Annotated in this window: 41 protein-coding genes and 4 pseudogenes; 29 read left to right on the forward strand and 16 right to left on the reverse strand. The window is 58.5% G+C overall.

The features are described from left to right. Positions 1 to 65: 65 nt before the first annotated feature. Positions 66 to 201: pseudogene (locus tag O3306_RS22425) on the forward strand (transposase domain-containing protein); the annotation flags it as partial. Positions 202 to 241: 40 nt separating this feature from the next. Here the strand turns inward: O3306_RS22425 and O3306_RS18415 are convergent. From O3306_RS18415 to O3306_RS18470, 11 genes and pseudogenes are all read right to left on the reverse strand, one after another. After that, positions 242 to 1,150, reverse strand: a complete 909-nt coding sequence (locus tag O3306_RS18415) for a hypothetical protein (RefSeq protein WP_272010042.1) — start codon at positions 1,148 to 1,150, stop codon at positions 242 to 244. Further along, a complete protein-coding gene (locus O3306_RS18420; protein WP_272010044.1) occupies positions 1,137 to 2,636 on the reverse strand; it encodes an MBOAT family O-acyltransferase in 1,500 nt (499 codons plus the stop codon). Before O3306_RS18420 ends, O3306_RS18415 begins: the two co-directional genes overlap by 14 nt. Before the next feature lie 15 nt (positions 2,637 to 2,651). Next, positions 2,652 to 4,343 (reverse strand): carbamoyltransferase family protein, encoded by a 1,692-nt coding sequence (locus O3306_RS18425; protein WP_272010046.1) that lies wholly within the window; start codon positions 4,341 to 4,343, stop codon positions 2,652 to 2,654. Then, complete coding sequence (locus tag O3306_RS18430) at positions 4,340 to 4,606, reverse strand: acyl carrier protein (protein WP_272010048.1); 267 nt, start codon at positions 4,604 to 4,606, stop codon at positions 4,340 to 4,342. Before O3306_RS18430 ends, O3306_RS18425 begins: the two co-directional genes overlap by 4 nt. An 11-nt stretch (positions 4,607 to 4,617) precedes the next feature. Beyond that, positions 4,618 to 6,762 (reverse strand): hypothetical protein, encoded by a 2,145-nt coding sequence (locus O3306_RS18435; protein ID WP_272010050.1) that lies wholly within the window; start codon positions 6,760 to 6,762, stop codon positions 4,618 to 4,620. After that, positions 6,759 to 8,465, reverse strand: coding sequence for an AMP-binding protein (locus O3306_RS18440; RefSeq protein ID WP_272010052.1), 1,707 nt, complete (start codon positions 8,463 to 8,465; stop codon positions 6,759 to 6,761). The genes O3306_RS18435 and O3306_RS18440 overlap by 4 nt, the downstream gene beginning before the upstream one ends. 673 nt (positions 8,466 to 9,138) lie before the next feature. Then, complete coding sequence (locus O3306_RS18445; RefSeq protein WP_272010054.1) at positions 9,139 to 12,747, reverse strand: NHL domain-containing protein; 3,609 nt, start codon at positions 12,745 to 12,747, stop codon at positions 9,139 to 9,141. 212 nt (positions 12,748 to 12,959) lie between these two features. Then, positions 12,960 to 13,213: pseudogene (locus O3306_RS18450) on the reverse strand (IS3 family transposase); the annotation flags it as partial. Between the two features lie 600 nt (positions 13,214 to 13,813). Continuing rightward, positions 13,814 to 14,083, reverse strand: a complete 270-nt coding sequence (locus O3306_RS18460) for a type II toxin-antitoxin system ParD family antitoxin (protein ID WP_272010056.1) — start codon at positions 14,081 to 14,083, stop codon at positions 13,814 to 13,816. Positions 14,084 to 14,397: 314 nt separating this feature from the next. After that, entirely contained in the window at positions 14,398 to 15,711 is a 1,314-nt protein-coding gene (locus tag O3306_RS18465; protein ID WP_272010058.1) for a glutamine synthetase family protein, read from the reverse strand. Continuing rightward, entirely contained in the window at positions 15,701 to 16,555 is an 855-nt protein-coding gene (locus O3306_RS18470) for a MurR/RpiR family transcriptional regulator (RefSeq protein WP_272010060.1), read from the reverse strand. Before O3306_RS18470 ends, O3306_RS18465 begins: the two co-directional genes overlap by 11 nt. A gap of 118 nt (positions 16,556 to 16,673) precedes the next feature. Between O3306_RS18470 and O3306_RS18475 the strand changes: the two genes are divergently transcribed. Genes O3306_RS18475 through O3306_RS18505 form a run of 7 tightly spaced genes read left to right on the forward strand, consistent with a single transcriptional unit; the run spans position 16,674 to position 25,693 of the window. Beyond that, entirely contained in the window at positions 16,674 to 18,482 is a 1,809-nt protein-coding gene (locus O3306_RS18475; RefSeq protein WP_272010061.1) for a branched-chain amino acid ABC transporter ATP-binding protein/permease, read from the forward strand. Further along, positions 18,479 to 19,633, forward strand: a complete 1,155-nt coding sequence (locus O3306_RS18480) for an ABC transporter substrate-binding protein (protein ID WP_272010063.1) — start codon at positions 18,479 to 18,481, stop codon at positions 19,631 to 19,633. Before O3306_RS18475 ends, O3306_RS18480 begins: the two co-directional genes overlap by 4 nt. A 4-nt stretch (positions 19,634 to 19,637) precedes the next feature. Next, positions 19,638 to 20,360 (forward strand): ABC transporter ATP-binding protein, encoded by a 723-nt coding sequence (locus O3306_RS18485; RefSeq protein ID WP_272010065.1) that lies wholly within the window; start codon positions 19,638 to 19,640, stop codon positions 20,358 to 20,360. A 1-nt stretch (position 20,361) separates the two neighbouring features. After that, positions 20,362 to 21,255, forward strand: a complete 894-nt coding sequence (locus tag O3306_RS18490; RefSeq protein ID WP_272010067.1) for a branched-chain amino acid ABC transporter permease — start codon at positions 20,362 to 20,364, stop codon at positions 21,253 to 21,255. Between the two features lie 5 nt (positions 21,256 to 21,260). Then, positions 21,261 to 22,016 carry an N-formylglutamate amidohydrolase gene (locus tag O3306_RS18495; RefSeq protein WP_272010069.1) on the forward strand — a complete coding sequence of 252 codons (756 nt, stop codon included), beginning with the start codon at positions 21,261 to 21,263 and terminating at the stop codon, positions 22,014 to 22,016. 1 nt (position 22,017) lies between these two features. Then, on the forward strand, positions 22,018 to 22,659 hold the full coding sequence (locus tag O3306_RS18500; protein ID WP_272010070.1) for an isochorismatase family cysteine hydrolase: 642 nt from the start codon (positions 22,018 to 22,020) through the stop codon (positions 22,657 to 22,659). Between the two features lie 19 nt (positions 22,660 to 22,678). Beyond that, positions 22,679 to 25,693: an aminotransferase class III-fold pyridoxal phosphate-dependent enzyme gene (locus O3306_RS18505; protein ID WP_272010072.1), complete on the forward strand. Its 3,015-nt coding sequence runs from the start codon at positions 22,679 to 22,681 to the stop codon at positions 25,691 to 25,693. 267 nt (positions 25,694 to 25,960) lie between these two features. Here the strand turns inward: O3306_RS18505 and O3306_RS18510 are convergent, their stop codons facing one another. Beyond that, positions 25,961 to 26,974 (reverse strand): zinc-binding alcohol dehydrogenase family protein, encoded by a 1,014-nt coding sequence (locus tag O3306_RS18510; RefSeq protein WP_272010074.1) that lies wholly within the window; start codon positions 26,972 to 26,974, stop codon positions 25,961 to 25,963. 98 nt (positions 26,975 to 27,072) lie between these two features. After that, a complete protein-coding gene (locus O3306_RS18515) occupies positions 27,073 to 27,363 on the reverse strand; it encodes a putative quinol monooxygenase (RefSeq protein WP_272010076.1) in 291 nt (96 codons plus the stop codon). Positions 27,364 to 27,467: 104 nt separating this feature from the next. Between O3306_RS18515 and O3306_RS18520 the strand changes: the two genes are divergently transcribed. Next, entirely contained in the window at positions 27,468 to 28,394 is a 927-nt protein-coding gene (locus tag O3306_RS18520) for a LysR family transcriptional regulator (RefSeq protein ID WP_272010077.1), read from the forward strand. A gap of 146 nt (positions 28,395 to 28,540) precedes the next feature. Here O3306_RS18520 and O3306_RS18525 read toward each other — a convergent pair whose 3' ends face one another. Beyond that, a complete protein-coding gene (locus O3306_RS18525) occupies positions 28,541 to 29,845 on the reverse strand; it encodes a UDP-glucose dehydrogenase family protein (RefSeq protein WP_272010079.1) in 1,305 nt (434 codons plus the stop codon). 684 nt (positions 29,846 to 30,529) lie between these two features. On the opposite strand from O3306_RS18525, the gene O3306_RS18530 reads away from it, so the two are divergent. The 18 genes and pseudogenes from O3306_RS18530 to O3306_RS18610 all read left to right on the forward strand — a co-directional run. Further along, positions 30,530 to 31,243 carry a metallophosphoesterase gene (locus O3306_RS18530; RefSeq protein ID WP_272010081.1) on the forward strand — a complete coding sequence of 238 codons (714 nt, stop codon included), beginning with the start codon at positions 30,530 to 30,532 and terminating at the stop codon, positions 31,241 to 31,243. A gap of 69 nt (positions 31,244 to 31,312) precedes the next feature. Then, positions 31,313 to 31,849, forward strand: a complete 537-nt coding sequence (locus tag O3306_RS18535) for a sugar transferase (protein ID WP_272010082.1) — start codon at positions 31,313 to 31,315, stop codon at positions 31,847 to 31,849. Then, a complete protein-coding gene (locus O3306_RS22480; RefSeq protein WP_442970021.1) occupies positions 31,846 to 31,965 on the forward strand; it encodes a hypothetical protein in 120 nt (39 codons plus the stop codon). The genes O3306_RS18535 and O3306_RS22480 overlap by 4 nt, the downstream gene beginning before the upstream one ends. Before the next feature lie 292 nt (positions 31,966 to 32,257). Then, the gene (locus tag O3306_RS18540) at positions 32,258 to 34,381 is read left to right on the forward strand and encodes a GumC family protein (protein ID WP_272010084.1); all 2,124 of its coding nucleotides are present in this window, start codon (positions 32,258 to 32,260) and stop codon (positions 34,379 to 34,381) included. Positions 34,382 to 34,656: 275 nt separating this feature from the next. After that, entirely contained in the window at positions 34,657 to 35,613 is a 957-nt protein-coding gene (locus tag O3306_RS18545; RefSeq protein WP_272010086.1) for a hypothetical protein, read from the forward strand. A 137-nt stretch (positions 35,614 to 35,750) separates the two neighbouring features. After that, positions 35,751 to 36,464: an acylneuraminate cytidylyltransferase family protein gene (locus O3306_RS18550; protein ID WP_272010088.1), complete on the forward strand. Its 714-nt coding sequence runs from the start codon at positions 35,751 to 35,753 to the stop codon at positions 36,462 to 36,464. A gap of 115 nt (positions 36,465 to 36,579) precedes the next feature. Beyond that, entirely contained in the window at positions 36,580 to 37,902 is a 1,323-nt protein-coding gene (locus O3306_RS18555; RefSeq protein WP_272010090.1) for an N-acetyl sugar amidotransferase, read from the forward strand. Positions 37,903 to 37,911: 9 nt separating this feature from the next. Then, entirely contained in the window at positions 37,912 to 38,712 is an 801-nt protein-coding gene (gene hisF / locus O3306_RS18560) for an imidazole glycerol phosphate synthase subunit HisF (RefSeq protein WP_272010092.1), read from the forward strand. Next, positions 38,709 to 39,185: a hypothetical protein gene (locus O3306_RS18565; RefSeq protein ID WP_272010094.1), complete on the forward strand. Its 477-nt coding sequence runs from the start codon at positions 38,709 to 38,711 to the stop codon at positions 39,183 to 39,185. Before hisF ends, O3306_RS18565 begins: the two co-directional genes overlap by 4 nt. After that, a complete protein-coding gene (hisH, locus tag O3306_RS18570) occupies positions 39,182 to 39,832 on the forward strand; it encodes an imidazole glycerol phosphate synthase subunit HisH (RefSeq protein ID WP_272010096.1) in 651 nt (216 codons plus the stop codon). The genes O3306_RS18565 and hisH overlap by 4 nt, the downstream gene beginning before the upstream one ends. Before the next feature lie 14 nt (positions 39,833 to 39,846). Then, complete coding sequence (locus O3306_RS18575; RefSeq protein ID WP_272010098.1) at positions 39,847 to 40,908, forward strand: sulfotransferase family protein; 1,062 nt, start codon at positions 39,847 to 39,849, stop codon at positions 40,906 to 40,908. After that, on the forward strand, positions 40,905 to 42,158 hold the full coding sequence (locus tag O3306_RS18580) for a hypothetical protein (RefSeq protein ID WP_272010100.1): 1,254 nt from the start codon (positions 40,905 to 40,907) through the stop codon (positions 42,156 to 42,158). The genes O3306_RS18575 and O3306_RS18580 overlap by 4 nt, the downstream gene beginning before the upstream one ends. Beyond that, a complete protein-coding gene (locus tag O3306_RS18585) occupies positions 42,155 to 42,952 on the forward strand; it encodes a class I SAM-dependent methyltransferase (protein WP_272010102.1) in 798 nt (265 codons plus the stop codon). Before O3306_RS18580 ends, O3306_RS18585 begins: the two co-directional genes overlap by 4 nt. Beyond that, positions 42,949 to 44,298, forward strand: coding sequence for a hypothetical protein (locus tag O3306_RS18590; RefSeq protein ID WP_272010104.1), 1,350 nt, complete (start codon positions 42,949 to 42,951; stop codon positions 44,296 to 44,298). The genes O3306_RS18585 and O3306_RS18590 overlap by 4 nt, the downstream gene beginning before the upstream one ends. A 13-nt stretch (positions 44,299 to 44,311) precedes the next feature. After that, positions 44,312 to 45,313, forward strand: a complete 1,002-nt coding sequence (locus O3306_RS18595; protein ID WP_272010105.1) for a hypothetical protein — start codon at positions 44,312 to 44,314, stop codon at positions 45,311 to 45,313. 67 nt (positions 45,314 to 45,380) lie between these two features. Beyond that, on the forward strand, positions 45,381 to 45,521 hold the full coding sequence (locus tag O3306_RS18600) for a hypothetical protein (protein ID WP_272010107.1): 141 nt from the start codon (positions 45,381 to 45,383) through the stop codon (positions 45,519 to 45,521). 30 nt (positions 45,522 to 45,551) lie between these two features. Continuing rightward, positions 45,552 to 46,160 (forward strand): sugar transferase, encoded by a 609-nt coding sequence (locus tag O3306_RS18605; protein WP_272010109.1) that lies wholly within the window; start codon positions 45,552 to 45,554, stop codon positions 46,158 to 46,160. Positions 46,161 to 46,665: 505 nt separating this feature from the next. Then, positions 46,666 to 47,072 (forward strand): annotated as a pseudogene (locus O3306_RS18610) (IS5/IS1182 family transposase); the annotation flags it as partial. Between the two features lie 107 nt (positions 47,073 to 47,179). Here the strand turns inward: O3306_RS18610 and O3306_RS18615 are convergent. Both O3306_RS18615 and O3306_RS18620 read right to left on the reverse strand, forming a co-directional pair. After that, positions 47,180 to 47,862, reverse strand: a pseudogene (locus O3306_RS18615) (transposase); the annotation flags it as partial. 352 nt (positions 47,863 to 48,214) lie between these two features. Then, on the reverse strand, positions 48,215 to 48,547 hold the full coding sequence (locus O3306_RS18620) for a hypothetical protein (protein ID WP_272010111.1): 333 nt from the start codon (positions 48,545 to 48,547) through the stop codon (positions 48,215 to 48,217). A gap of 58 nt (positions 48,548 to 48,605) precedes the next feature. Between O3306_RS18620 and O3306_RS18625 the strand changes: the two genes are divergently transcribed. Beyond that, positions 48,606 to 49,172 (forward strand): hypothetical protein, encoded by a 567-nt coding sequence (locus O3306_RS18625; protein ID WP_272010113.1) that lies wholly within the window; start codon positions 48,606 to 48,608, stop codon positions 49,170 to 49,172. Continuing rightward, on the forward strand, positions 49,102 to 52,032 hold the full coding sequence (locus O3306_RS18630; protein WP_272010114.1) for a hypothetical protein: 2,931 nt from the start codon (positions 49,102 to 49,104) through the stop codon (positions 52,030 to 52,032). The genes O3306_RS18625 and O3306_RS18630 overlap by 71 nt, the downstream gene beginning before the upstream one ends. Positions 52,033 to 52,241 lie beyond the last annotated feature (209 nt).

Genomic DNA, 52,241 nt, shown 5'->3' on the forward strand with positions numbered 1-52,241 from the left:
GGCACTTGCCGCCATGCGATCAAGATACTGACTGAACCGTCATGCGCGCGCCGCTGGAAAAAGACATGCGGTCTTACGACCCACTGGCCTATCTGGCTGACGTCCTCGACCGCATCCACGATCACAAATTCAACAGACTGGATGAATTGCCTCTGGAACTGGACGCCGGTGGCATCAGTGAAGGACCGTCAAGCTGCATAACCAGCGGTATCAATGGCGTGGTTGCAAAATTACAGGCATTTTATCTCAGTGAAAGTAGCTCTTCCAATAGGCGATTTCCCAGCGATGGCCTGAAATGGTTGGCGTCAATCCAGGCCGCCGAATCTGACGGCGAGGCTTCAGCCACATGAAACGAAATACGACAAGTCGGATGTCGTTGTTGAAAGATTTTCGCCTGAACCTTCAATTTTTCTTGCAATCTATCCAGCGTTGGTTTTAGTTTTTGCTGCGATACAACCTTGGGGTTATATGGCGGCAGAAAGAATATTAAATGTCTGTCTGAACTTTCACTACACCAGTCTCCCAGGGCATTTGATCTGTCGAAGAAATCAAGGCCACGATTCCGAAGGATTTCACTTTCGGGGATTAAGATTGGCCTAATGATTCGATTTTCGAGTGAAAATGGACTCGCGCACGATCCACCGTCGGTCTGAGCGGAGTGATAAGTCCTCTTGGATAAAAATTCGATCATTGACATGAAGAAAACCCTTGACCGCATGTCAGGGGACTCAGCGCGAGGCGTAGGCTTTTTCGCGAGCGATACCTCAATTACCATCGTGTTTACAGCGTCGTTCTTAGAAGCCGCCTCGGTAGCCCAAAAAAGCATGTCGCCGTAATATGCTGCTGAGCGCGAATAATTGGCAGTGTTTGGGTTGCTGCACGGGTTGAAGCCGAGAAGGCTGATTGATGTGCCAAGGAGCCAGACCTGTGCGGTTCCGGTTGATGCAGTGTTCTTCATCCATTTATCCGCCAAATTCGGAAAAGAATGCAGAATTTTCGGCATTCCGTGATTATTCGGCAGGGTCAGTTTGGCTTGATTCAACAAGTTGGCTTTACGTGTAACGGCGGATTCGAGCCAGGCGAATGCAAGAAACGAAGCCAGCAAGTATGCGGTAAAGCAACTTAGCCGCTTTGGGTCAAAATCCTTCATATATGATACCCCCCGATAGCGGAGTGTCGAACAGCCAGGCCACCCAGGCTAAAAACCCAAGAAATACAGCCCAACGTAGGTTTGGCCGAAATGTCAGCCACTCGCTGTGGGAAGGCAGGATTCTACAGATACGCATTGTGTTCGGCAGGACCAGAGCAGTGCCTCCTGCCACTAGGAAAATCGCCAAGTAAGCAATGTCGCTTGCTGACGACGATAATACTGCGCACATTTCACGGGTTGGCGAAGAGTGGGAAGTGAGGGCCGAGGTATCACCCCAATAGACGAACCCCGAGAATATTGCTGAAGCCGTTGCTAGGCTGTCGCTACGGAAGAACACGATTGTGATTGATGCAATCGTCAAACAAAGGACTTGCCCAGCAAACTTTTTAGACCGGCTGTCGTGCAAGGTGCGGTGCGAATTTAGCACCCTTGTAAGACCTGCTGCGATAACAACAATTGCCGTCAGAAGACTGATAAGAAGAGCCGGCCACCCGGCTTCGTGCCAAAGCATGACAAGGATGTAGGTTGCGCATGTCGCCACTGCCCATGCAGCAATCCGCCTATGGCTCGCGGCGCGAATTGGCAGGAATTGCGCCAGTCCTTGTTGCATGTAGCGAAAGATATAATCACGCGCGAATGCCATGAGGGATGCATGCCATCGTATGACGTAGTCGCCGATCCGGCTTGCCTTAAGTGGACTGTCAAAGTTTGGCGAAAGCCTGAGGCCGAAACAAAGTGCCAGACCGATCGCCATGTCCGAATAGCCAGAAAAGTTGTAGTAGAGTTGTAGCAGAAACCCTGAGCTCGCGATGACAGATTCGGGCAGACATATATCCGTTCCAGCTGCGGCTTCGGAATAAATCGGCCCCGTAAGAGAGCCGATCGAGGCTGAGAAACAGCGTAATTTGAATGCGCCGATAACTATCAATGCGATACCTGTCGAAACTTCACCGGCGGCAAATTTGCGGCCTGTAAGTGTTTCGATCTGGGGTTGCAATACGCGATACGGCGTTATCGGCCCGGCAGGAAGATGGCTGAAGAACATCGAAAAAAGAATATACTTTAATCCAGATAGTTCCTGCGCACGGTTCTGGTGCCTATCGATTAGATAGGTAATCTGCTTGAATGCGTAAAATGACAACCCCAGTGGCATTCCGATAACGAGCATCGCGGAACCGCCGCCGGAGAGCGGAACGGGGTGGAGTTTGAACCAGGCAAGTACCGCTATATTCGCGGCTATCCCGCAGAGCAAAAACTCGTTTCGAGCCCCTTCATATCGGACCATTGCAAGTGCACATGCGCGGTTAACGATGACGCTTGCAAGAAGAACGGCCAGGGCCAGCATGGAATTCAACGCGATGAACAACACAGATGCCGTCACCAGGAAAGGAATAGACCACTCCTGCCGATAGCGCTGCAGCAGCGCAAAACCGGCAAAGGTAATCGGAAGGAAGCCGAGCAAGAACTCAGCTGATAGAAAACCCATAAGTGGTTCCGTTGTCTATAACGCGGTGCTCGGCTTCTCGATCAGAGTGTTCTCGATCAAAACAGCGTCGAGGCCGGTTGTCAGAAGCATTCCAATGGCGTCCTCAACACTATTCACAATGGGTTTTCCCATGATGTTGAAGCTCGTGTTCAGTACCACGGGTACACCGGTTCGTTCCTGAAATGCATCAAGAAGCCCCGCCATCCAAGGTGCTGAATCCGGTTCGGTTGTCTGCAACCGCCCCGTGCCATCAGCATGCACTGTCGCTGATACGGGGCTGGGCCGATCCGGTTTCCATGGCAAGGTCACAGACATGTAGGGGGATGGCTGGGCCCGGTCAAACCAGGTCGGCGCATCCGTCAGCCTAACAACAGGTGCGAAAGGGCGGTAGGCTTCTCGACCTTTCACCTTCGCGTTGATCTGGTCCTTCATGCCTTCTAAATGCGGTGCCGCGAGGATTGAGCGGTTGCCAAGTGACCGGGGCCCGAATTCCGCACGCCCGCGCATCACTCCAACGATTGCCCCTTCTGATAGGCAATCGGCGACTACATTTTCGCTGTGACCTTCTACGTTGCGCACGGATAGCCCCTGTGCCGATGCCGACAATCTATCCAGTGTTTGAGGATTTGCGCGGCTTCCGAGATAGGGAGAACCGTCGCCTTGCGGCACACTGTCGGTTCCTGTTGCACGCATGAAAGTAAGAAGAGCCGCTCCGATCGCATTGCCATCATCTGCGGGGCAAGGCGGAACGTGAAGACTTTTGACGCCCATCCGCCCGACAATCGTACCATTGTAGGATGAATTTAAAGCACAGCCGCCTGATAGAATGAGCGCCGGTTCATCTTGTCCTACACATGAGGCAATAACATGATCGGCGAAGTCAGCATATACAGACTGTCCTGTTGCGGCGAGATTGGCTGCGAATTCCACTGGTTCACCAGGTTTTCGGCGATATGGAAGACACCTTTCTGTAATCGCTTTTAATATGTCATGGTCGGCGAAACGCAATCGGCCGCGATCGACCACGATCATGCGCGACATGTCGTCGGCAAGGTCCGGAAGGACCTGCCCGAAGGCCGCAAGGCCCATGACCTTCCATTCTTCTCCCAAACGCCAATCAAAGCCACACAACCCAGTCAGCCAACCGTAGAAGGTGCCAAGGCTACCAGGTCCCCATGACCGCCATCGTCGTGTCAGGCGACGGTCCCGCATGTCGAATGCGCTGATGGCGCCGACGTCGCCTTCACCATCCAACACCACGCATAGCGCGTCATCAAGCGGTGCGAACCATGCGGCTGTGACTGCGTGGCATAAATGGTGGTCAAAACGCATCGGGTCGTTGGCTTCCCGGCAAAGCCCTAGCCGCAAAAGCGATCTGCCCGCCCCCTGTTGAAGCAGCCCTTGCATGCCCTGCAGCCATAGCGTGTCACTGCTCGGGAGCAATGCATCGTGCGGATCGGTTCGGACATTGCTTTTAATTGATGCCCAGCTTGTCCCAACGGTCAGCGTGTCATGGACGGCATCAAAGCCGACTGCGGCAAGTGCCGCCTCAAGATGAGGAACATGATCCGGTGTGACGCCCCAAGCGCGCTTGTCTTGCATAAAACGCTCGGTCGCTTCGGCAAAGCGCACCGTTCCTGCTTCATCAACCAGTGCGAGAGCCGGGTCATGTCCAGACGTGGACAGACCCAGATACCACTTGCTCATACAAGGGTCAGCCGACGGGTGACTTCCTGCGCGAAACTTTCCAATGTTTCATGTTCGAATATCGTTGCGGGGTCGAGTTCAATTCCAAAATGGTCTTCGACCTCTCCCGACAGCAAGACTGCGTCAATGGATTGCAACCCAAGGTCAACCAGCACCGCATCTTGGGAGATCCCTGCAGCAGGTTGTTTGGTAAAGCGCGCTATCGCGTCAGTTAGAAAAGACACAATGGCAGGCGCGGCGGCGATTTCGCTTGTCGTGTTCAAGTTGGTTTCCTTTAGTTCTTTGGATGGCAGGGTAGATGGCTTAGTGCGACGGTCTGGTTCAGAGAATGGTAGCGTTCTTTTCCGGGCACCAAGCTAAGATCTGGAAACCGATCAAACAGAGCGGGAAGCGCGGTTCTAATTATGTGCCGGGTTACGGCAGCCCCGACACATCGGTGTAGGCCATGCCCGAACCCAAGATGTCCAATACCCGCGTCACGATTGATCGACAACAGTTGCAAGCGCAACGTGTCGCCTTTTTGCACGATGATATCGTCGATTTCGCCGTCATTACGCGCGACGCGATAGATGTATTTTGGCGAGGCGGATGCACCGATAAGCCTGTCAACCTGGGCTGCTAGCGCATTGGGGGAAGTTTCGATTCTTGGCCTTCTATTAGGTATGGCAAGCAGCTGATGAACAATGTTTCCAAGTGTATGCACGAGGTTAAAGCTTGCTCCGTAAAGGACCAGCACCAGCGCCTTACAGTCTTCCGAATCGAAGCCCTTGAGATCGCTATCAAGAAGATGTCGTAAAAGCGATGCGTTGCCGTAGCTGGTCGTGGGCGGACTCTGCATCTGGTCAAGCAGGTCTTCGAAAACTTTCTGCAATTCCTGCAGGGCCCGCATCGGCAGCCACGGTTCAAGCACGTCTTGCAGCGTCGGTGCGCTGGCATCGAAATCCACCGAATTGGACGGCACCACGCCAAGCATGGGTTGCATCACGCCCCGGAATATTGGATCCGCGAAATCCGAAATCAAATCGGGGCGTGAGCTAGCCGAAAAATGGTCCAGAGCATCTCTTACCACGTCGTCGATCAAGGGTTGCCATGTCGATATCCTGTTTCCTCCCAGAACGGCAGCGACGTGTCGCCGCGCTGTCGCATGGCGTGGTCCCGACATGAAAAACATCGCATTTCGTGCAATGCGAATAGCCGGGCCAAGATCGGTGCCGGTCCTTTCCTGTACAGCGATCAGATGCGTGTCGAGCGGCGGCGGGCCCCAGTTTCGGTTGTCGTTTACGATCGTGCGCGCGGTGTCGGTCTGCAATATCTCGACCATACGCGAGGAAATCCGTCGGTTACGTCCCCCCAGTTCGGCGGGCAGCGCACAGGGATATTGCTGTAGCGGGCTGGTATAGTGGCGAACACCGTTGCGATGCAGGCTAGCATCTGGAAATGCGCGCGCCAATTCTGGTAGCGCGCGCCGCACCACCAGCCGGACCAGCGGTTCGCCGGGGCATTTATGGGCGCCGGCCCCAAAACTCAAACCGGCACTGTCAATGTTACGGTTCCGTAATGCAGTATTAACCTTCGCTATGTCTAGAACTACGGCTTCGCCAGCGCTGTAGGGACATGTTCCGACAACCCTGTCCTTCTGAGCGACACGCACAAGCGTTTTGCTGGAGACGTGGGTTGAAAGTAGGCGGTTCAAATCTGCGTCAGAAAGATCACCTTTTGCAATCGCCCTCCATTCTTCCCTGCGGGAGAGAAGCGTGTCAAAGATCACAAGCGCTGGCGTATGTGCGAGTGCGTGGGCAGCAATCAGCGATGATAGCGCCACCCCACGCGCAAGTTTATCGTCGCCGGTGATCTTACGCATGTGACCAATGAGCGTATCACTATCTTTCCCAGTAGGCGCAAGGCAGGCGGCAAGTTCTCCCAATGCCGAATCTATTTTCAGCAGTTTCTGAATCGATCGCATTGGTTGAAAAGCTTCATGCGAGAGGCGGATCAAGGGAAGGACGGCGGCGGCGTCGCCACCTGGCAATCCTATGAAGCGACGGAGAACCGGCAGAGCGATGGGCTCGCAGTAATCGGTGAAAAGATCGGCATTCGGTGCTGAACGCAAGTGATTTATAGTAGTTGCAATGCTTTTATCGATAAGTGGCACTAGCCTTTCAACGCTGCTCGGAGCGAAAAACGGCGCAATCGCGCGCCTTAGCGAAAGATGCTTGGAGCCTGATTGAAAAATGAAACTAAACTGAATGAATGAGCGGAAGTGAGGTAGGTCCAGCCCATGCCGCTCTTTGAGCACGTCTAGATAGGGCTGAAAGTCAGTAGTTGTGAAATCGGAATCGCGCAATATTTTAACGGCTTCGTCAGGATCCAGGATGCGTCGTTTCTGCTGGTTCCAAATTCGAGTGTCCAACAACTTCATGGCATGACACCCATGGATGATGGCGCAATATATAATCCGGCTCGATAGTCTCTAGCGATCGCCGCTCGGCGTATCTTGCCGCTGGTCGTCCTAGGTAAGCGGCCACGCGGAATGGTAATAATTTCAATTAGTCGCAATCCCCATTCACCAGAAAGCGCGCGCGCGACAGCGTGTTTGGTGTCCTGACTCGTTTCATCAACCATTGACCGTTCGCTCCACTCGGCAACGATTACAACTTCGCCTGATCTGGAAGGGTTGGGCGCAAATGCTGCGGCCGCCATATGGTTCAGGGATCCGTGCGCCATGCATGCCAGACGCTCAATTTCAGGTGCTGCGATATTGCGGCCATGACAAATCACGATGTCTTTTATGCGACCGGTTACAAATAGTGCATCCCTGTTTATCCGTCCAAGGTCGCCCGTCCTGAGCCAGCCAAGAGTGTCTTGTGGGTTTCTGGTTCTGAATGTTCGGTCAGTTTCATCCTTTAATGAAAGATACTTGGCACCTTGGGAGGGTCCGCTCAGTAGGATTTCCCCTTCATGTCCGTTCGGTAGGGGCAACCCGGTTTCCGGGTCAGCAATGCGAATGTACTGACGGGTATTGTCGGAAATCGTGCAAGGCATGGCTGTCTGTGGCGCGGTTGGTCCCGGTCTATCTGGGGGCAAAACTGTGCTTGGGCCGGGCTTGCCTGCCGCAAACAATGTCATTTCGGCCAGCCCATAACATGCGAAGAAGGCGTCCGGTTGAAACCCGGTACCAGCCAGATGGGAATGAAACTTATGGCCAAGATCGTGCGGAATCGGTTCTGCGCCACAAAAGGCCTTTGACCAGCAAGAGAGGTCCAGCCCCTCCAGAGCCTCGGGAGAGACCCTTCGGATGACTTCGGCAAAGCCAAAGGCGGGTCCGCCACTGAAATTGGCACGATAACGGTCAATCGTATTCAGCCACAAGGCAGGCTTGCGGATAAAGTCGAGGGATGGGATCTGCGCAGAAAATCCGCCACAAAGCAACGGGTACAGGATGCCGCCCATTAGCCCCATATCGTGGAAGTGCGGCAGCCAGTTCACAAATCTCGCGCTTTTATCCATGTCCCATTCGCGTCCGACCAACGCGGCATTGGCCATGATATTTGCACCTGTGATGCAAACGCCTTTGGGCATTTGTGTTGAACCGGACGTGTATTGCACCAAAGCTTCTGACGGCTCCGCTGTGCCTGTTCCTGGAAACGGCAAATCAGCTGGAATCAGCGGGGCAGTCACAAGTGGGCAATCAGCAATGCCTTGCATCGCCTCAGACACGGTTTGGCGGCTTTCATCAGCGCACAGAACCGCCGCAGCCTTCGAATCTTGTAAAATATGGGCAAACCGCTCAAGTTTGCTGCCACGTCGCGGAACCGCTACGGGAACAACCGAAATGCCGCTCGTCAGGCATGCTAATAGCAGAAGAGCGAACTCCAAATCCTTCGGCATGGCCAAGACAAGTCTTTTGCGCGGCCCCAGCCAGTCGAGTAATATGGCTGCGCGTTCAGCGACTCCTTCGGCGATTTTCGCGCCGTCAAGAACGATGTCAGGACCAGTCCGCCGTACAAATGCAATAACAGGACGTGATGCGCGGACGTGAAGCGCATCTGTTATAGAAGAACCAATGTTCTGCAAGATATTATTCCGGTCCTTTCGAACAAAACTCGTTCGTCTCTGGTCCAAGTGCGCGTTCTCGCTAGGCACATATTACGGTGCGCAAAAATGACCCTGTCTATTGGTAGAGCTACGATGCGACTTCTCTACTTCGGACGCCGCTCGCGCGCAATCCTAGATTGAGTTGTGGCTTTGCGTCAAATTACGGCCAATTTGCAGTGCTGGGTGTCAAAGGTTGGCTAAAATGGCCGAACTCCGCGTTAACCGCGCAGGTCGGCCATCCAAAGTGACGAGACGCAGTCCATTTCGGTGTCGCCGAATCAGCCGACAGGTCGACTACTTGGACGTAAAGATGTTGGTGCGATTTCCCCTCTCGCTTCGAAATGTAGAAAATCATTTACACGAGCGCTGTGTCGATGTCTGCCTTGAACTGGCCCATTTCTAGGTGGAGTCGATTTGGTCCTGAAGTTCACCCCATTTCAGGTTCGGTTTTCATGCGACCTTTCGGGTTCGGTTAGGTCATTCTTGATGATGTTGCTTCCGTTTCGACTTTCCTGATCTCCTTCGTGTTGGAGACCCGTAGACTACAAATCGCAGCTTACGTCAGTGTCCGATTTTCGGGGAGTGGCTCACAGTTCACAGTTGAAGTGGATTGCCTCGCTGATCCCTGCCTTCTGACAGATTTCTGCGACCGACGTGCTTCCTCAACCTGCTTCAAAGTAAACGCTTTTTTTAAGGAGCTCTATAGCTCCTCCACAAGTGCCAGCGCGTAGCTGACGTGCGTCTGCGAAGTGATTAGTAGAAAGTCAAAGTGGTCACTATCCAAAATCATGTCTTGCCCTTCATTCAGAATGGCGTGACTGAGATAACTTCCAGCGGCATCGGTGGTGACGAGATGTAGATCGTCGTCGGCAGAGAGAATTTTCACTTTCTCATCCTCGACTTCGCGGAAATCGAAAAAGTCACCGTCCGTTGCTGAGACATGCTCATTCACGAAATAGGCACCATCGGCAGCGATAGCCGCCCCAACATCGGCCGCATTGGAGTAATCATTTCCCACCATGTCGGTATGCAGGCCGACCGAATAATTAGCGCGTTGCTCTGACACGATCTGGAAAAAAGTCGCAGACGTGTTGTCAAAGCTGTATGTCGCACCTGCTTCCACACCGCGCCAATCCACGACCCGACCTGCGGCATCCAGTAACCCGACTGAGATTGGCATGGATCCAGCGGATATCTCGATGATAGTTTTGTCAAGATTGGAGATCCTGTAGACATCGGGATCTGTGCTGCTGACAGTTTCCCACCAATTCCCCGAAGGCGAAAGGGGATCGCTGCCATTAAGATCAAATGCATTCCCGGGCGTGTTGCCGATATAATCATTCCGGTAGCTGACCAGATCGATGCGATAGCCAGCGTTTATTCCGCTGGACACAGCCAGCCAGTCCAAATCTGACGCACTTGCGATAAAACTCTGCCCGCGGCCCAATGCCTGCTGCGCTGCGCTGGATTGGTTTTCTATCTCAAACACCGCCACTCCGCTCTTGACCGAGACGATGACCTCCAGAGATCCCAAGTTTCCGGTCAGGTCGTAGTGATCGGCGTCATCCGGCCCCACGTGTTCGGGGCGGTTGAAATGTCCTAGATTGTCGCGAGCGCGGGCGACATCGAGAGCGTTCAACCGGTCATCCCCGGTTCGATCAACATTGTTGAGGCGCAGGACGAGGTCATTCCCAGCGTCTGCGATATAAAGATCGTCATCTTTGAGTGTGAGCCCCGCAGGCAGGCTCAGCCGTTCACCGGCACGAAAGCCGCCTTCCGCGCCAATCAGCGTATGAATATCACCGGCGCTGTCGATATAGCGGATCCGGTTGTTGAATGAATCCGCGATGTATAATGTCTGATCGTCTTCTCGGAGAGCGAGCCCCTTCGGCGTGTTCAGCTCGGCCAAACGTGCGTCGCTACCATCGCCGGAAAAAGCGCCCAGCCCCTGGTAAGATCGCTGCGATCCGATTCCGGCAATACTCCGAAGTATGCCATCAGTTCCGATCTCCACCACCCTGTTGTTCCAACTATCCGATACAATCACCCGTCCATCATCGGCGACGATTATATCTGTGGGCATATTCAGGGCGGCACTATGGGCATCGACATTCGATGCGATCCCGCGCGTGCCGTTGCCCGCGAATGCTCGTACGATGCCGTCGGTGTCGACAGTGCGGATCGCGTGATTGTAGGAATCCGCGATGTAAAGGGTGCCCTCGGGGCCAATCTCCAAACCTCTGATTGAGCGGAACAGCGCATTTTGGGCGGGCCCATTATCGCCCGAATAGCCAGAATAATAGCCGGTCGCACCGCCGCCTGCGACGATATCAACGCGACCCTCTGAAATCTTTACTACCCGGTGGTTGGACTCAACGATATAAACATCGCCTGCATCGGAAACGGTCAGTGCTGAGGGATAGTGAAAGGTGGTCGTAAGGGCCGAGTCGCCCGCTCTTGCCGATCCGCTGATTCCCTGAATGCCCGTGCCGGCAAGAATTGCGAATTCGCCATCTGCCGTGTATTCGATCAAGCGTGGCTCTTGGTTGTCGACTAGGTAGACAAGGTCACCATGCGCTTCGATGCCCGTATAGCGGTGACGAAGAGTCTCGGCATCGCCGAAGGCGTTCAGCAGCTCACCCCCGGACAGATCATAGTCAAAAACAATTCCGCGATCCGAGTCGGTGATGATCAGCCTGGAGCCTGAGACGGAAAGACCGGAAACATTGGCCAAAGAAAAGGGCAAAACTCCGCCCAAGTTTTGCACTTCGAGTGTATCGATGGAAATTTGCAGGATTTGTGTATGATTTCCGACAAACGCGGAACGAGTTACCGGGTCATATGCCAATCCACCGCCTGGTAGTGCACCGAGCGCGATATCTCCGATGAAATCTCCGGTTTCAGTTAGAAGGACATAGGTCCGCTCTCCGCTTGGGTTTCTAACGACGGCAGAAATAAGATCGCCATGCCACAAGAGCTCTTGGACACGCGTCACATCTGCAACCGCCTCCTCAACAGCAGCAGAGAAGGTTGGTGTCCAGTCACGCCAGGTTCCGTCGCTCGCCTGTCGATAAATTTTCGAGGGGCCGGTCATGTAAGGTGTGCCGGCGGCAGTTATCCCAGCGGAAAATGAGGAAAGGAACAAGTTGCCGTCGGAATCGAAGCCAATCACGTCAATATAGCCTGTCCCCGTCAACGCGCCGCCATTCAGTCCGGGAGACCCCTTCTCCGGCCCGCCGGAAATTGTTGTGACCGTTCCGGTGTCCAAGTCGATCCGCCGCAGCGCCAAATTCAGCGTATCCGCGAAAAAAACCGCGCCGTCTTGCGCTTGAGCCAGGCGCGTAGGCAGGGCCAGTGGAGTGTCGCCTGAGGTGTCAGCAGGATCGTATCCGCGAGCGTAATTTCCCGCTACCTTTTCGACTGTGCCATTTGGGAATACTCTCAGGATAGTTGATGCATGTGTATTGGGGATTAGGAACGAACCATCCTCCAAGCGGATGCCTTCAGAAGGGAAGGTGAGCTTTAACTCATGCACCTTATCCACGAGATCAGGCCGCATACCTAAGATATAGTCATAGGGTCTGTCGCCTGCAGTATGATGCAGATTGTGCCAAGGGACATCCTGATCACTTGGATCACCCATCCAGGAAGGTAGGGAAAAAACGCGCCAATCGTAGTTGCCCCGAGCCAGTTCGGCCGTAAAGGTGGTATCAGATGTCTCGAAAGTCTGGACAGTGCCGCTTTCGTTACGGATCTGGACGGTGTAGGTGTCGGCCTCTCCCAAAAACGAGAAGGCGGCAGTAGTGCCGTCCGATGTCCCTTGCCCGATCGGGACCGCCACTTGTATAAAATCAGCGATATCCTGTGGGCCAACGTGCAGCGGGATATTGTTCACGATGGAGGGATCACCATTTACTCCGACATCGATCGACGTCTGAAAGCCTGCCTCGCCAGGTGGTGCTATTTTAATGTTATACGCGCCTTTGTCTAAAAGCAGGCGCGTGGATGGTTGGTAGACCCAGCCGTTATGGACCAAGTTGCCGGTTTCATCGCGCACCTGTAATAAAAATGGTCCATCGTGGTCCGGACCACCCCATTGCAGATCAAATCCCGATGACAAGGGCGAGATCTGCAATACTCGTCCGGGGATGTCGTCGTCGACAACGACGCGGGCGGTGATTTCAAGCGGATTGGCTTCACTGCTCCAGTTGAACGACCCAGCCTCCAGATCCTTAGCAGCCAAGAGTGGGTCAGTCACACCAGACCAGACGATTTCATTGGTGATCGGAGAAAGTAGGTAGTTAATCATGAAAAAAAACTGGATCCTTGGACTGCGCTACAGGTGAATTTTCGCTAAAGGTGCATTCTAGCATACAGTGTCAGAGCTAATAGCATTCGGCGACACCTTCCTTTTAGCTAGTTTAAAAATTTCCACAATTGTATATTGTGATGTCGGCGTACGGGAGCATCCATGTCTGAGCTGTTGCCGGTTTTGTGAACGGCAGCGTAAGCTTTCATCGCTCTCTCCTCGTATTGCATAGGGCTTAAATATCCGATGGTCGAGTGACGACGCGTCGGGTTTTGAAAACTTCAATGCAATCCAAGACATCGGCGCGGATCTGATTGCGTGTCCGGTAGACTTCGTGCTTCACTCGTTCGATCTTGAGCGATGAGAAGGAACTTTCAGCGGCCGAATTATCGCAACCGTTGCCGGATCGGCTCATCGAACAGGTGATACCGTGGTCTGCCATCAACCTTTGGAACGGTTCACTGCTTCAAACTCAAGTTCGAGCACGTTTGACGCAATAATAGATCGCTCACCCAAATCCTTTAGGAGCTTGCGACGGCGCGGATGAGCTCTGAGAGCATTCTTTTGCAGAGTTCGTCTTCCGGCTGAACGCATGACCACAGGTTCCGAATGATCGCATTGTCCATCTCGTCGGTATTTTTGAAGGGCCTCTTGCAGAATTTCAGGATATTTTCGTGCCCGAAATGAGGGTCCGCAGTATACCATTTCACCATTGTCGTTCTCCTCGAAAATAAGGCGAGCGACCAGATATGAACATGAGCGTGATAAAACAGCGGGCACATCACAGTCGCCCGCAAGGGTGCGAGCTCTAACCGATTTTAAGGGTTATGAGGTGTGCGTGTTTCATGGCGAATATTTAACTTTCAAAAGAGATCATCGCAAGACGGAATGTCGGAAGGCAGTTTCTACACTTGGAAGGCCAAGTTCGGCGGGATCACTATGTCAGGTGCGAAGTGGTTGAAGGTGCTTTAGGATGAGAGCGCAAGGTTGAAAAGGCGGCTGGCTCAGGAGATGCTGGTTCTGACTGGCATAACGGATCTCGTCACACCAAACGTCGCGAACGACACTATAGCCCGAGGGCGCGGCGCTTCTTTTTGAGCGTTGCCTCAACGCGGCGACAACCTTCTTCATGAGAGATGCTAGGACTCTTTGCGCGCTCCTCGAGGAAGGCGCGCAACGCCGCCTGTTCGAACTCTTCACATTCGATTTCGGCTCGCACAAGTTCAAGCCCGCGCTGTACGACCGCTCTCAAGCTTGGATAATGGCCATCGGCCACGAGTCGTCGCGCGAAATCATCTTGTTGCTCCGTGATGGACGCTGACGCTTTGACCGACATGAAACACCTTCAGGTGCAGATATTGGCCCAGTAGTGGTCATAGGGCGGCCTCAAATCAAATCTCGATGGGGACCGCCAGATCGCCTCAACCTTTCAAACCAACATTTCGCGACACGAAAACTGAGAAATTTCGTTACCCTACGCTGCAACGGAATGTCAGGCCAACGGATCGCTTTCGCGACGGTTGAAGTGCACATCTCGCGTTGGCGGTACGGACCGGTTCCTCGATAATGTCTTCGTCGCGACTCGGCCAGCAGGTGCGAATAGTTGCTTGAACTATGCCAACCTCGTCCGCCAAACTGGGAGCAGCTCAGTCAATACACATCAGCATATGCGGCATGAAGATCCGCCTCATTCAGATCCTTCACGTATTCGATTTCGGCGTTCTTGTGCGCGACATAAACTTCCGCGAAGCCCTCGGGAAACCAGCCCCGAACCGTTGCGTTCTCGGCGAAGGCATTGAGTGCCTCTTGCAGAGTCTGTGGCAGCCTGACGATACCGCGCGCCTGCAATTCGGAGACTGACAATTCAGACAGGTCGTCCTGCGCCGGAACCGGCGCATCAAGCTTGTCCTCGATTCCCTGGCAGCCCGCGTGGACGATCGCGGCCAGCGTGAGGTGGGGCGTGGCGGCAGCATCGGCGGCGCGGACCTCGAAGTTGAACTGGCGCGCGATATCTTGAGGCTTCTTCGCCGTCACCGGGCAGATCCGCACAGCCGCTTCCCTGTCCCGGAACCCCAGATTGTTGAAGGCTGCGCTCCAGCGATGCGGTGTCAGACGGGTGTAGGAGATCGCCGAGGGCGCGAGCAGGCAGGTCATGGCGGGAAGATATTTCAGCACGCCCGCAACGAAATGCTGGGTGACGCGGGACATCCCGCCCGGACCGTCGGGATCATGGGTGGCAGGATCGCCATTCGCATCAACGAAGCTGATATGGACGTGGACACCATTGCCGACCCCACCGGGGTCGATGATCGGAGAAAAGGTCACCGGCTGGCGGAGCCTGCGTGCTGTCATGTGGGTCAATGCCCGCAGGATCGCCGCTTCGTCGGCGGCGACGATGCCGTGCTGCGGCTCCAGCGTGACCTCGAACTGGTTAGCGCCGTATTCCTTCAGGAAGGTATCCGTCGTCAGCCCCGCTTCCGCCAGCGCGCCCATAAGGGTTTCGCCCAGATCGCGAGCCGCGCTGAAGGCTTCGATGCCAAAGGCGCTGCCGGGTGAGGCGGGGGCGTCGCGTAGTTGGAATTCATGCTCGAACGTGGCGTTCAGACTTACATCAGCGCAGTCTTTCAGACGCGCCAGCGCAGCCTTCAGGATCGAGCGTGTGCAGCAGGACCATGGCGCGCCCTCGGTCGTGCAGATGTCGGACAGGACGAAGCGTTCGGGCGCTGTGCCGTCCTCGAAATCGACCGCCACCAGCGTATCCAGGGCCGGCATCAGCACGAGGTCGCCCAGCGAACCGAACGGGGAGTCAGCGATGCTGTCGAAACAGGTGATCAGCGCATTGGTCGGCACCCAGCCGACGCCGCTTTTCAGACGCTTTTCCAGCTTTCCGGCGGGAAAGGCCTTACCGCGCAGCTTGCCCGCGAGGTCGCTGGTCGCGGCAAAGATCAGGGGGTCACGGGCCATCTTTTATCTCCTGTGAATCGAGGCGCAGGGCGTCCCAGCGGCTGATACGCTTGCGGGTCTTGTCCCAGTCCTGTTCCGCGATGCGGGTCAGCATCGCCTCTAGTAGTACCAGCGCCACGGCGTAGCTGTCCCAGACAGTACCGCTATCGATAGGGGTGGCGATCACCTCGTTGGCGTGTCGCGAGATCGGTGACATCCATTTGTCGGTCACCAGGATCACACCTGCATTGCGGTCCTCGCTGGCGCGCGTGGCCAGTTGTAGCAGGCTGGGCTGGTAGCGGCGAAAGTCGATGACGAAAAGAATGTCTCGCGGTTTCATTCGCAACAGGTATTCGGGCCAGCTTTCAGGGTCCTCGGGGAGCTTTTGTACGTTACTGCGTATCTGACGCAGGTGTCGCGAGAGGTAGAGCGCCAGCGCGTCGCTGATCCGGCCACCGATTATGTGGATGCTGCGTTTCTCGTTACGCAGCATGTCACAGATACGGTCGAACTGGTGCGCGCTGATCGTGGTGGCGGCCTCCTGCATCAGGTTCTGTGCCTTGGCCAAGTAGTCTTCGAGGAAACCGCCCTGGATCGCGCGGTTGTCACGGTGCAAATCCAACGGTGAGCGTTTTCCCTCGCGCACTTCCTCAATCAGGTGGCGCTGGAAGTCCTGATAGCCGTTGAAGCCCAACTTGGTCACAAAACGCGAGATCGTGGGAGAGGAGGTGCGGGTGCGCGCCGCGAAGCTCTGGATCGTATCGAGTCCGGCGAAGGGATAGTCCGCCATCAACGCGGCACAGAGCCGCCGTTCCGTCGCGGTCAGTTCTTCTTCTATTTCAGCGATCCGGGTGTGTACCTGCATCATTTGCTCCCGATGAAACTTGCGGCGACGATATGAAAAATGTCGCTCACATGAAACAAAAAAGTTGACTCTGAAAAAAAATTGTCAAAACCTGATCCCAAGGAAAACCGGGGGCAAGATGTTCACATCTCCACGCATTCAACTGCTGGCAAGCGCAGGCGCAATTCTCGCGCTGACCTTGGCCGCCGTGCTTTTGGCATCTTGGTTCGGCCCCGCAACCGAGCGGGTGCTGACCGTCTTCCTGATCTCGTTGACCGCCGTCGTCGGAATCGGTCTCTATTCGGGCAATAGTGGCATACTCAGCTTCGGTCACGTCGCCTTTATGGGCATCGGGGCTTATGCCGCCTCACTGCTGACTCTGCCCTCGGCGCTCAAGGTTGCGACCCTGCCGAAACTGCCGGAGTGGCTGGCCATGACAGAGCTGTCGCTGATCCCGGCAACCCTGATCGCGGTTGTCTTCACGGCCGTGGTTGCGCTCTTCATCGGCGCTGCAATCGGCAAGCTGGAAGGGTCGGCGGCCACCATCGCGACGCTGGGGCTGCTCATCATCGTGCACGGGGTCATTATCGGATGGCGGGACGTGACAAGGGGCGCGCAATCGTTCTTCGGGGTGCCGCGAGAGACCGATCTTGTCACCGCCGCGGTGGCCTGTGTGTTGGCATTGCTGGTGGCGCGGTATTACCGCGATTCTGTTTCCGGGCTAAGGCTCCGTGCCGGGCGCGAAAACGCGATTGCTGCAGGGGCTGTCGGGGTGCGGATCCAGCGCGAGCGATTGGTGGCCTTCGTGCTGAGTGCGGCGATCATGGCGCTGGCAGGATCGATGATTGCGCATTTCCTCGGTGCCTTCAGTCCGAAGAAATTCTATTTCAACGACACTTTCCTGCTGCTTGCGATGCTTATCGTTGGGGGTATGACCACGGTGACAGGGGCGATCACCGGCGCTGTGGTCATCACTCTGGTGACCGAGGTGTTGCGGCGGTTGGAAAGCGGGTTCACGCTGGGTGGTTTCGATGTTCCGCCGATCTTTGGTACGGCGCAAATCGGGATCGGACTGATCATCCTGCTGGCGATGTTCCGCAAGGTCGACGGGCTGGCGGGGATGAAGGAATGGGAGGAACGCTTGCTGCCGGTGGCGGACCTGCCCGATAAGGCGCCGGTGGTGCCGCAGGCACCTGCGACCGATACGCTCACGGGCGAGGCGATGACCATGGCCTTTGGTGGGCTGACGGCGGTGGATGGCGTGTCGATCCGGATCGAACCGGGCGAGATTATGGGCCTGATCGGGCCGAACGGCTCCGGCAAGACAACCCTGCTCAACATGTTGTCGGGGGTGCTCACACCCACGGCGGGACGCGTCATGCGAGGGGATGAAGATCTGACCGGGCTCGCCACCTACCAGATCGCGGATCGGGGCATCGCGCGGACGTTCCAGAACATCCGGCTGTTTCCGAACCTGACCGTGATGCAGAACGTGCTGGTGGCGGCATTGTCCACCCACGGAGGCCGGGACGCACCGGCCCGCGCCCATGCGGCGATGGAAAGGCTCGGCGTGACTGGCCATGCGGCAGCGGATGCCGGAACGCTGTCCTACGGTGACCAGCGGCGCGTAGAGATCGCCCGCGCATTGGCCTGCCAGCCGCAGTTTCTGTTTCTCGACGAACCCGCCGCAGGCATGAATCGCGAGGAGACCGACGCGCTGATGGTCATCCTGCGGCGGCTGTCCTCGGAGCTTGGTATCGCCGTGCTGCTGGTCGATCACGACCTGGAGCTCATCAATCAATTGTCGGACCGAATCGCGGTTCTCAACGAAGGGCGCATGATCGCCCAAGGCACTCCGCTGGAGATCCGCAAGGATCCTGCGGTGATTGCGGCATATCTTGGTACAGGCAGAAAGACCGACACCAAACAAGAGGGAGAAATGACATGAAAAAACTTATACTCACATCGGCCATCGTCGCGGCGTTCGCCGCGCCGGTCGCGGCCGAGACGCTGACCATCGGCACCGCCACGGCCCAGACCGGGTCGCTGGCCTATGCCGACGCGCCCACCATGCAGGGCATGAAACTGGCCGTGGACGAGATCAACGAGGCCGGCGGCATCGGCGGCACGATCAAGATCGAATTGTTGGAGAAGGACGTGCGCTCTGATCCGGCGCAGACTTCCATCGCGGCGCAGGAACTGGTGGATGCCGGGGTGTCGGTCATTGTCCTGCCAGGCGATTCCGACCCGTCGTTGGCTGCCATCGGCGTTGTCAGCAGTGCCGAGATCCCCGCGATCTCGACGGTCGCATCTTCGCCCACGTTGCCGGAGATCGGCGGCGACTACATGTTCTCCAACTTCCCCGGTGACAACGTACAGGCCGCCGTCTCGGCCAAATGGGCTTATGACGAGGGTTTCCGCACTGCCTGGATCGTCTATTCGCTGGACACGCAGTACACCACCATGCCGCTCTACTTCCGCGACGTCTTTGAAAAGCTGGGAGGCGAGATGCTGGGTGAATCCACCAACACCATTGGCCAGCAGGACTTTTCAGCCATTGCCACCACCATCGCGGCGCAGGATCCGCAGCCGGACGTGGTGATGACCTCGGCATACGAGCCGGACTTTCCCTCGCTGCTGCGGGCGTTGCGGGCGGCGGGTGTGACAAGCCAGATCATCGGCTCTGACGGGATCGACAGCCCGACGACCTTCTCGCTGGGTGACGTGGGCGAGGGTGTGGTCTTTACCACGGCCGGTTTCGCCACCGAGGGCAGTGCGTTGGAGAGCTTCGACAAGGCCTTTGAAGCAAAGTATGGTTCCGCACCCGAGACGATATACAGCGCCGTGGGCTATGATCTGATCAAGGTGATCGAGGCGGCGGTGATCGCGGCAGACGGGTCCACCGACCCCAAGGCGATCCAACAGGCAATGGCGAACCTGGAAAACGTGCAGGGCGCTACCGGGTTGATTACCTACAAGGGCACCAACGGGATGCCGATCCGCCAAGTTTCGCTGATCCGTGTCAAGGACGGCGGACGCGAGTTGGTCGGTCAGCCAACGCCCGACGCGGACCTGATTCCAGCACCACGGATGCAGTAGAGCAATGACCCGTGCACCGCTTCTGTCGGCCCAAGGCCTTGTCGTGCGCTACGGCGCAATCGAGGCGGTGCGCGGCATCGACTTTTCGATCCACGAGGGCGAGATCGTGACATTCCTCGGCGCCAATGGGGCGGGCAAGTCGTCGACCCTGAACGCGCTGGTGAGCCTTGTGCCCGCAGCGGAAGGGCAGGTTCTCTTTGGCGGTGAGGACATCACCGATGTCGCGCCCGAGCGGCTGGCCCCTATGGGGTTGACGCTGGCCCCGGAAGGGCGGCGGGTCTTTGGTGGCTTGACGGTTGAGGAGAATCTGCGGATGGGGGCCTATGGCGTGCGGTCCGCGGAAAAGCGCGAGGCAGCGTGGGATATGGTCCACGACCTCTTCCCGATCCTGCACGAGCGCCGCCACCAGTTCGCGGGTACACTTTCTGGCGGGCAGCAGCAGATGCTGGCTATCGGACGTGCCTTGATGTGCGGGCCGCGGCTGTTGCTGCTGGATGAACCTTCTCTGGGCCTGGCGCCGCAGATCGTGGGGCAGATCTTCGACCTGATCGCCCTATTGCGCGAGCGCGATGTGACGCTGGGCATCGTTGAACAAAACGTCGCCATGGCGCTGGAAGTGGCGGATCGCGGCTATGTCATGGCGGGCGGACGGATCGTGGCCGAGGGCACGGCAGCCGAACTGCGGCAGACCGACCGGTTACAGGCCGCCTACCTGGGAGGAAGCTGAGATGGACCTTTTCGTGCAGCAGACGGTCAACGCGCTGGCGCTAGGCGGGACCTACGCGCTGCTGGCGCTGGGGCTGGCGGTGGTGTTCTCCATCATGGGGCTGATCAACTTCGCCCATGGTGAGCTCATGACAATATCGGGCTATACGCTGATGTATTGCGGCATTGCGGGCGTGCCCTTTGTCATTTCGGTGCCTTTGGCGATCCTGGCCGCGATGGTTGCCGCTGTCGCGATGGAGCGGATCGCCTTCCGCCCGGTGCGCGGCGGGTCAGGAGCCACGATGCTGATCACCAGCTTCGCGGTGGCGATGATCCTTCAGGTGCTGTTTCAGAACCTGATCTCGGCCCGGTCGCAGGCCGTGATGCTGCCGCCCCTGCTGTCCGAAAGCCTGCGGATCGGGAATGTCATCATCGGCGTGAACAAGATAGCCGCCATCGTGGCCACGGTGCTGATGTTGGTCTTCCTCGACCGTTTCATGAACCGACAGAAGACTGGCATCGCCATGCGTGCGGCGGCCGAGGATTTCGCAATCGCGCGTCTCATGGGTATCCGCGCCAACACGGTGATTGCCGGGGCCTTTGCCATCTCGGGCCTGCTGGCGGGTGTGGCGGCGGTGCTTTGGGTCAGTCAGCGCGCGTCGGTCGATCCTTTGATGGGGTTCACCCCGGTGTTGAAAGCCTTCATTGCCGCGATCCTGGGCGGGTTGGGCAGTCTGCGCGGGGCAGTGGCGGGGGGATTTCTGTTGGGATTCATCGAGGTCTACCTTGCCGCCTTCCTGCCGCAGGAATTGCAGGAGTTCCGCGATCCGATAGGTCTGGGCATCGTGGTGTTGATCCTTCTGTTCCGGCCCAACGGCATGATCCCCTCCCGAGTGCTGGGCTCGGTCAAGGTATGAGCGGCGTGTACGACAGGCTGCTGACAGCGCGTGATCCCGCGCCGGTCGAGCGGGTTAACGCGGAAAGCGATCATCCGGTCCTGCTGGTCTGCGAACACGCGGGCCAGGCGGTGCCGGAGCGGCTGGCCGGGCTGGGCGTTTCCGCAGAGACGCTGGATGCGCATGTCGGATGGGACATCGGCGCGCGGGCCGTCACGCTGCAGATGGCCGCGACGCTGGGAGCGCCTGCGGTCTTGCAGCGCTTCAGCCGGCTGGTAATCGACTGCAACCGCCCGCCGGAGGCACCGGATTCGATGCCGGAAACCAGCGACGGAGTGGCGGTGCCGGGCAATAGCGGTCTCGACCCCGCCGCCCGACAGGCGCGGACCTCGGAGATCTTCGATCCCTTCCAGGCGGCCACCGCCACGCTGCTCGAGCATCCGCGCCGGAAGGCTGCTTTCGCCATCCACAGCTTCACGCCGCAGATGGGGGGACGCGCACGGCCTTGGGATATCGGTTTTCTCTTTCGCCACGACACGGTGACGTCGGCGGCCCTTTCGAAGGCCGTCACTGGATTGCGTCCCGATCTGACCATCGGTATGAACCAGCCCTACCAGATCGAGGATGCCTCCGACTGGTTTGTTCCCCGGCACGGGGAAGCGCGCGGAATTGCACACAGCCTGATCGAGATCCGCAATGACCACATATCCGGACCGGCGGGGCAGGCCGCCTTTGCCGAGCTTCTAAGCACTGCCATCACCGACTTTCTAAGGACATCCTGACATGACCCTGACCCGTGACATACCGCTTGATCCGGCGCACTCCGCCTTGCTGTTCGTGGACGTGCAGAACTTCAGCGCAAACCGGCAGGGCGCCGAGTTCAAGGACCTGTCCGAGGCGGAATTCACCGAAAAGTACGGCTGGTACTTCGACCAATTGAACAGCGCGGTCATCCCGAACATGCAGCGCATCCAGGCCGCCGCGCGTGGGGCGGGGGTGGAGGTGATGTACACCACCATCGAGAGTCTGACGCGCGATGGGCGCGACCGGAGCCTCGACTACAAGATCACCGGTTTCAACGTCCCCAAGGGGTCCTGGGACGGCAAGGTGATCGACCAGATTGCACCGGGCGAGGACGAGATCGTTCTGCCGAAATCCTCCTCTTCCGTTTTTGTGTCGACGCATATCGATTACGTGTTGCGAAACCTCGGGGTGAAACAGCTGGTGATCTCGGGGCTTATCACGGACCAATGCGTCGAAAGCGCGATCCGCGATGCTTGCGACCTCGGCTATCTCGTGACGCAAGTGACTGATGCCTGCCTGACCTACAGCCAGCTCCGCCACGACAATTCGCTTTCGGCGATCAAGGGTTACTGCCGGCAAGTAACGACCGACGAGCTGGTGGATGAGCTTGCGGCGGCCTGAGCGAGGGCAGGAGGACAGCATGGAACGAATCTGGGTAGCGGCTCTGCGCCAGCAGTGGGGTATCGAGGCGCAACTGACGCGGCTCGACGGGGAATATGACCTCAACTATCGGGCCGAGACGGCGACGGGGGAGTGCTTTATCCTCAAAGTCATGCGCGCGGGTTGCGACATGGCGCTGATCGACATGCAGGCGGCGGCGCTGGGTTGGGTGGCGACGGCCGCGCCCGGTTTGCCGATGCCGCGGGTGGTGCCCACCAAGAGCGGGGCGGCGATTGTGTCGGAGCCCGACGATCAGGGGGCGGACCGGCTGATCTGGTTGCAGACAGCGCTGCCGGGCCTTTGCTATGCCGACTTCCGGCCTCACTCTGAAGGGTTGATTGCGGACCTCGGGCGGCAGACCGGCAGGCTGGCGCGGGCTTTGAAGACGTTTGACCACCCTGCGTTGGCGCGGGACTTCAAGTGGGACCTCATGAAGGCGGCCTGGATCGTACCGGAACTTGAGGTCATCACTGACAGCGGCCGCCATGTGCTGCTGCAGGACATCTGCAACGATTTCATGGCCCTGCTGCCCGCGCTGGAGGCGCTGCCGCGACAGGCGGTGCACAACGACCTGAACGACTACAACATTCTGGCGTCGGTCGAGGGCGGGGCGCCCCGTGTCACTGGCCTCATCGACTTCGGCGACATGTGCGCGGCGCCGCGCATCTGTGACCTCGCCATCGCCGCCGCCTATGTCGTGCTGGATCACCCGGCCCCCGAGATGGCCCTCGCGGCGCTGGTAGCGAACTATCATGCCGAATACCCGTTGACGGCAGCGGAACTGGACATGCTCTGGCCGCTGCTGAGGATGCGGCTGGCGAAAAGCGTGGTGAACTCGACCCTGATGGCGCGCGCGGCGCCTGACGACCCCTATGTCACGATCTCGCAGGCCCCGGCCTGGCGGTTCCTGGAAGGCGAGGGTGCGGTAGAGCCGACTCTGCTGCGCTACCGGATGCGTGCCGCCTGCGGATTGCCGCTGGGTGACAGTGCGATGCGGGTTGCCGACTGGCTGGGTACTTGTCGTGGCAGCTTTGCGGAAGTGATCGGGCAATCGCTGGTCGGCGCCCCCACCGGCGCGCTGTCGGTGGAGGCCTCGACCACGCCGCGCGACCCGATGGCGATCACTGACGCCGAGGCGGCATCGTTGGGCAGCGAAGCTTTCGGGCCCAAGGATATCTGGCTGGGTCACTACGCCGAACCTCGATTGATCTATACTGCAAAGGAGTTCTGGCTCGGCCCCTGGACGGCTTCGAACCGGCGTACGGTGCATCTTGGCGTCGACATCTTCGCGCCTGTGGGCACCTCTGTGCGGGCGCCGCTGGACGGCACGGTCACGTTCTTCGAGAACCGGACCAAGTCGCTCGACTATGGTGGCATGGTGGTCCTGACCCATCAGACGCCCGATGGCGATATGTTCCACACGCTCTACGGCCATCTCGATCCCGACTGCTGTGCGACACTGCAGCAAGGCCAGCAGGTCGCAGCGGGAGAGGCCTTTGCCAAGCTTGGTTCTGTCGATTGCAATGGTGGATGGGCGCCGCACCTGCACTTCCAACTGGCGCTGACGCTAGAGGGGATGGGCGCCGACTGGCCCGCTGTTGCCGATGTTGATGACATGGCGCTCTGGGGTGCCATCTGCCCGAACCCGGCGGTGCTGCTGAACCTCGAAGACGGGGACGTAGCCTATCGCGGGCCGGACAAGGCTCATGTGCGCAAGGTGCGCCGCGAACACTTCGGCGGCAATTTGGCACTCAGTTACAGCGATCCGGTGATGCTGCTGCGCGGCTGGCGGCACTACATGTTTGACGAATGGGGGCGACCTTACCTCGACGCCTACAATAACGTGCCGCATGTCGGGCACGCGCACCCGCGGCTGGCAGCCATAGCGGCGGATCAGCTCAAGCGGATGAACTCCAACACCCGCTACCTGCATCCCGCGCAGGCGGCGTTTGCCGAGACGTTGCTGGCGAAGCTGCCCGACAGCCTTTCGGTCTGCTGGTTTGTCAACTCCGGCAGCGAGGCGAACGAACTGGCGTTGCGGCTGGCACGGGCGGCGAGCGGAGGCATTGGGATGGTGACGCCCGATCACGGCTACCACGGCAACACCACCGGGGCGATCGCGGTTTCGGCCTACAAGTTCAACGCGCCGGGCGGAGTGGGCAAGCCCGACTGGGTGGAACTGGTCGATATCCCCGACGATTACCGAGGTGCCTTCCGGCGGGAAGGTGAGGCTCCGGGTGCAGCTTATGCGGCGCAGGTGGACGGGGCGCTGTCTCGTCTGGCGGCAAGCGGTCACAAGCTCGCGGGGTTCATCGCCGAGACTTACCCGTCGGTTGGCGGCCAGATCATCCCGCCCAAGGGCTACTTGCGCGGCGTTTACGCGCGCATTCGGGCCGCGGGCGGTGTCTGCATCGCGGACGAGGTGCAGACCGGTCTGGGACGCCTCGGCAGCCACTATTTCGCGTTCGAGGAGCAGGGCGTGGTTCCCGACATCGTGGTGCTGGGCAAACCCATCGGCAATGGGCATCCCATCGGGGTGGTGATCAGCACGCGCGAGGTCGCGGAGGCCTTCGCGCAGGGGCCGGAGTTCTTCTCTACCTTCGGGGGATCAACGCTGTCCTGCCGGATCGGCAAGGCGGTGCTGGACATCGTCGACGAGGAGGGGTTGATGCAGAACGCTGCAGCACGGGGGGCCGAACTAATGGCGGGGCTGGGAACGCTGGCCGCGCGACATCCGCTGATCGGCGACATTCGGGGCAGTGGGCTCTTCATCGGTGTCGAGATGGTGACCGACCGCGACTCCCGTAGCCCGGCGACGCGGCAGACCGGTTACATCCTTGATCGCATGCGGGAAGAGCGGATCCTGATCGGCAGTGAAGGCCCGGACCATAACATCCTCAAAATCCGCCCGCCGCTGACCATCGGGGGGCGTGACATCGAGATGCTGCTCGACCGGCTGGACGCAATCATGGGAGAGACCGGGAGTCAGCCTTGAAAATTGTCGTTCACGCGCCGGAAAAGCTCTATCGCTGGGGTGGTCCGCGCAAACTGGACGCTGACACAGGTTTTGATTTTTTCTGCCGTTCTCCGGTGCGGGCCTGCGGGGGGCAAGGCGCCAAGGTTGAGCGGGCATGTCGGCCCGCGTCCGTAGCCGCCCTTATGGGTCTTCGAGGGTCAACTCGGTGTGCTGGCCGGATATGTCGTTGAAGCAGGCCACCATCGCGGCCTGCTTCCTGATTGGTCGAGCCTACACGGCCGCGTTTCAGAAGCCTTCGAGCACGATCTTGCCTTTGGCCTTGCCGCTTTCGATCAGCGCATGGGCGCGCTTGAGGTTCTCGGCATTGATGGTCCCGAAGCTCTCGGTCGCGGTCGAGCGGATCTTGCCTGCGTCGATCAGCCCGGCCACGGTATCGAGGATCTCACCCTGACGCGCGATGTCTTCGGTGGTGAAAAGCGACCGGGTGAACATCAGTTCCCAGTGGATCGACACGGCCTTGCCCTTGAAAGGCATGATGTTGAAGTTCTCGGGATCGTCGATCAGGCCAAAGCGGCCCTGCGGCGCGATGAGCTCGGCGATCTGCGGCACGTAGGTGTCAGAGTAGTTGGTCGAGAACACGAAGGCTGGCGCGCCGATGTTCAGGGCGGCGATCTGCTCGGGTAGCGGCTTGGAGTGATCAACGACGTGATGGGCACCCAGTTCCTTGACCCATTCCTGGGTTTCAGGACGCGAAGCCGTGGCGATGATCGTCAGGTCGGTCTGTTCGCGCAGAAGCTGGATCGCGATGGACCCGACGCCACCCGCGCCGCCGATGATCAGGATCGCCTTCGCAGCACCCGGCACGGGATCGGTGACTTTCAGGCGGTCAAAGATCATCTCTTGTGCGGTGAGTGTGGTCAGCGGCAGCGCGGCGGCTGCCGCGGTGTCGATGCTTTTGGGCGCATGGCCGACGATGCGCGCGTCAACGAGGTGATATTCTGCGTTGGTGCCGGGGCGGTTGATCGCGCCTGCATACCAGACTTTGTCGCCTGTTTTGAACTGGGTGACCTTGTCGCCGATTTCAACAACCTCGCCCACGGCATCCCAACCGAGAATTACCGGCGTTTCGCCTTCTGCGGGGCGGTTTTGGCGGACTTTGGTGTCGACAGGGTTGACCGAAACGGCGGCAACTTTGACCAGGATGTCATGGCCCTTTGCGGTCGGTTTCGCGATCTCAAGGTCGATCAGCGCGTCGGCGCGATCAATGGCGCCGTTTGTGGTGTAGCCTATGGCTTTCATGTTTCTTCTCCGGATGTGAGAGGTGTCGCGCAGCATGGATTGCCGGTGCCGCGCGATATTTGATCAGGGCTTCGGATCTCCGGTGTTGCGGTGCTGGATCAGCCGATGTGGGACATTTCGCTGAGCGTGAATTCAGCAACCGCGCCGTCGGTGGCGGCCATATAGGCGGCCAGATGCGGCGCGCTCATATGCGTCTGCCAGAGGTCGCGGCTTTCCCAGTTCTCGTAGAAGGTGAAATGCGCAGGGTTTTCGTTGTCTTGATGCAGGTCGTAGTTGATGCAGCCCTCTTCGGCGCGGGTGATCGGGACCAGCTTCAGCAGCTCGGCTTTGACCAGGTCAATCTGATCGGCTTTGGCGTGGATGTTGGCGACAATTGTGAGCTTGGACATTGGATTGGTCCCTTGGTTGGTTGTTTCCTTGCTACCCATATACAAGCCGGCCCGGGGTGGATAAACGGGCGTCATTCGAAATGATAATCCGGAAATGACGTATAATGCTCATCGACAATATCCGCCTGTTCCTGACCATCACCGAGAAGGGCAGCCTTGTCGCCGCCGCGCGTGAGGTCGGACTGTCCGCCACCACGGTTTCGGAACGGCTGGCCGCGCTAGAGGCGCATTACGGCGTTGTCCTGTTCAACCGTACGACACGCAAGCTCAGCCTGACCGATGAGGGGCGCACGCTGTTGAGCGGGGCGAAGGTGGTGCTGGGAGAGATCGAAGATCTCGAAACGCGTATCCGCCACGGGGCTGACACCCTGTCGGGGCCCATCCGGATCAGTGCGCCGATTGATGTTGGTCGTAGTATCGTCTCGGATGTGATCTCGGCATTCACTAGTGAGCATCCCGCCATCTCGATCGAGTTGCTCCTGAGCGACGGCTACGTGGATATCGTTGGCCAGGGCTTTGATCTGGCCCTGCGCTTTGGCGCGGTGACCGACAGCACCTTGAGAACCCGCAGCCTCGGCCAGTATCGTCGCATTGTCTGCGCCTCCCCGGCCTATCTCGCGGCCCATGGTGCGCCGCAAGCACCCACGGATCTGACGCAGCATAACTGTCTGGTCATGAGGTTTGGAACGACGCTCGACAATGTTTGGCGCTTCGGCACTGAAAAGAAACCCCTGACGGTGACCGTGCGCGGCAACAAGACGGTGAATGATGGTTCATTGGTGCGGCAATGGGCGCTGGAGGGACACGGCATCATTCTGAAGTCGGAACTTGATGTGGCAGATCACCTGAAAAACGGGCAGCTTGTTGCGTTGTTGGAGGAGTATTCTTGCCCACCGAACCCCCTCCAGATGATGTTTCCACCCGGACGGGCACAGCCGCGCCGGGTGCGCGTGTTGGCGAATGCAATCAGCGAAGCGATGGCCGCGAGGAAAACGCAATCGGAAATCCGGGGCGAAGCAGGCGGCGATTGATCCCTTCGTCCCCCCACGCCTCTCTGAGGGTGGATGAGATCAGCCTGCGTGTGAACGTCGCGACAGGATCGCACGCAGGCTCATGCAGCGCCGGCAGTTGCGTTGCGCGCGAACGGCTTCAGGGCCCGATCGGGCCCTGAAGCGCGTCAGCGTCCTACTGTTTCGTAGCGTTCGAATCCGGCTTCTTTTACATCCGTGCGGCTGTAGATGTTGCGCAGATCGGCCATGCGTGGAGTTGCCATGCTACCCGCCAGCTGCGCCAGGTCCAGAGCCCGGAATTCATTCCATTCGGTCAGGATCACCAGGGCATCGGCTCCCTTTGCGGCTTTGTAGGGATCGTCATGCCACGCGACGCCGGGCAACAGGGCTTCTCCCTCCTTGCGGCCTTGTGGGTCGACGACGCGCACTTTCGCGCCACCGCCAACCAGCGCGGGCACGATGGTAAGGCTGGGGGCATCACGCATGTCGTCGGTGTTCGGCTTGAAGGTGACGCCCAAAACCGCCACCGTCTTGCCGTTAAAGCTGTCGTCGCAGAGGTCGAGAACCTTGGCCAGCATGCGCCGCTTGATCGCTTCGTTTACTTCGATCACTGTCTCGACGATCCGCATGGGCGAGGCGTGTTCCTGGCCGATCCGCGCCAGGGCCTTGGTGTCCTTGGGAAAGCACGAGCCGCCATAGCCCGGCCCGGCATGCAGGAACTTGCTGCCGATGCGATTGTCCATGCCCATGCCGTTCGCCACGGATTTGACGTCTGCGCCAACCTTTTCGCACAGCGCCGCGATCTCGTTGATAAAGGTGATCTTGGTCGCCAGAAACGCGTTGGCGGCATATTTGATCATCTCGGCGCTTTCGAGATTGGTCTTCACGATCGGAAAATCCCGCAGGTAGAGCGGCCGGTAGATCGCCTCCATGACCTCTGCCGCGCGTTGGGTTTCGACGCCGACAACGATGCGGTCCGGTCGCATGAAGTCGTCCAGGGCTGCGCCTTCTCTCAGGAACTCGGGGTTGGAGGCGATACCGAACTCGTCCTCCTTCCGGGTCCGGGCGATGATGTCGTGGATGGCGCGATTGGTTCCGACCGGGACGGTGGATTTCGTCACAACCACGGTGTAGCCGGTCAGCGCTTCGGCGATTTCCTCGGCGGCAGCGTAGACATAGGTCAGGTCGGCATGACCATCACCGCGCCGCGTGGGCGTGCCGACCGCGATAAACACCGCATCGGCGCCGGCCACTGCCTCTTTCAGGTCGCCGGTAAAGCTGAGCCTTTCGGCGGCGACGTTGCGCACCATCATGTCTTCGAGCCCCGGCTCGTAGATCGGAACCTTTCCCGATTTGAGAAGCGCGATCTTGGCGGGGTCGCGATCCACACAGATCACCTCGTGCCCGAAATCCGAAAAGCAAACTCCTGAGACAAGGCCAACATAACCCGTGCCGATCATAGCAATACGCATCTTCCACCGTCCTGTTTTCTTCCTGGTCAGAAATTTGACCAATCTGTTCTCTGGTATGTGGGGCGAAGCCCGATTTTATGGCAGTCAAAAGCCCGAAGAAGGGCAATTTCTTGCACTTGTCGCGGCGCGCCGCCTCGGGATTGCCCCGACTGGTGCCCGCGTGGCTTTCACTATGCTCCATAAACCGAAAGGGAAAGTCCACAGATTCACTTTGTAACCCGTGTCCCGGCGCCGTGTAAGATGTTGGCGCGGAAACCATTGTTGATCCGTGAGGCAGAACCGGGGGCAGGGCCGGGGCCGTAGTGGCGCCTTGCAACCCTTGCCGCGCGCGGAGCCGTTACCTGAACCGCCCGGGCGAGGAGCGTTTTGCCTGTGCAACCGGCCGGGCGCGGTGTCTTGCTGAGGCGGACCGGCTGGCGACGCCCCGCCCCGGACATGGCGAAACTCTGCCGAAAGAGGGGGGCGGCGCGATCTGATCCCGGTGCTCGGGCGGCACAGTTGCCTTGTCAACGGCCCCCTCAGAGTGTAGCGTCTCGCCGCACATATCTGCGATTTATCCTTAATGGCAGGCGGTGTTTCTCTCACTCACAGGTGTTGTTTTTCTCCGTGCTAAAATTAACCAAGCATCTCCGATCTTCTCGCCCGGCATCTGTTTCTTCGCCCTCGCCTGATAAGCAGCCGTTTGTGCCTGACAGACCACTTTATGCGGTGGGCGACATCCACGGCAATGCCCAACTCGTCGAGCCGCTGTTGGAGCGGATCGATGCGGATGCCGCCGCGAGAGGCTATGAAGCGCCACAGTTGATCTTTCTGGGTGACTACGTGGATCGAGGCGACAGTTCGGACTTGGTGCTGGAGCATTTGCGCATCCTGACCCAATCGGTGCCTGATTCCGTCATCTGCTTGATGGGTAACCACGAAAAGATGATGCTGGAATTCGTTGATGATCCTGCCGGGCGCGGTGCGCGTTGGCTGGCCAATGGCGGCTTGCAGACATTGGCCAGTTATGGGGTCGGCGGGCTGTCCACCAACGCCACGCTGGAGGACATGGCCGATGCCAGTGATGCGTTGCTGGCAGCATTGCCCGAAGGCATGCTGGACTGGCTGCGCGCGCTCCCGCGATGGCATCAGAGCGGCAATGTGGTGTGCGTTCATGGTGCGATGAACCCGGCGCGGCCTCCGGAGGAACAAGACGAGCGTGCGATGCTTTGGGGGCACCGGGATTTCACTCGGATTGCGCGCACGGACGGGCTTTGGGTTGTGCATGGTCATACCATCGTCAAGGAACCGCTGATCGAGGGCGGGCGCGTTGCCGTCGATACCGGTGCGTATCATTCGGGCCGACTGACCGCGGCCGCGATATGGGGCGGAGACTGCCGGTTCCTGCAGACGGCATAGGCGAGAATTCACCTGGCTTTAAGAGATGGCGCGTTAGCATTGGGTCGCTTTGCCAGATCAGGATGCCCCATGTCGCTGTCCCCGCCCAATTCCATTGCCGCGCCTGTCAAATTCGTATGGTTCGATGCGAAACGCTGTGTCGATCTCGTGTTGCTCGTCCCGTTGACATTGGCGCTGCTGCCTGTGGCGATCGGCATCACTGTGCTGATGGCGTGTCAGGGCGGGCCGGTGTTTTTCTCGCAATGGCGTGTCGGACAGGACGGGCGGGCATTCCGGCTATGGAAGTTTCGCACGATGCAGCCCGGCGCGGAGGGCGAGCTGCCGGATCTGCTGGCGGGGAACGACGACCTTTCAGACGTTTGGCAGCGCTATGGCAAACTGCCGGATGATCCGCGCATCACCCCTTTCGGGCGGATGATGCGCCGTTACAGCCTGGATGAACTGCCGCAACTTTGGAATGTGCTGGTCGGAGACATGAGCCTCGTGGGGCCGCGCCCGGTGCCTCGGGGGAACTTCGGCCGGCTTGCGGTGCCGCCGCGTCTTGCTACCTGTCCTGCCGGCCGGGCCTGTCGGGGCTTTGGCAGGTTTCGGGGCGCAACCGTCTGACCTACGAGCAGCGTGTCGCGCTCGATTGCCGATATGCCCGTGACCGCAGTCTTGGTCTTGATCTGGTGATCCTGTTGCGGACGGTCGTCACCGTCCTGCACGGCACCGGTTGCTAAGGGGCTTTCCATCAATTCTGTGGATCAGAGTAGATGCAAACTGCTTTGGAACATCTGGTCGCAGACCGCACTGTAGACCTGATTGAGCACCTTTTAAAAACGCTCCTGTTCTTCACGAGATCGGTTCGAGCGAGCCCACATTTCCTGCTGCGGCGAAGGGGAGGGTGCCCTGGTGCTCGGTTACGGTTGATTTCAGACGCCAGTGCAGTGAAAATACATATGCTTGCAGATTGCCATCGGGGCGCAGGTATGTGAAGGCAGGCGCGGTAGCGTTGGCAAAGCGGATGACAGCATGAAAGATGTTTCGACGATCGAAAGGACAAGCCGACCCAGTGTCCTTTCCGGGTCTGAAGAGATCGACGTAACGGAACTTTTTAAAACTCTCTGGCGAGGCAAGATCTGGATCGGGATCTGCGTCTTCGTCGCCCTTCTGCTGGGCGGTTGGTATGCTTTCTTCAAGGCCGAGCCGATGTTCACATCCAGCGCCGTTGTGATGCTGGAAAGCCGCCAGGAAAATGTCGTCGATCTGGAAAGCGTGATGACGGGGCTTTCGGCAGATCAGGCCACGATTAACACCGAAGTCGAGGTGATCCGCTCGCGCGGGCTGATTGAAAAGCTGGTCAATGAACTAGATTTGGTGGCCGATCCCGAGTTCAACCTGGCCCTGCAATCGCCCCAGATATTTTCCGTTGGCGGCACGCTCAACCAGATTCGCGGCTGGCTGGGCGGTGGACTGGTCGATGAGGTGCCGCCCAGCGAACGCGTGATCCTAGACTCGGTGATTGACAATGTGATCCGCGCCATCTCGATCACCAATCTGCGGCAAAGCTATGTATTTGAAATCACTGCCGTGACCAAGAAGGCGGAGAAATCCGCCGCCATCGCCAACACGCTGGCCGATCTCTACATTCTTGAGCAGATCGAGGTGAAATTCGCCGCGACCGAGCAGGCGACCCAGTGGCTCAGCGAGCGGGTGGGGCAATTGCAGGTCGAACTGGAACAGGCCGTGGCAGCGGTCAAGGACTTCAACACCAGTACGACTCTGATCAGCGCCGAGGCGCTTGTCGGGCTGAACCGGCAACTGAAAGAATCACGTGACCGTCTTCGCGATGCGCAACAGGCCAAGGCCGCTGCAGTCGCCCGTGTGGCGGCGCTCGAAGCCGCCCGGTCGACGGACGATCCGCAGGCGATGGTGGAAGCGGCTGGCGATTCTACGCTCACACGTTTCCTGCAAATGCTCAACGACGGAAACCGTGACGCATTCAGCGCCCGGTTTATGCAGGTGCTGGAGCGAGCACAACTTGAAGTGACCCGTGCTGACAATCAGATTATTGTGTTGGAAACCTCGATCAATACGCAGGAAACACAGATCGAGCAGCAATCAGCCGACCTAGTTGAACTGCAGCAGCTTGAGCGCGAGGCCGAGGCGAGCCGGTTGATCTATGAATATTTTCTCAATCGTCTGAAGGAAACGTCGATTCAACAAGGTATCCAGCAGGCTGACAGCCGCATCCTCAGTCAGGCGGTGGTGCCGCAGCGTCCCTCAGCACCGCACAAGAAGTTGATCCTAGCGCTGTCGCTGGTGCTGGGGGCCTTGATTGGCGGCGCGATCGTGCTGGGGCGTGAATTTAAGCAGAACACCTTTCGCGTGGCCGAGGATCTGGAAGCGAAGACCGGCTACTCGGTCTTGGGGCAGATCCCCTCTATCCCGGCGCGCAAACGCAAGAACGTGCTGCAATACCTTGCGGACAAACCCACCTCTGCCGCTGCCGAGGCAATCCGCAACTTGCGGACCTCGGTACTGCTGTCGGATCTCGACAATCCGCCCAAGATCATCATGTCGACCTCGTCCATTCCGGGTGAAGGAAAGACGACCCAATCGATCGCCTTGACCCAGAACCTGGCCGGGATGGGCAAGCGGGTTTTGCTGATAGAGGGCGACATGCGCCGCCGCGTCTTTGCGGAGTATTTTGACATCAAGAACCAGAAAGGCCTGATGTCGGTGCTGTCGCATGACGTGGCATTGGAAGATGCAATCATTCACGAGCCGACATTGCAGGCCGACCTGTTGATCGCCGAGAAGACCTCGACCAATGCGGCGGACGTGTTCTCGACCGAGCGGTTCCGTAACTTCCTGGACGAACTGCGCACGATGTACGACTACATCATCATCGACACGCCCCCGGTCCTGGCGGTGCCTGATGCGCGGGTGATCGGGCAATGGGTGGATGCCATCATCTACACCGTCAAATGGGACAGCACCTCGCAGCGCCAAGTGCGCGAGGGGATAAAATCCTTCGAAAGCGTGAATGTGCGGGTGGCTGGCTTGGTCTTGGGCCAGATCAGTTCCAGCGGTATGAAGCGCTATGGGTATGGCGACAGTTATGGCGCCTACAGTTCCTACTACGATAACTGATGTGGAGTCCGGCAAGTCGTAGGGCGCTGAAATCCGGGGCATTTAGGTGTCCTGCGGGGGAGCGCTCTTAGATGTAAGAGTTTTCTCAACTTTGGGACGGAGGATCGGGCGTTTCATTTCACGCCTTACCAAGGGGGGCTGTCATGCCCGGTTTTTCCGACTGTTCCACACATCTTGCTTTGCCACACATCCAACCTGCCCAAGCCCAGAAGCATGTTATCCACAATGAGGGGACGCGAAAGCTGGATGCTTTGATCCACCTTTCCGGCGCTTCAATGGACGAGGTGACGCCGAACCTGCCGGCAAGCTTTTCATTCTCGGGGCACCATGCCGGTATCGCGCAGATGCTTGAACCATTGCCGATTGATCCGAACCGGGTTTACCGGCTGGGCTCGTACTTGCGCCAGGAAGGCCTTGCGGGGGACTGGTCGGCCTGGACGCATGGTGCGCGGCATAGCCAGTACATGGGGCTGCTCTGCGTCGATCAGGATGGGCTGACGATTCAGGCAAAACACCACATGCGCTATCGTCAGGGTGGCACGGACAGCCTGCCGACACTGGCCGCGCCATTGGCCCCGGGTGACACCGTTGTGCATCTGGCGGATGCTTCGGGCTGGAACGACAATTCCGATGCCGCCTATCACCGGGGCCTGATCCTGTTTGGGTATCGCAATTCGCTTGGGGTGACTTTTGACCGTTACAGCCGTTTGGTGGCCTTCGATCTGTTCGACCTTGGCGGTGTGAACAAGGGCGCAAATACAGTCACGCTAAACAAGCCTTTTCCCGCCACGCTGGGCAATCCAGCCGACCCGTCGGGCATTTGGCCCATCGGTACCGAGATCGCGGGCAGTTCCAATGGCAGTTCTTACAAATATGCCTTCTACGACGCCTTACACCTGCCGGAAACCGACCGCTGGTATCATACCCTCAACTATATTGGCGGCATCGACAGGTCGGGGTTGAACGCGCCGGATAATTTTCCGCCCGGAACTGCTTTTGCGCAGGTATTCTGGCTGGCCAACCACAGTAACCGGCCCGGTGGGATGTCGGGCTATCCTGATACCGGCGCGGCGCATCGGGTCTGGTTAGCGGGAATTTCCGTCACACCAGAGCCGCTGGCCATGATGCAACCCACGTCGACGGGCAAGCAGGAGATCAAGGTGCCGAAAGGTGACTTCGCCACCGGAACGATAAGCCTGGTCCCCGCCGGGCTGCATGTCACGGCGGAGTGAGTAGGGTCGCGCCGTAGCTAGGCGCATCCGGTTCCCTTCCTGATCTATGTGTATTATGTCGTTGCGGCGTTCCGAGGGGACACTTTGGAACGTCGAACCGCCCTGATGCGCATTTGGCAACGATCTTGAAGGCAAACATGATAGATATCGCATTCATCACCGCGCGGGCGGGCTCGGTCGGGCTACCCGGCAAGAATATCCGCCCGTTGGGCGGTCGCCCGCTGATTGCCTGGACGGTGCAGGCAGCGCTTGCGTCGGGTTGTTTTCGGCGGGTTGTCGTCTCGACGGACGGGGCCGATATCGCGGCGGCCGCACAGGAGGCGGGGGCCGAGGTGCCATTCATGCGGCCTGCGGAGCTGGCGCAGTCGAATACGCCATCGGTTGATGTGCTGCGTCATGCGATTGAAGCGACTGGCAACCCAGAGGTATTTGCGCTCTTGCAGCCGACCTCGCCATTCCGTTCGGCACAGCACATTCGGCGCGCTGCGGAGCTGTTCGAAAAGGGTAGTGCGGATGCTCTGGTATCGGTATCGCCGTCCAAACCGCTGAGTTGGCATTTCGGGATGAGTTCGGATGGAATGCTGCGCCCCGCGCAGGATCGCACGATGGACACACGGCGTCAGGATGGGGTTGGTTACTTCACCCCGAACGGGGCGATTTACATCTGCCGTACCGAGGCGTTTGTGGAGCGCGGTACGCTCTTTCAGCCCGAAACGCTGGGCCTGGAGCTGGGGGTTCTCGACAGTCTCGACATCGATGAACTGGAGGATTTCCAGTTGGCCGAAGCAATAGTCGCCCAAGGCTTGCGAAGTTGGACGGCGTGTCGGGGCGAAGGACCACCTCAGGTTTGACATCCGCCTATAAGTGGATGCCTCGTGTTGACGTAGAGCGGTAGGCCCCGTAAGTGTGCCCTGCAGCAATTTCAGCCATTCCGAACCAAGATATCCAGCAACAAGGCATTGTTAAATGGTCCCCAAGCCCAACGCATTGAACCGCGAGATTGATGAAGTCGAATATGCCGCAGGCAATCCGAATCCGCATCGGAAATACGGGCTGCCGGCAGAGATAAAGTTCTGCACCAAATGCTGCGTTTCCAACCAGCGGCCAAGTTCGACCGTCGAGTTTCGTCATACCGAGGCGTCGAAGAAGAAGACCATCCAGTTTGATGCCGAAGGTGTCTGCGATGCCTGCCGCATGGCCGAACGCAAGGCGCGCGAAATCGATTGGGACGAACGCGAGCGCAAGCTGGTTGAGCTGTGCGACAAATTCCGCAGCCGCAACGGATCCTATGACTGTCTGGTGCCGGGGTCGGGAGGCAAGGACAGCTTTTATCAGTCCTGGATGCTGAAATACAAATACGGCATGAACCCGCTGACCGTGACTTGGGCACCCAACATCTACACCGACTGGGGGCGCCATAATTTCGATGCTTGGATCAATTCGGGCATGGACAACTACCTGATGACCACCTCGGGGCGGTCCAAGCGGTTGTTGACGCGGCTGGCGGTCGAGAACATCTTTCACCCGTTCCAGCCCTTCATCCTCGGCCAGAAATGCTTTGCCCCGAAAATGGCGATCCTGTTCGGGATCCCGCTGATCTTCTATGGCGAGAACGAGGCGGAATATGGCAACCCGATCGACGACAACGAAGATGCGAAACGCTCTTATGACTATTTCTCGACCGCCAGTGAGGAAGACATGTTCCTGGGCGGCGAAAGCATCGCGAGCCTGAGGGACAATTTCGGCATGACCCAAGCCGATCTGTCGCCCTTCCTGCCGTCGGACATGAAGCCGCTGGAAGAGCTGGGCGCGCAGGTCCATTATCTGGGCTATTACCTGAAATGGCACCCGCAGGCGGCCTATTACTTTGCCGTCGAGAAGGGCGGTTTCCGCGCCTCGCCGGAGCGTACGGTCGGCACCTATTCGAAATACAACTCGATTGACGACAAGATTGACGATTTCCACTACTACACGACGTACATCAAGTTCGGTATCGGCCGCAGCACCTATGACGCCAGCCAGGAAGTGCGTTCGGGCGATATCGAACGCGACGAGGCGCTGGCGCTGATCAAGCGCTATGACGGCGAGTTTCCCGAACGCTGGGCCGACGAGATATTCCAGTACCTTAGCATCCCCGAAGAGGAGTTTCCGCAGGCCAGCAAGATGTTCGAACACCCGATGGTGACGCGCGACTATTTCGATGCGCTGGCCAACACGTTCCGTTCGCCGCATCTGTGGATGCGCGAATGCGGAGAGTGGAAACTGCGCCAACGAGCCTTCGACCATTGAGGGTGACAGATGCGTAACCTGCGGCTCATTCCTCGGCTCGACGTCAAGCAGAATTGGCTCATCAAGGGCGTGCAGATGGAGGGTTGGCGCAAGGTCGGCGACCCGGCCGAGGTGGCGCGCCGTTATGCCGCGCAAGGCGCGGACGAACTGGTCTTCATGGATGTGGTGGCCAGCCTCTACGAGCGCAACAACCTGCACGAGATCGTCGAGCAGGTAGCATCGAGCGTATTCATTCCGCTGACCGTGGGCGGCGGCATCCGCACCCCCGAGGATGTGGGCCAGTTGCTGGCACGCGGCGCCGATAAGGTGGCGCTGAACACTGCCGCCACCCGCGACCCAAAACTCATTACCGAAATTTCCGACCAATTCGGTGCTCAGGCCACGGTGGTCTCGATCGAGGCGATCCGCAACGGCGCGGGCCGGTGGCAGGCGATGACCGACAATGGCCGCAACCATACTGGTCGCGACGCGGTGGAGTGGGCGCGTGAAGTCGAGGCCTGTGGCGCGGGAGAGTTGCTGGTTACTTCGATCGACTGCGACGGGCTGGGCAAGGGCTACGAGATCGACCTCATTCGCCGGATCACCGACGTGGTGGCGATCCCGGTGGTGGCCTCGGGGGGAGTGGGCAGCGCCGCGCACCTGACTGACCTGATCGACCGGACCGAGGCTTCGGCTGCCGCGATCGCCCAGGCGCTGCACTGGAAGAAGCTGACTATCGGTGACCTTCGGGCTGTGCTCGCCGGGGCGGGCTGTTTTGTGCGCCCGCTCCCGGAAGGCGTCGCGGACGGGTCGGTAGAGGCGCGCTCATGAATTTCTTAATGCTACTCAACGGCTTGGACATCGCCCGCCATGTCTGTGCGATCGAGGGGGGCGAACCCTTCGTCGATCCGGAGGTCATAAGCAAGGCCAAGCGCCAAGGCCACATGACAAGCTGGAAAAGTCAGCGGACCGGGGAAGACGCCACTCGCTTCCGCGAGGCGGTGCCCGGGGCGCATCTGATCGCGCTCATCAACCCCTTGCACGATGGATCGGCGGCCAAGATCGACGGCGTGGGAGCTCAGGGAGCGGACAGTGTCATGCTGCCGATGTTCCACGACTGCCAGGCGTTGGAGCGGCTTCTCGACCTGCTGGGCAACAACCTCACAAACCTGCCCGGCATCCGGGGTGGTGGCAGGCTGCGTGATCGCGGCCGGCGCTACGGTCAGCCGGGATATCGATACCCCTGCGCATATGCCTGTGCCCTGGCGGGGTCACAGTCTGATATGAAAAGGACCCTGGCGTGAGTTCGAAATGTGCCGTCGTCGACTACGGAAGCGGCAACGTCTTCTCTGTCATGCATGCCCTGCGTAGCCTCGGGATTGAGGCCGATCTAAGCCGCGACCCGGAGCATATCGTGACCGCAGACCGGGTGCTTCTACCCGGCGTCGGTGCCTTCGGGCGCGCCTCGCAGCAGCTGCGCAGCTCGGGCCTAGATGAAGCGATCGGGACGTTCATCGAAACGGGCCGCCCCTTTCTTGGGATCTGCGTCGGCATGCAGCTGCTTATGGAAGAGGGCTATGAATTCGGCACCCATCCGGGCATGGGGATAATCCCAGGCACGGTCGACAAGATCGACATCGCGGACGACGATGGGCGCCGCCTGCGCGTGCCGCTGATCGGCTGGCACGCGCTTGCCCCGCCACCGGGACAGGATGCGGGCATTTTTCGCGGCACCCCGCTGGAAGGCGTCCGCGACGGTGACGCCTATTACTTCGTCCATTCCTTTGCGGTCCGTCCCGCCAACCCGTCGGCAGTTTTGGCCACCGTAACTCATGCCGGACAACAAGTACCCGCGGCGATTCGCAAGGGTAATGTCATCGGCGTGCAGTTCCATCCCGAACGCAGCGGCGAGGCCGGTCTGGCCCTGCTCGACCGTTTCCTAAAACTCTGATCGGTGAGGTCCACATGCCCGAGACCACATACCCACGACCCGAGCGGATTCGGGATCAAACGCCGGACCAGCTGCCAGGCACGCGACCGGTCCTGCTGTCAGGCGTCTATCGCAGTGGCACGACGTTTCTCACGGCAGTGCTCAACGCCATCCCAAATGTCGCGGCGGCCTCGTCGACAGTGAAATACCTGCGCTTCTGCTTGCCGCATCATCACGACCTCGAAGAACCCGCGGCGTTGTCGCACCTACTTGATGAGATCGCGGCCCGGATTTCGGCGCGCTGGTCGCTGTCGCTGGACGTTCCGGCCATCCATGCGAAGCTAGAAGGACAGAGCAAAACCCATGCCGCGGTCTATGACGCGGTGATGAAATCACTGCTTTTGGGGGGAGGCGCCACCCGTTGGGCGGAAAAGCTAGCGATGCAGTGGCGCGATATCCCGCTATTTCTGGACATGTTCCCCGACGGCCAGGCGATCCACATCTTCCGAGATCCGCGCGATGTGACGGCCTCCTACAAGAAGATGACCTACGAGCCCTGGCCTGCCTTCCTCGACGCCTGTCTAAACTGCAAGGCAGCGATGATCGAGTTACCGGAGATGCAGGCGCGCTATGGCGCTGAGCGACTGATGCTCCTACGCGCCGAGGATCTAGCTACGGACCTGGCTGGCTCCATGGAGAAGATATGCGCTTTTCTCGGCGAGCCCTTCAGCCTCGATTTGGCCCGGATCGAGGAGTTCGGCGACATCAAGGGCGAGGATTGGCGCACCAATTCGTCCTTCGACGAAGAGGGGCGCAACTATACCGAAGCAGCGCCCCGATGGGTGGGGGAGCTCAGCCCAGAGGAGCTCTTTCTGGTTGAGGTGATCTGCCAGCCCCAGATGGCGGGCCTCGGCTACGCCGGCAGCGGTCAAGATGTCTCGGCGCTCGACGGGTGTGCGTTAGGGGCGCTTCTCGCCGATCCATGGATTGCCGGGCGGATCTGTACATACCTGACCACCGGCATCCCCGCGCAGGGTTATCGCAGCGATCCCTACCGCACCGAAATGGAAATCGTCTTCGGGACCGGTCGGACTTGAGCGCGCGCGCCCTCCGTCCGCTACTGGCCAGCTATGGCGGCGGCCATGTGCAAATCGTTGCGGCGCTGGCCCGCGCCTTTGCGGCGCGCCGCGACGCGCCCGACATCATTGGCTTTACTACCGCGCACGCCGAATTGGGACGCCAGGGCATAGCGGCGCAGCCGGTTTCGGCGCTGCTCGACCCCGCAGAGGATGCCGAATGGGTGGCGCTGGCCGGTGAATTCACCACCGCTGCCACACATCCGGACATTCCGGTCGAGGAAACTCGCGCCTATTTCGCTCTAGGCCTGCGCGATCTGGCGCAGGCCCAGGGCCGCGAGGCGGCGCTAGCGCGGGTTCGCCGAGAGGGCCGGACCGCATTCGAGCCGGTGAACACAATGCGCCGATACCTGCGTTGGACCCGTCCCGACATCGTCATCACCACCACCAGCCCGCGGTTCGAATGCGCTCTGCAGAAGGCCGCGCGCCTGGAAGGCATTCCTGGCTTGGCGGTGGGCGATCTCTTTCTAGTCAAGGACCGCGCTTGGATTTTGCAGGAAGGCTACGCGCCGCATCTGGCCGTGCTGTCAGCCGAGGTGGCGCGCGCGCTCGTGACCGACGGCTTTGACGAAAGCGGCATCCGTGTCACCGGCAACCCCGCCTTCGACCGCCTAGCCCCCGGCCCGGGGGACGCCGCGCGCCGCGATGTCCTGCGGGCGCGATTGGGGTTGGACGACCGGACCGTTATCCTTTTCCCTGCCCCCGGCGCGCAAATGTCGATGATCGGCCGGCCTTTCCTGCAGATGACTGACGTGGTTGCGTCGCTCGAGGATTTCTGTCGCGGCGATCCGCGCTATGCCTATCTGATCCGGGCACATCCTAACCGGCCCATGACACTGCCGGGGGACGCGCGATATGGCATGCTGGACGATGGCAGCCTGCTCGGCCCCGAAGACGCGATCTTAGTGGCGGACGTCGTTTGCGTCGAGGCCAGCACCATGGGATTGCAGGCCGCGCTGACCGGCAAGCCGGTGATCTGTGTTGGCTTTGCCGATTATGTGCTTTATCCGGAGTTCGGTTTGGGACGGGCGGCGGCAGACATGGCCGAGGCCGTGGCAATCCTGCGGGCGGGGCAAGCGCATGCGGTCGCCGGTTTCGAGATGCCGCCCTTGGGCAGTGCCTCCGCCAATGTCCTCGCCTATGTTGACGAGATTCTATTGCAGCACGCAGATTCAAATTCACCTAATCAGACCTACGGAGAAGCGCAATGACCGGGATCGACGACCCCCGCGCCGCATACTGGAACGAGACTTATCGCAAATACTGGCAAGACCGCGTGGCCGAGGCGGGTGAGGCTGTACAATCACAGGTCCAAAAGGGCGATGCGCGCACAGAAGGCGATTGGGTCTATGAGCGGGTCTTTGCCGCTCATCCGTTCCGGACGGGCCGGGTTCTGGACGTGGGCTGCGCCTGGGGCCGGATGTTCAAAATCTACCGCGAGTACGGGCTGGCGGTGTCGGGCGTGGACATATCCGAAACGATGATCGAGGCCGCGCGAGAGGGCCATGGCGGGGCCGATGGGATCGAGGCGCTGGAAGTGGCCACGGCGGAAACCTTGCCCTTCGAGGATGCGTCTTTTGAAAACCTCGTATGCGTTGCGGTCTTCGACGCCACCTATCAGCATCTCGCGCTGGCAGAGTTCCTACGCGTGCTCAAGCCCGCCGGGCGGCTTTACCTCACTGGTAAGAGCGACCGCTACGCCTTCGATGACGATCTGGCGCTGGCCGCTGAGACAGGCGCCCGGTCAAAGGGCCATCCCAACCATTTCACCGATGTGCCAGCGATGCGCGCGGCGCTGTCCGATCTGGGCTGCCGCGAGGTGGCGACTTACGGCTTTGCACGGCGCGGCGATTTCGCCGAATTCAACCATTCGAACACGCTTGAGGCCCCGTTCTACGAATGGTTCCTCGTCATTGATGCACCGCAGACATCCGGCAAACCCGATCTTGCCCCTTTTGCCTCGGACTATTCGCGCACCTTTCTCACCCAGGAGGCCGGTTTATGACCGCTGCGACCGTTCATTTCCTGCATGCCATCGACACGGAAGGCCCACTCTACGAATCGCTTCAGGCCAGTTTCGAGCGGTTGGACGAGCTTTTCGGTATCACGAACCTGCCGCGCACGCGCGAGACCTTGCGCCAGTTGCAGGAGGGCGAGATCAATCTGGGCGGCAAGGAAGACGAGATCCGCCAGCTTCTGCGCGGTCACCGGATCAACTACATGGATAACTGGCCCAAGGTGGATGCGATGCTCGACCGGGTGATGGACCCTGGATTTCGCATGAGCCGTCCCGACAGTTTCGGGCAGGGTTGGGTCTATAACTGGTTCTGTCTCGATCATGTGGAGTTCAAGGTCAACCCGCGGCGCCGGGCGATGGGTTATCACGCGATCCACGACCATTATCTGCAGCGCACCAGCGAACAACCTGATTGCCGCGACGAGATCCAGTGGCATTTCCACCCGATGTCCACCTATCGCGAGGCGCATCGCTGCGCCACATCCTTCGTCAACTCGCCGCATCTGCACGAAACGCTGGCGCGGCGCATCATCGAGCGGGGGTTCTTCCCGTCGGTCTACCGCGCCGGGTTCCAGACCGAGCGGCCCGACAGCAACTTCTTTCTGGAACAATGGATACCGTTCGACATCTCCAACACTGCGCTCGACCCGCGGCAGGCCTGGACCGATTCCATCGACCTGCGGAACGGCCGCTCGGGAGACTGGCGGCGGGCGCGCCACGACTGGACGCCCTACCACCCGCATCACGATAATTACCAGCTGGAAGGCGCCTGCCGACGCTGGATCGGGCGCGCGCTGAACTTGATGAACCGATTTGCTAACCTGGAATACTTTGAGATCGAAAAGGCCTTTGCCCAGGCCGCCGAGGGCCGACCGGCGTTGGTCGGCATGGCCAGCCACGATTTCCGCGATCTGGGTCCCGAGGTGGAAGAGGTGCGCGACATGATCGATCGTGCCCGCAAAGCCTATCCGGACGTCCCCTACCGGTTCTGCGGGGCAAACGAGGCGTTTCAGCGCACGCTGGATCTGCCGGTGGAAACCACGCCGCAGTTGGATTTGTCACTGGAACTTGATTCCAACCCCACGGATGATGTGCCCAACCTCACGGTGCGCACTCTGGCTGGCCAGGTATTCGGGCCGCAGCCATTCTTGGCGATCGAGACGCGCGGCCAGCGTTTTATCCACGACAATCTCGATTTTGACACCAAGGACGGCACCTGGTTCTACGCCTTCCACAGCGATACGCTGCCCTTCGATGACGTGCGCCGGATCGGCGTGGGCGCAAATGATGCGTTCGGGCGGAGCTCTGTGAAGGTCATCGAAATCGTCCCCTGAGCGGAGCCGCGACATGCAGACGAGAAATCCCAGGCTGACCCTGTCTAGGCTTTACGCCATGCCAGCGGCCGTGCTGGTGCTGTTCAATTTCCTGCATCTGGTCGGACTCAAGTCATTCCACCCTTGGCCGCAGGTCATCCTGCTGTGGGGCAGCGGCATAGACATGTTCGACTATATCCATCATTTCCACTTCTACCGGCTGATGGTTGCCTCGCCGGGGCTGCGGCTAGAGGATATCTTTCCGGGGCACGGCTTCTCGGTCTATATCTCGGCCTACCTTGCGGTCTCGACGCTCTATTTCGCGAAGCTTCACAAGCTTGTCTCCGGGCGGAGACCACAGATCTGGGCCTGGGCCCTTTTTCTGAGCCTTTTTTTATTAATGAATGGACGCGGCGCGATCGGTTGGGTCGGGTGGCTGCTGTGCGTGCATGCCTGTTTGGGTGTCGCGGCGGGCCTGTGGCCTGGGCTGGCCATGCGAACGGTTCTGCAATGCGTCTTGGGACTGATGCTGACCGTGGTTTCGTCCGGGATTTTCGTCTGCACCCTCGCCCTTTTCGGCTATTTCATCTTCGTCAAATCCGGGACACGGCGGACTTGGACCCTGCGACGCCTGTCCCCCGCCCGGCTAGCCGGGCTCGTCCTTGTTTTTGTGCTGCTACCAGTCACCACCTATTTTGTGTTTGATCACCTTGCCGAGGCCCTAACCAAGGCGATACTGTTCTACGGCCCCGGCCTAGAGGGCCTGATCGGGATCGCCACGCATGGCATCGCCTCACAGATTGACAAGATCACGCTGGTGCATGTCTTTGCCGCAGGGATCATGATCATCCTGTTCATTCTGTTCATCCTGTCCGGTTTTCCAGAAAGGATCGGCAAGGATGTCGTCGTCATCATCCTAATCGCCCTTGTCGGTGGCGTTTTCGGCCTGACCATTCTGACGCTGGCCTTTCCGCTGATCATCATCGCAACGGCCAAATTGATCCGATTTCGCCTCATCTGGCGTTCGGCAGGGTAAAACTCGTCACCTTATTCCTTTCGACCTCGCAGTTGCTGATCGGGCGACTGTCTGGATTCGTGCGGGAATGGCTGACCGCGCGATCGCGGTGGCGCGCGCCTTGCCCGGCTCGTTCGTAAACCACTATGGTGCCGGCGATGCCGACTGCCACTTGCTGGACGCGCTTGACCTCGACCGTGTCCGCTTGAAGAAACGCAATGGCTATTGAAGCGGCACTATACCAACGAAGGAAATACGAATGATACGGTTTCTCGACATAGTACTCGCCCTGCTGATATTGGTCGTGACCGGCCTGCCGATGCTGGTTGTGGCGGTGGCCATCTATGCGCATGACGGGTTTCCGGTGGTCTTCCAGCAGATTCGGGTCGGTCGCAACGGGCGCCCCTTCACCATCTTTAAGTTCCGCTCGATGCGCCTAGCCCCGCCCGAAAGTAGCAGCGGCGCGGTCACCGGCACCAGCCGGGACGAAGCGGTGCAGGCGCGTGCAGCCTTCCAGACGACGCAGGCGAACGACCCGCGGATCACTCCGGTGGGCCGGGTGATCCGCAAGTCCCATCTCGACGAACTGCCGCAGTTATTCAACGTGCTTCGCGGCGACATGTCGCTGGTCGGCGTACGCCCCGACACCCCCGCCCAAGAGGTCGATTATACCGAAGATTACTGGCGCCGGCGCCACAGCCTTCGGCCCGGAATCACCGGGCTTGCGCAGGTAATGAACACGCAAGCCGACGGTATGGACGGCCGTCGACACTGGGAAACCGTTTGGATCGAGCGGCATTCGCTGCTGCTCTATTTATCGGTCCTGTTCAGGACGGTGGTGAAGGTGCTGAAGCGCAACAGCTTCTGAACTCGGCTTTGTAGATTTTGTGCTCAGGCCCAAGCCCGGAAGATGCCGTCGTTCGCGATTAACGTGAGCGCCTCGTCGAGGGGCATGGCGATGCCACCCATGTCATCGACAACCTCACATTCGGCGCCTCCGTATGAAGCAGGTAGAGAGATGGTAGGTGCCCTTTTCCTTGTAGTGGCCGAGGCTACGCCTCATTGGCGTCGTCGAAGTCTTCGATTCAAGCGAGGACATCGTCAAACTTCATGTGCCGATCGTATACAAAGCGCCTCAGTTTGAATTTCTACGATGTGCGGCGAAACAGAGTGCCTCTGCTATGCGCACGGTGCGTTCGGGGGGGCGGTTTGGCGGAAGGAGTTGGAAAATGCCTCCGACCCAAAGTGCAAGACGCACGCAAACGATTGCGTCGGCGGATATTCCTGAGCATCCGCCACCCATCCGCACAACCTGCGAATTACAAACCCACGAACTGGTCGAACTATGATGCCGCGTTGAAGCGGCGTGGTTCCCTGTCGATCTGGACATCGGTTTTGTGACCGTAGACGGGGCTTGCGACACGCGAAAATGCTATGATGCCATGGCTGTCCGTGGTGCTGGTGTAGTCATTCCGCTCCGTAAGAACGCTAGGCCCTGGATGAATTGGCCCCCGTTTCACTGGAAACCCACAAGTCGTGAAGCCTTTGCCCACAACGAAGCAGCCAATGCATCGAAATATCTGGGGTGAGCAATATGGCGATGATGGAACGGATATCACCAAAAAACCGCATCGAAACGAAAAGGCATTGCGTGAAACTGATGGGCCAAAGCCTGACGGCGCGGGACTTCACCCGTCGAGGCGCGAAAATACAGAACCACGTCGCTGTCCTTAACCGCTACACCGCCCAAGGAATACCCATCACAGAGTCTGTAGAATAAGTCCTAAGGGTTAGGGCGAGCTATGCTGGGAAATGGGTGACGCGGGTTGAGAAGGTAGTGTCCCAGCACGTGGTGGAATTTATTGTCCGGCTGGATGTTGAGCCGGTTTACAGGGCGGCGATTTTCGCCGGGTCCATGGTATTATCCTCGCAGATGGTGGCGACGGTTTCCAGCGTCATGTAACGTCGTGTGAGCGCCCATTCATCGTTTTGCTCCAGCATCAGCGCGCCAACGAGACGCCTGATCGCAGGCTCGTTGGGGAAGATACCGACGACATTGGTGCGGCGCTTGATCTCTTTGATCAGGCGCTCAAGCGGATTGGTAGAGTGGATCTGCCGCCAGTGAGCCTGCGGGAAAGACTTGTAGGCCAGCACGTCGTCTTCAGCGCGGAGCATCAGTTCAGCGAGCTTAAGATGGCGTGGCTGAAAGGCCTCGATCAGCTTGGCCCAGTGTTCTTTCGAGTCTGCCAGCGTATCCTGGTCAAAGGCCGTCCTGAGCGCTGCTGTGACAATGGGGCGGTCCTTCTTGCCGACGCAGGCCAGCGCATTGCGCATGAAATGCACGCGGCATCGCTGGATGGTGGCACCCAGCACTTTGGCGGCGGTGCCTTTCAAGCCCTTGTATTCATCCGCGATGATCATTTGGACGCCGCGAAGCTGACGATCCGCCCCGAGCGCCGGACCTTAATGTAGGTGGCGTCCAGCCAGAGGTAGGGCCTTTCACCCTCCAGCGGCCGGTCAAGGAAGGCGTCCACCCGTTCATCGATCTCGACACAAAGACGCGAGACCTCGCCAAGAAGCCCGACGCCTGTCGGCCGACTGCCAGGATGGCGCTGGAACCCTGGATCGTCGAAGCAGCTTTGGCGTGAATGGGAAATCGCCGAATCAGCCGGGAAGAGCAGGCCACCGTATTCATGGCAACTCGCACGCCAAACAAGGTTAGGTGGCCGGAGTGAAGGGAGGTTCGAGGGTAGGCAACGCCGGTTTTGCGCTACAATGGAGAACCTGCGATCTTAAGGTTATGAGCCATAACCCCAGCGACTCCAATAACTCATGTAATTCAAAGGCTTGCGCGCCAAGCCTTTGTTTCTGAGCATTTTTACCCCCGCAATCATCGGCACCCGCACGGATTGACCTGCATAATCAGCACGAAATGTACAGTCGCAGGTTGCTGTGACGTTGATGTAAGCTGATCGATGGTGCGTTGAGCGTTGCGAAAGATGGCCTGGATCGCCAGGCGGATGGTTTCCCAGAGCGTGCGCTATGCCCTTCGCGATTGAACACTTCGGTAGGTAGGCCGTCGCGTTCGACTCGGCCATCGACCATCCAGATTGCGCGTTGGGCATAGGCGGCCATGTCTTCTTCATGGGTGACCATGACAATGGCGATATGGTCGCGTTCATTCAGCGCCTTCAGCAATTCTATGATTTCCAGCGAGAGTTTCGTGTCGAGATTGCCGTTGGGCTCGTCCGCCAAAATAACTTATACTAGATAGTGATTCTAACATCCGTGGAAAAACCTTTGGGAGGCGGATTTGAAGTCTTTTCAAGACCGCTCAAACAGTGTTGTCACCGCCAAGTCTCCCGAAGGCTGGAGCGGCTATGCTATCTTTGACTCTGCAGGATTTAAACTCCAGTCGGCAGAGGGCGCCTCCCTGATCGACTTCTCGGGTCTGGCTGCGGGTTCGTATGTGCTTGAGGGGTACCGCAACGATGGCGGGGTGGATCGAAAGCATGTGCTGCTGTCGTCGGGTGTGCCAGGCGGCGGCGTCTATGTTTCCCAAAGCACCAACGGCTCTGTGAGGATCGAGCTGTTCGGCGAGGATGCGCCGCCGCCCTTCTATATCGTGACCGAAAGCGAAGGGATCACGCGAGGCGCGTGGGCTTGGAGCAATGTAACGAATTTCGGGTTCTCGGCGGGTGAGCATTCGGTCCGGATCGCCAAGTCCGGGACCTATGGTCAGAAGCTGACGCTGACGCTGTCCGAAGATGGCTCCCTGACGGGCGTCTCGCGTCGATCCGGGCGGCGCGGTGCAGCGATCGGCCTATGTCGAGCCTTTTGTCGACTTCTCGGGTCTGGCTGCGGGTTCATATGTGCTTGAGGGGTACCGCAACGATGGCGGGGTGGATCGAAAGCATGTGCTGCTGTCGTCGGGCGCTCCGGGAGGTGGCGTCTATGTCTCGCAGAACGCCAACGGCTCTGTGCGGATCGAGCTGTTCGACGAGGATGCGATGCCGCCTTTCTATGTCCGGAACACCGGCGAGGGAACGTCTCAAGCGTCCTGGATCTACGCTTCCGCATTCAGCGTCGCCACGCCAACGGCGATACATAAGCTCGATATCTATCAGCCTGGCGTCGGGAACTTCAAAATCAACCTTGAATTGAATGAAGATGGCGACCTGAGCAGGATAAACTCGGTTCCTGTTGAGTACAGCGCGGACTGGTACATCGGCGTTATCTACCCCACGTCACCCCTCGCGCCAGTCGGCAACAGGACTCCAGAAGAAGCACTTTCCGTCATAGAACAACCCGGCCACAACTACGTTTTCAACGTCAAATCCCCGATCGATGGCAAAATAGAAACATATTACAGCGACTCGGCAATCGGTAATGTCGATCTGGTGAATGGTGACTACGATTGGCGCGCATTTATGATTCCAGAGCAACTTCGTGAAAGTGAGCAACTGACCACTTACTTAGGGAACCTCACCGGAGGTTGGACATCCATCGAGCAATCGACAGATCGGCCCAGTATAGACTATGTTATCGGTTCTGCCCCGGACGAAGTGGGGTCTGTCGATCAAATCAATTTCAATTACCCTACGGACACCGCCTTCGTGAGTGACGGCTCCTTTCTCGTAACGAATACATATGGGGCAAATATACTTCAAATATCTCCCGATGGCACTTTTGATAAGGCTGTTGGTCAATATAGGGAAGGTTTCATTGAAACGGGAATGGCGTCTGAAGTGCTTCTGAATGCCCCAGCGCGAATGCTCGCGCTGGGAAATGACGAATTCCTGTTCAACGATACAAGAAACTTTGTTATTCGACACTTTGATTATAAAACAGATACAGTCGATACTGTTTATGGCGATACGAATGTTACGAATGTTGAGATTGAAAGTGGTGAATTGAAAGGTATCGGGGCAGTTAACCATCTCGGGCTGGACCCGAATGGAAAGCTGTTTTTCACCGCTTACAACTCTTTTTTTGACGGCGATCAGGTGGTCGGGGACGGTTCGTCCATGGTGCTGCGTCAAGCCGATGACGACTCTTGGTTTGTCTGGGAGCATGAAACGCCTTTTCCCGAATTTCCTGGAAAGAGCTTTCGCATTGTGGACATGATCTTCAACGGCGACACTGTCGGCATGATCCTGTTCAACACCGGAGACTCCAAGAAATGGTATGCGCAATTCAATGCAGAAGGTGATCTTCTCGGCAAAGTTCAACTCGGGGCGGCGTTCGGCGGTGGGCTTGTCGTTGACCCCTTTTCAGGTCAAGTTCTTGTTGGCGACCACACTCGCATAGCGGAAATTGATCCTGATACTCTGGAAGTCAGCACCTTCGCCTTTCCGATTGCGTTCGCAAACGTATCGACCATGCGCTTGAATGGAAACACGCTGCTCATAACCGATTCCGACTTGGGTGTTATTCACAATTACAATCTGATGGAACGTGAGATTATCGACTCTTTCGGTAAGACTTCCAGTGACGGCATCTCTGGGAACATATCGAGTTTGGCCATTTTTGATGGATCACTGATTGCTCTGGATAACCGGAAACCAAGGATCATTGAATTCAACGAAGAATATTCCAAGATAATAGTTGGTAACGGACAACAGAAACATGCGTCAATGGGAAGGGCTGACGAAAATACGTCATTCTACTTTCCAAATGCAATTTCCTCATCCGTGGACGGTGGTATCTTCATCTCGGAAGGCAATCATAGAATACTCAAATATTCGGCTGATGGAGATATTTCCGCTTTTGCAGGAAGTCTCACCGCCGGTTTTTCAGGAAATGACGGGCCGGCGACAGCAGCACAATTCCGTTCGATCGGGGATGTCGAAGCCACGAACGACGGATCCGTTCTGGTAGCCGACACCTATAACCATTCAATCCGCGAAATAGGTGTTGATGGAGTGGTCAAGCAAATTGTGGGCAATGGTTCTGCGGGCCTTGATTGGGGTCTTCCCGCAAATGAGGGGGGCCTCAATCATCCGAGATCCGTGATCGAGACTGAAGACGGTCGGATCTTCGTGTCTGACTCCTGGAACAACAGGGTCATTGAAATCGGGGAAGACGGCGAGATACTTCCGTTTGCAGGTGTTGGCAAATACGCCAACTATCAAGGAAGGGGCGGCTTCTCTGGCGATGGTGGAGATGCCAGGGATGCAGAGTTGAACACTCCCGCTGGCCTGGCGTATTACGAAGCCGACGGTACGCTCTTCATTGTTGACGGTTTTAACAACAAGGTCAGATATGTCGACTCGGGTGGCGACATACACACTCTCATTGGCGAAGGTCGAGGATACGAATTCGGGAAGCTTCTCAATCTTCCTACCGATATCGCCTTGAACGGTGATGATCTATACGTTGCGGATACGGGGAACGCACTCGTTCTGAAGTTAGAGAATGTCGACCGCACCGGAAACGATATTGCGAATGCGCTGTCTCTCGACCGCGCGAAAAGCAATATCGACGAAGTCGGTCGCGCCGAGCATGTCTCCAGCACCGACATTGATTTCTACGAACTGAGCGGCCTTCTGGAGGACACTTTCATCTTTTCTCACGATGAAACGATCGGCATATCGATGTACGGAGGCGAAAATCTTGTGCATAGCGTCGACCTTGAACAGGGCGAACAACTGAAGATAGAGAGCTCGGGATATGATTACTTCTCCGTAAGTTCAGATGAAATGGCGGAGTACTCGATCTTTTTTGTGGATTACGACTGACATACTTCAACCTGCTGATGCCCCAAGCGGCGGCGGCATAATCGAGGCGGGAATACACTTGAGATAAGCTCAGGACCTGTCCTAACAAACCGAACCACGTTTGTCGCTCGGCGGGTTTCCCGTAACCGCACTGGTAATCCCCCCTAAAATTAGTGGTGTTCAAAAGTAGAATTTTCTCGGCAAGATATCTGAGGAGATTTACGATGAAG

It is taken from the genome of Roseovarius sp. ZX-A-9, from assembly GCF_028369135.1.
Classification (GTDB): Bacteria; Pseudomonadota; Alphaproteobacteria; order Rhodobacterales; family Rhodobacteraceae; genus Roseovarius.

Coding starts and splice junctions, on each gene's coding strand:
- O3306_RS18415 (WP_272010042.1), bottom strand. CDS start 1,150: ATGAAGGATTTTGACCCAAAGCGGCTAAGTTGCTTTACCGCATACTTG.
- O3306_RS18425 (WP_272010046.1), bottom strand. CDS start 4,343: ATGAGCAAGTGGTATCTGGGTCTGTCCACGTCTGGACATGACCCGGCT.
- O3306_RS18600 (WP_272010107.1), top strand. CDS start 45,381: ATGGCTGACCGCGCGATCGCGGTGGCGCGCGCCTTGCCCGGCTCGTTC.
- O3306_RS18585 (WP_272010102.1), top strand. CDS start 42,155: ATGACCGGGATCGACGACCCCCGCGCCGCATACTGGAACGAGACTTAT.
- O3306_RS18490 (WP_272010067.1), top strand. CDS start 20,362: ATGGACCTTTTCGTGCAGCAGACGGTCAACGCGCTGGCGCTAGGCGGG.
- O3306_RS18480 (WP_272010063.1), top strand. CDS start 18,479: ATGAAAAAACTTATACTCACATCGGCCATCGTCGCGGCGTTCGCCGCG.
- O3306_RS18595 (WP_272010105.1), top strand. CDS start 44,312: ATGCAGACGAGAAATCCCAGGCTGACCCTGTCTAGGCTTTACGCCATG.
- O3306_RS18525 (WP_272010079.1), bottom strand. CDS start 29,845: ATGCGTATTGCTATGATCGGCACGGGTTATGTTGGCCTTGTCTCAGGA.
- O3306_RS18565 (WP_272010094.1), top strand. CDS start 38,709: ATGAATTTCTTAATGCTACTCAACGGCTTGGACATCGCCCGCCATGTC.
- O3306_RS18500 (WP_272010070.1), top strand. CDS start 22,018: ATGACCCTGACCCGTGACATACCGCTTGATCCGGCGCACTCCGCCTTG.
- O3306_RS18540 (WP_272010084.1), top strand. CDS start 32,258: ATGAAAGATGTTTCGACGATCGAAAGGACAAGCCGACCCAGTGTCCTT.
- O3306_RS18535 (WP_272010082.1), top strand. CDS start 31,313: ATGTCGCTGTCCCCGCCCAATTCCATTGCCGCGCCTGTCAAATTCGTA.
- O3306_RS18445 (WP_272010054.1), bottom strand. CDS start 12,747: ATGATTAACTACCTACTTTCTCCGATCACCAATGAAATCGTCTGGTCT.
- O3306_RS18460 (WP_272010056.1), bottom strand. CDS start 14,083: ATGTCGGTCAAAGCGTCAGCGTCCATCACGGAGCAACAAGATGATTTC.
- O3306_RS18470 (WP_272010060.1), bottom strand. CDS start 16,555: ATGCAGGTACACACCCGGATCGCTGAAATAGAAGAAGAACTGACCGCG.
- hisF (WP_272010092.1), top strand. CDS start 37,912: ATGCGTAACCTGCGGCTCATTCCTCGGCTCGACGTCAAGCAGAATTGG.
- O3306_RS18420 (WP_272010044.1), bottom strand. CDS start 2,636: ATGGGTTTTCTATCAGCTGAGTTCTTGCTCGGCTTCCTTCCGATTACC.
- O3306_RS18605 (WP_272010109.1), top strand. CDS start 45,552: ATGATACGGTTTCTCGACATAGTACTCGCCCTGCTGATATTGGTCGTG.
- O3306_RS18465 (WP_272010058.1), bottom strand. CDS start 15,711: ATGGCCCGTGACCCCCTGATCTTTGCCGCGACCAGCGACCTCGCGGGC.
- O3306_RS18550 (WP_272010088.1), top strand. CDS start 35,751: ATGATAGATATCGCATTCATCACCGCGCGGGCGGGCTCGGTCGGGCTA.
- O3306_RS18485 (WP_272010065.1), top strand. CDS start 19,638: ATGACCCGTGCACCGCTTCTGTCGGCCCAAGGCCTTGTCGTGCGCTAC.
- O3306_RS18575 (WP_272010098.1), top strand. CDS start 39,847: ATGCCCGAGACCACATACCCACGACCCGAGCGGATTCGGGATCAAACG.
- O3306_RS18520 (WP_272010077.1), top strand. CDS start 27,468: ATGCTCATCGACAATATCCGCCTGTTCCTGACCATCACCGAGAAGGGC.
- O3306_RS18545 (WP_272010086.1), top strand. CDS start 34,657: ATGGACGAGGTGACGCCGAACCTGCCGGCAAGCTTTTCATTCTCGGGG.
- O3306_RS18510 (WP_272010074.1), bottom strand. CDS start 26,974: ATGAAAGCCATAGGCTACACCACAAACGGCGCCATTGATCGCGCCGAC.
- O3306_RS18475 (WP_272010061.1), top strand. CDS start 16,674: ATGTTCACATCTCCACGCATTCAACTGCTGGCAAGCGCAGGCGCAATT.
- O3306_RS18590 (WP_272010104.1), top strand. CDS start 42,949: ATGACCGCTGCGACCGTTCATTTCCTGCATGCCATCGACACGGAAGGC.
- O3306_RS18515 (WP_272010076.1), bottom strand. CDS start 27,363: ATGTCCAAGCTCACAATTGTCGCCAACATCCACGCCAAAGCCGATCAG.
- O3306_RS18505 (WP_272010072.1), top strand. CDS start 22,679: ATGGAACGAATCTGGGTAGCGGCTCTGCGCCAGCAGTGGGGTATCGAG.
- O3306_RS18435 (WP_272010050.1), bottom strand. CDS start 6,762: ATGAAGTTGTTGGACACTCGAATTTGGAACCAGCAGAAACGACGCATC.
- O3306_RS18555 (WP_272010090.1), top strand. CDS start 36,580: ATGGTCCCCAAGCCCAACGCATTGAACCGCGAGATTGATGAAGTCGAA.